Origin of the sequence: Corallococcus sp. AB045 (genome assembly GCF_003668895.1) — a bacterium.
Taxonomy (GTDB): domain Bacteria; phylum Myxococcota; class Myxococcia; order Myxococcales; family Myxococcaceae; genus Corallococcus; species Corallococcus coralloides.
Genome location: NZ_RAWN01000073.1, coordinates 1 through 41,758 on the forward strand (window position 1 = coordinate 1; position 41,758 = coordinate 41,758).

Below are 41,758 nucleotides of genomic sequence, written 5' to 3' on the forward strand. Positions count from 1 at the left end.
CCCCCGCGAGCACCAGGCCCACGGTCTGGAAGCTCTTTCCTCGCGACACGCTCCGGTCCACGTCCTGGGAGTTCGCGATGCTGGCGTCGTCGCGCCGCAGCCGGGAGCGCTCGCTCCGGGCCTGGAGATAGGACACCCCACCGCCCACCAGCAGCACCCCGCCCACCGTCGCGGGGATCCACGCGCGGCTCCGCACGGTCGCTGACGTGGAGACCTCCGGCGCGGCGCTCACGGGTGAGGCGCGCATGTCCGCGGACGTGACGGGATCAAGAGGCGCGGTGGCCACGGGCGGAGGAGCCAACGGAGGCACGCGCACGTCCTGCTTCGCCAGCTCGCGCAGCACCTGCTGCCGCACGGACTCGAAGCGCTGCTCCACCTTGGGCGAGACCTTCAAGGGCAGCTCCGCCCCGGGCTGGAGCAGCAGGGCCACCCGGAAGGCGGCGCTGGAGGACTCCGTCCGGCCCAGGTCCGCCAGGATGACGCCCTCGTAGAGCGCCAGGAGCACGTCGTCCGCCTCACCCGAGGAATGCCGCCGGGCGCGGGACAGCTCCGCCAGCGCGCGTTCGTATTCGAGTTCGTCATAGAGCTGGCGCGCCGCACGCACCTGCGTCTGGAAGGGCCCCGGCTCCTCGGCCCGCGCCCCGGATGGAACGAGCACGAGCCCCACCCCCAAGAGCCACGCCAGCACGAGCCTTCGCATCCAGAGCCCGAAGCCTGATCCCTGCGCGCGCATGAAGCCCCCCGTCGTCGCGAGCCACGACTCTACAGGGGGACACACACATCAAGTGAACCCCTTTCGACTCCGGGTAGGCATTCCCCATACACAGGGAAAGAGGCCTGCCGGAGCGCGCGCTCATCTAGGGTGAGTAAAACGGCCCCTTCGTTCCCACGTCCGTGAGCCCTCCATGCGCGCGCCTTCCGTGATGCGTCTTGTCCTGCTGTCCGTGCCCCTGTTCTCCACGCCCGCGTGGGCCATCGAGCGCTGCTCGTTCCAGGGCAAGCCCATCAACCTGGACAACGGAAGCTCCACCGCGAACCTCACCGGCACCGTGCGCTGCGTGGACGAGGACACGAAGAAGGAGACGCACACCGTCTCGTTCAAGAACGGCAAGCAGGACGGCTGGGAGGTGCGCCGCTGGTCCGACGGCCGCGCAGTGGAGCAGGAGTACAAGGCCGGCAAGCGCCACGGCGGCTTCAAGCGCCATGAGGACGGCCGGCTGGTGGAGACCAGCCACTACGTGGACGACAACGAGCAGGGCGAGTCGCTGCGCTACCACCCCAACGGCAAGGTGTCCCGGCGCATGGACCGGCAGCCGGAGGACGAGAAGAGCACCTACGAGGACTATGACGAGAACGGGCGGCTCACCAAGGCGGGCTGCGGCCTGCGCTCGTCATGGGAGGCCGGCCTGAAGGACTGCGTCTGGAAGGGGCCCTCCCCGCTGGTGTTCTTCCATCCGAACGGCCAGAAGCGCGCCGTCATCCCGCTGAAGAACGGACGGCGCGAAGGCGTGACGGAGCTCTTCGACAAGGAGGGGCAGCGCACCGCGACCAATGCGTACTCCGCGGGCGTGCTCGACGGCGTGAGCACGCGGTACGCCGCCGGGAAGGCCCTCACCTCCACGACCTGGGCCCAGGGCCAGAGGGAGGGCGACGAGACGGAGTTCTTCAACGACGGCGGCAAGAAGCAGGTCGTCACCTGGAAGAACCGCCAGCAGGTGAAGCGCGTGGAGTACTTCCAGAACGGCGAGCGCAAGCACGAGCTCGTCGTGACCGGAGACCGCGCGGTGGAGTCCTACTTCGAGGACGACGGCTCGCTGCGCGAGCGGCGGAACCTGCTCAAGGGTGACTTCCACAACGGCTTCGACTCCGACGGCGTGGCGGAGGCCTTCTTCCCGGACGGCGGCACGGAGCGCCGCGAGCACTACGTGAAGGGCAAGGCGGAAGGCCGGCGCCAGGTGTGGGCGGAGAACGGCACCCTCGTCGAGGACTCGCAGTGGACGAAGGACCGCGTCACCACGCGCAAGCGCTGGAACCCCGACGGCGGGCTCGTGGAGGACGAGGCCTTCTACGAGGACGGCTCGCGCAAGAAGAAGTAGCAGGCGCGCGAGGGAGCGCCGCCTTGACGGAGGATGACGGCAATATTACTGCCGTCATCCATCATGACCCAGAAGACGGAGCAGAAGCAGAAGTCGCATGACGCCATCCTCGCGTCCGCCGCCACGCTGCTCCTGGAGCGGGGCATCCAGGCCAGCTCCATCATGGACGTGATGAAGGGAGCCGGCCTCACGGTGGGCGGCTTCTACGGGCACTTCGACTCGAAGGAGCACCTGTTCACGGAGACCCTCCGGAGCACCGCTCGCACGGCGTGGAACGCGCTCCTGCGCAAGGCGAAGGAGGACGCGCCGGACGCGCCCGCGCTGAAGGTGCTGGAGCGCTACCTGTCGCGCAAGCACCGTGACGCCGTCACCCCCACCTGTCCCCTGCCCAGCATCACCGCGGAGGTGTCGCGCGCGGGAGAGCCCTATCGGGGCGGACTGGAGGCGGAGCTGCAGGAGTTCGTCCGCTCGTACGCGGAGCTGCTGCCCGCCGGGGCGCGGCGCCGGGAGAAGGCGCTGGCCGCCATCGCGCTCATGTACGGCGCGCTGTCGCTGGCGCGCGCCGTGCGCGGCACGAAGCTGGGGGACGAGTTCCTGGACGCGGCCAGGAAGCTGGGCGCGGAGTTGCTGACGAAGGAGGGGGCCTGAAACCAGCCCCCTCCCCGGCTCACATCAGTCGCGCTGGATGGCGCCCTTCGGGACCAGGATGACGACCTCCTTGCAGTCCGAATAGATGATGGAGTTCATGGACTGGTAGTTGTGGGTCGTCTTGCCGCCGTTGCGCACGATGCCCATGTCGTTGCCCTTGGAGCCGCCGCTGTAGTCCCAGCCGTGGCGCGACTGGAAGATGATGGCGCCGTCCGGCACCTTCCCGTCCGCGACGAGCTTGCGGTACTGGTCCGCGGTCACGACGTTCGCGGTGGCGTTGCCGTACGGGCTCTTGATGGCCTTCTGCTGGGCACCCGGGAACGGGATGGACTCCCAGCCGTTGCGCAGCATCTGCGCCATGCCGCCGCGGGGGTTGTTCGGGTCGTTGCCCGTCGCCGCCGGCGTGTTCGGGATGCCCAGCCGGGTCATGTTGTCCAGCGTGGTGCGCACGCAGTAGCCCGTCTGGCCATTGTTCAGGCGCGAGGTGGCCAGCTTCTGCAGCGTGGGGTCGTTGGTGTTGATGCGGACGCCGTTGCCCAGCACCGCGCCGTTGTTGTTCGTCCCCTGGGTGTTGGTCGTGCCCTGGGTGTTGTTCGTCCCGTTGGTGGTGTTGGTGCTGCCGGGGCGGTTGCCCTGCAGCGCCCGGAACGTGTCAGGGCCGACCTGGCCCGCGTTGCTGCCCGCCCTCACGCCGTTCGCCCGCTGGAAGTCCTCCACGGCCTTCTTCGTCACGGGGCCGAACTTGCCGTCCGCCGGGACACCCAGCATCTCCTGGATCTGCTTCACCGCCGGGCCCTGCATGCCCTCGCGCAGGTTGTTACCGCCCGCCGTCACCTGGTCCATCGAGGGTGCGGCGCTCCACGTCTTCGTCCCCGGCTTCTGGGTGCTCGCGGGCTCGAAGGTGTCGGCGGTCCGCGACGGGCGCGTGGAGGTGTTGGTGTTCGTGTTGGTGCCGGCGTTCGTCGCGGCACCGCCGAAGTGCGGCGCCAGCGCCTGCGCGCGCGCCCACACGTCGTTGGAGTAGTCATTGCCCGTGGTGCCCTGGTCCATGCCCGCCAGGGTGCGGACGTTGCCCGGACCGGAGTTGTACGCGGCCACCGCGCCACGAAGCTGCTGCGCCTCGGACCAGTCCGGGTGCGCCTTCTTCATGTCGTTGACGTAGCCCTTGAGGATGCCCGCCGCCTGGTCGATGTGCTCCGCGCTGGTGGGGCCGCCCTTGGTCGTGTGGTAGCGGTGATCCACCTGCATCACACCAAAGCCGTTGCCGCCGTCGCCGTGGCCCGTGCGATCCAACGCCGCGCCCGCGCGGGACTCGCGGCTGGCGATGGCCGCCAGCAGCGCGGGGGGCAGGCCGTGCTTCGCCGCCGCCGCCTCGATGTTGCCCTTGTACTGCTGCAGGCGCGCCAGGTCCGTCTGCGCCATCTTCGTGGACGCCGCCACGCCCGGCTGCAGCCCGTCCTGCCGCGCCGTGCGCGCCGAGGCGCCCGTGGGCTGGTACTGGGACAGGATGGCGTTCGGGTTCGCGCTGGTGCGAACCGCGCTCGTCGTCAGCGCCTGGGAACGATTCGAGAAGACAGAGTTCGTGCGCTGGGACGTGGTCGCGGAGAGGCTCATTCGGGGATTCCTCGTTGGCGGCTGTAATTCCTGCCCGATTATCCAGACCCCTCCCTGTGAGTTGCGTGAGATCTGGAAATAAAGATCTCACAGTTTAACCAGTGCGTAATTTTCCGCCCAAACTTGTCTGGATTGCCCGGTTCGTCACGAACGGGCAACGATGACACCCCGGGTCTGCCTGGCTTCACAGCCGTTGACCCGGGGCGTTTGGTGGAAAAATCCAATCACACACCACGAACGCGAACGGGGCCTGTTCCCGTGAAGGAACAGACCCCGTGCGGCGCTACAGGATTGTGACGCGGTGGATCAGACGAAGGGCACGCCCGGGATGTCGTCCGGGATGAGGTCGTCGAAGAAGTCCTTCACGCCGTTGAACGCGTCCCCGGCCAGCTCGCCCACCTCGCCGCCGAAATCCGCCAGGGCCCCGAGCGCTTCCTTCGCGCCCTCGATGCTCTTCTTCGCCAGGTCGCCCAGGTGGCCGACGGCGGCCTCCGCCAGCTGTCCGCCCACGCCGGCCAGGTCCTTGAGCGCGTCCACGCCCGCGTCACCCAGGTCCGCCACGGCGATGAGCAGCTCCTTGCCGCCCTCGGAGAGGTTGTCCTTCCAGGCCTTGGCGACGTTCTTGAAGGACTCCACGCCGTCCTTGAGCAGGTCGCGGGCGAAGCCCTTGGCCCACTCCAGGCGCCGGCCGCCGAAGTCGATCATGTCCTTGAGGGCGCCGGCCGCGGCGTTCGCCAGCTCGCCGCCCTTGCGGGCCAGGTCGGACAGCGCGCCGCCCACCCACTCGCCGGCCTTGGTGAGCGCCTCGCCGGGGTTCTCCGCGATGTACTTGAGCGTCTCCACGGCCTTCTCGCCCGCGTTGGCCAGGCCCTTCACCAGGCCCTCCGCCAGCTCGGCGCCCGCGGCGCCCAGGTCCTTCACGGACTCCCAGGCCTTCTTCGCCAGCTCGCCGCCCTTGGCCAGGGCATCGCCAATGGCCTCCTTGGCCTTGGCCGCGGCCTCGCCCGGGTTCTGCGCCGTCCAGGCCAGCAGCTCCAGGCCCTTCTCGCCCAGCTCCTTGGCCTTGTTCACCGTGTTGGACACGAGCGTCGTCGCGCCGTCGATGAGCTCCTTGGCCTTCTCCTTCGCGGCGCCGGTGAGCTTGTCGTAGCCGGCCTTCAGGTCGTTCAGCGTGGAGACGGCCTGCTTGTAGAGCGCCTTGCCGGCGTCCGTGGCCAGGTCCAGGCCGGAGTCCACGACGCTCTTGATGCCATCGAGCGCCTTCTTCGCGGCCTCGCCCGGGTTCTGGGCGATGTACTTGAGCGTCTCCAGGCCCTTCTCACCCAGCTGCTTCGCGCCGTCGATGACGTTGTCGAGGACCTGCTTGGCCTCCTTCGCCAGCTCGCCGCCCTTCTCGATGGCGGTGTTGAAGGCCTCCGTGGCCGCCTTCACCGCGGCCTCGCCGTACTGGGACGGGTTGCGCACCACGTCCGCCAGCTTGTGGATGACCTTCGCGGCCCCCTTGAGGCCCTCGCCGGCCAGCTCCGCCTGGGACACGCCCACGAACTCGGCGGCCTTCGTCGCGCCCTTGGCGGCCTTCTCCACGCCCCACTGGATGAGCTGCGCGGTGCCTTCCGGCCCGTAGTACGCGGCCATGTGCGCCAGGCCCGCGGGGCCCTGCGCGGCGGCGCCCGCCAGGTTCACGGCCTTCATCCAGTCCGGAGCCTTGTAGCCCTTGGGGTCGGCCTCATACTTGGCCTTCTCCTGGGTGAAGCCGATGTCCATCGCCAGCTCGGCGGCGCCCAGGAGCACGCTGGCGCCCACGTCCACGGCCACGCCCACGCCGGTCAGATCCAGCGCGATGCCCAGGGCTCCGTCCGCGACGTTCAGCGCCGCGGCGGTGTGCGCGAAGTAGCCCAGGTCGTTGTTCTTGCCGTGCAGCTCCAGGGATTCCTTCTCGAACTTCGCCGCGTCGATGGCGTTGGGCAGCGCGCCCGCCACCGGGACGACCTTCGCCAGGTTCTTGAAGACCTTGCCGGCCACGTCGGCGGTGATCTCCACGCCGATCTTGCCCAGCACCTTCTCCATCACCTTCAGGCCCTGGCCCACCAGCTTGCTGCCCGCCTTGTCCAGCAGCGGGCCCAGGCCCTTCACGGTGGTGTTGAGCGCGTCCGCGCCCAGGCCGTCCGTGAGCTTGAGCAGCGCCTTGACGGCGCCGGAGTCCATGTCCGTCACCAGCTTGGACACGATCTTCGCCGCGTCGTCGTCCAGCTTGCCCGCGAGCTTGGCGAACTGCTCCGTGGTCTTCGGATCCGACAGGACCTCGTTGAGGACCTTGTGCTCCATGCCGCCCAGCGCGCTCACCAGCTTCTTGCCGGCCTCGGCGTCCACCTTGCCCAGCTGGCCCACCAGGTTGTCCAGGGCCTTGGGGTCGGTGATGCCCTTGAGCGCGGCCTCCATCGACTCCGGACCGCCCAGCTTGGTGGCGGCGGACTCCAGCTTCTTCAGCTGATCCGGCGTGAGCTTGGACGCGAGCTGCGGATCCAGCCCCTTCACCTTCACGTTGGCCAGCTGCGAGCCCTGCTGGGCCACGTCCGTCGCGTTCTTCACGCCCGCGTTCTTGAGGACGTCCGCGAAGGCCTTGAGGTCCTTCTTGAGGTCGGGCACCTCCGCCAGGAGCTGCGCGGCGGCCAGCGCCTTGTCCTGCGTGGACGCGTTGGGGTCCACCAGGGTGATGGCGGCGCCCGCGGCGCGCAGCGACCCGTCCAGCTTGCGCAGGTCATTGGCGAGCGCGGGGAACTTGTCCCCGGCGAAGTCCTTGAGCGCCTTGCCCAGCTCCAGCGTGGCGGTGGCCTTGTCCGTGGCGGAGGCGTTGGGGTCCGTCCACTTGCCGATGGCGCCCACCAGCTTCTCCGCCGCGGGCAGCCCCTTGAGCGTGGTGTCCAGCACGCCCTTCAGGTCCTCCGGCGCGAACGTGTCGCCGGTGACCTTCGCCAGGGTGAGGGCCGCCTGCGCCTTGTCGACCTTGCTCGCCTTGGGGTCCGTCAGCTTGCCCAGCGACGTGAGCGCGTCCGAGTTGGTGGCCAGCTTCGCCAGCTTGTCGTCCTGGACGCCCAGGCGCTCCAGCGCGTTGGGGACCGTCTCCGGGAACTGCGAGGCCAGCTCGCCCAGGGCGGTGGCCTTCTCCGAGAAGGTGCCGGTGCCCAGCTTGTTGAGCGAGTCGTAGGCCTTCTTCAGGTCCTCCTTGCTCTTGTCCTTCAGCTCCGGGAAGAGCTTGGGCAGCTCCTCCGGCTTGTCCGGCAGCGCCTCCGCCTTGGGCGGCTTCGGATCCGCCGCCGGAGCGGCACCGTTGACGTCGGCCCGCACCGGGACCGCGCCGTTGGCAGTCCCCGGCACCGGGCCGCTGAGGGGACGCGCATGGCCGCCACTGGTGCCGAGCGGCGTGGCGAACGGGTTGGTCGTCTCACCCGTCAGCCGGTTCACCCCGCCGCGGTTCTGCGCGCCGCCCGAGGAGAACCCGTCATTGAAGAGCTTCACCGTGGGCTGCTTCGCCTGCTGCTTCGCGGCGGCCTTCGCGGCGGCTTCGGCGGCGGCCTTCGCGGCGGCTTCAGCGGCGGCCTTCGCGGCGGCGCGGGCAGCGGCCTCGGCGGCGGCGCGCGCGGCGGCTTCGGCGGCGGCACGGGCAGCGGCGGCGGCGGAACCATCAATGGGGGTGGTCATGGGCGGAACTCCTACCTTTTCGAGAATCGAGAAAGTCCCCGGGATTCTCTACATTTCGATTCGAATGTTGCCTGACTCTCCGCAATCACGTGAATCCCGGAGCAGCGTAGGCGATACGCCGGTGTCGCTCGACGGGTTACATGGATCGCTCGGGCCCGCATGACGCGGGAAGGCATAGCGGGCGCTATGTAATTTCCACGAGGCGCCCCGCTCCTGTCCGGCCGCGTCATGCCCTCCAGGGCGATTCAGGCCCGGCCTTCGGAGCGGAGCATCCACTGGCCCAGGCCCACGCACCCGGCGGAGGTGAACAGGGTCAGCGCCCACGCGACGCTGAAGGGTGCGTCCAGGGACATGAGCACCGGCAACGGCGTCCACCCCGCGACGAAGGACGCCGGGGTGAGCCACAGCGCCCTGAGGCCGCGCGTGAGCGCCTGGATGAGGCCCAGGGCGAGCCCGGTGAGGGCGAAGCCGACGAACAGCGCCAGGGCGTAGGCCTTGTTGAACATCAGCATGTAGACGCCCAGGAACGGGAAGACATGCACGAGGCCGGGGAGCCAGACGAGGAAGGCGGTCAGCATCCAGCGGCGCGACGGCGGGGACTTGGACATGGGCTTCAATCCATCCCAGGTCCTGGCTCCTCGTCATTCCCTGGCGACAGACACTGTCCGGACGGCGATGACGTCGTTACCGCTCATCCTTCCGCCGCGCCGCTCATCACAAAGGCGCGGACCCGGGCTGGCGGCTCCCTAGTCTTCTTCGCGTCACGCACCGTCCGACCGGCGGTCCTTCGCGGAGTCCGTAGATGCGCCGCATCCTGCTTGCCCTCTGTACCCTTCCCCTGTTGTTTGGCTGTGCGACGGCGTCCCCCGGCGGCGGCGCGACGGCTGCTCAAGCGGCGGCGCCCACGCCGTTCCGTGTCCAGCGCTCGGGCCAGGGCCGGCCGCTGCTGCTCATCCCCGGGCTGTCGTCGTCTGGCAAGGTCTGGGACGCGACGGTGGCGCACTACCAGTCCCGGTATGACTGCCACGTCTTCACGCTCGCGGGCTTCGCGGGGCAGCCCGCGGTGCCCGGCCCCTTCCTGCCGACGATGCGCCGCGCGTTGGCGGACTACATCCGCGGCGAGCACCTGGAGCGCCCCATCCTCGTGGGCCACAGCCTGGGCGGAGTGCTTGCGCTCGCGGTGGCGGAGGACGCACCGGAGCTCGTGGGAGGGCTCGTGCTCGTGGACAGCCTGCCGTTCCTTCCCGCCGCGATGGACCCTTCCGCGACGGCCGAGAGCGTCCGTCCCCAGGTGGAGGAGCTGAGCGCGAGGATGCGCATGCAGCCGCCGGATCAGCGCAATGCCCAGACGCTGCGCACGCTGCGCGGCTTCATCACCGACGAGGACAACGTCCAGACCGCGATGCGCTGGAGCGTGGACAGCGATCTGGAAACCATCATCAACGCCTTCTCCGAGCTCTCCACCACGGACCTGCGGCCCGAGCTGACGCGCATCCAGGTGCCCGCGCTCGCGCTGGGCTCGTGGGTGGCGCTGAAGGGCCGGGTGCCGAAGGAGCAGGTGGAGTCCGTCTACCGCGCGCAGTACCGCAACCTCTCCGGTGCACGCGTGGTGCTGAACGACACGGCCCGGCACTTCATCATGTGGGATGACCCGGCGGGCTTCCTGCGGGAGACCGACGCCTTCCTCGGCGCCCTGCCCGCGCCGGTGGCCCGGGTGGAACCAGTCCACTGAGTGTGTTCGACTCCCCGGTCCTTCACCGGAGGCACGATTCGGATGACACGCTCGCGGGGCTACACGGCCTGCCAGGTGGGGGGCTGGGGACTGCATACCCTCCTCAACATCGCGCTGGCGGGGGCTCACGGCCCGCCGGCCATGGGCTGGCTCATCGCCGGTGCGACGGGGCTGGGGCTCACCCACGTGGCGCGCCGGGCGCTGCGGTTGCACGCATGGGCCCGTCTGCCATTGCCCCGGCTGGTCGCGCGCGTGCTGGCGGCGGGGCTCGTCCTGGGCCTGCTCCAGAACACGCTCGTCTTCCTGGAGGCCGTGTTCGTCTTCCACGTGTACTCGCTGGAGGAGGCCTCCTGGGCGGGCTACTTCAGCAGCGCCACCATGTGGTCGCTGGTGATGGGTGTCTGGTTGACCCTCTACATCGCCGTGCAGGCCGTCACGCATGCGCGGCGGGTGGAGTTGGAGCACTGGAAGCTGGAGGCGGCGACCCGGTCCGCGGAGCTGCGCTTCCTCCAGGCGCAGCTCCAGCCGCACTTCCTCTTCAACTGTCTCAACGGACTGCGGGGCCTCATCGTGGAGGATCCCGTCCGCGCGCAGGAGGCGGTGACGCGCCTGTCGGGGCTGCTGCGCTATGCGCTGGGTGCGCGGGGGCCGGAGACGGTGACGCTGCAGCGGGAGCTCCAGGTGGTGGATGACTACCTGGGCCTGGAGGCCATCCGCCTGGAGGAGCGGCTGCGCGTCCGCATGGACGTAGCGCCCGACGCGCTGGGCGTCTCCGTGCCCGCGATGCTGGTCCAGACGCTGGTGGAGAACGCCATCAAGCACGGCATCGCGCCCGCGCCCCGCGGAGGGGAGGTGTCGGTGAAGGCTCGCATCGAGGACCGGGCGCTGTGCCTGGAGGTCGCCAACACGCCGGGGAGTCCGGACGTGGGTGCGGGGACGGTGGACTCGGGGGGCGTGGGGCTGCGCAATGCCACGGAGCGCCTGCGGCTGCTCTGCGGCGCCGCCGCGTCCCTCCGGTTGGATCAGTCACAGCCCACGGTCACGACGGCCCGCGTGCACATCCCCCTGGAGGCGGCATGAAGGTCCTCATCGCCGACGACGAGCGGCTCGCGCGCGCGGAGCTGCGCCGCCTGCTGACGGCCTTCCCCGAGGTGGAGGTGGTGGGCGAGGCCACCCATGTGGACGAGACGTGCGAGCGGGTGGAGGCGCTCGCGCCGGACCTGCTCCTGCTCGACATCCAGATGCCGGGCGGCACGGGCTTCGACGTGCTCGACCGGCTGGAAGCCCCTCCGGACGTGGTCTTCACCACCGCGCATGACGCCCACGCGCTGCGGGCCTTCCAGGTGAATGCGCTCGACTACCTGCTCAAGCCCATCGAGGCCGCGCGGCTCGCGGAGGCGCTGGAGCGCGTACGGCAACGGGGGCGTGCGCAGCGCGCGGTTGGCGCGCCGGTGACGCCCCTGGAGCGCGTGTTCGTGCGGGACGGCGAGCGCTGCTGGCTGGTGGCCCTGTCGCAGGTGCCGCTCTTCAGCTCCGAGGGCAACTACGCCCGGCTGCACCTGCCGGACGCGGAGCCGCTCCTGGCCCGCTCGCTCAACCACCTGGAGGAGCGGTTGGACCCGGCGCGCTTCTTCCGCGCGAGCCGCCAGCACCTCATCAACCTCGACTTCGTGGAGGCGTTGGAGCCGGGTCCAGGCGGCACGCTCATCGCCCGGCTCCGGGGAGGCCGGGAAGTGGAGATGTCGCGCCGCCAGTCCCAGCGCTTCCGGGAGCGGCTGAGCCCCTGAGGGCGGTGGGGCCTACAGCTTGACCTGGCAGGCCTTGAGGTTCGTGTTGCTGACGCCGTTGCAGGCGAAGCTCTCCCGGCAGTCGGACGCGGAGTCACAGACGGGCGAGCACATCAGCGTGTCGAACTGGCGCGTGCACAGCGTGCCGGACGGACAGCCTCCGCCCTCCCCTTCCGCGGTGCAGTCCTGCGCGCAGAAGGTGCCGGGGAAGTCCCTGCGGCAGGAGAGGCCGGAATCACAGCCGTCCTCACCGCAGCTCTCCCCCACGCCGCCATCGCTGTCTCCACAGGCCAGCAGGGGGAACACCGCCAGCAGGGGGAACAGCACTCGGGTCAGTCGCATGCGAAGCCCTTCCCATCACATGCGGGGCCGGCCCCCCCGCGCGGCCCAGCTTGCGCGCCTTCAGGGCGACGCGTCCAGCGACGCGTCTGCCTTTCCGTCGGGTCGCGAGCAGTGCGGTTCAGAGCGGCTGGGTGCGCTGGTTCAGCCAGTCGCGCGCCGCGCCTTCGACGTGGGGCTGGAGCCGTTCGCGCACGGTGGCGTGATAGGCATTGAGCCAGTCCACCTCCTCCCGGGACAGCAGGGCCGGGTCCACCAGCCGCGTGTCGATGGGGCAGAGGCTCAGCGTCTCGAAGCGCAGGAAGTCGCCGAACTCCGTCTTGCGGTCGGGCACGGCGGCGATGAGGTTCTCGATGCGGATGCCCCAGCGGCCCGGACGGTAGAGGCCGGGCTCGTTGGAGGTGATCATCCCCGGCTCCATCGCCGTGGTGAGGTCGTTGGGCAGCGTCGGGGAGAAGCCGTGCGGCCCCTCGTGGACGTTGAGGAAGAAGCCCACGCCGTGGCCCGTGCCGTGGCCGTAGTCCAGCCCCTCCGCCCACAGCGGCGCCCGCGCCAGCGCGTCCAGGTTCGGGGAGCGGGTCCCCCGGGGGAAGCGGGCGCGGGACAGGTTGATGTTCCCGCGCAGCACCAGCGTGAAGTCGCGCCGCTGCTCGGGCGTGGGCTCGCCCACGGGGACCACGCGGGTGATGTCCGTGGTGCCGGACGTGTACTGGCCGCCGGAGTCGATGAGCAGCAGGCCCTGCGGCTTCTGCCCTGGCAGGCACACCGTCGCGTGCGAGGCCTGCGTGGCCCGGTAGTGCGGCATGGCGGCGTTCGCGTTGAACGCGGCGATGGTGGAGAAGCTGAGCGAGACGAAGCCCGGGCGCCGCGCCCGCTCCGCGGAGAGGCGCTCGTCCACGGTCAGCTCGGTGATGGGCTCGCGGCCGAGGGCGGACTCGAACCAGGCGAAGAACGCGCACAGCGCCGCGCCGTCCTGCTCCATCGCGTTGCGGAAGTGCGCGAGCTCCGCGTCCGTCTTGCGCGACTTGGCCACGGTGGACGGGTTGAGCCCCTCCACCACGGTCACGCCCTTGGGCACCGCCTGCCGCAGCCCGTGGGTGATGCGCCGTGGGTCCACCAGCAGCCGCGTCCCGTCCGGCAACGCCCCCAGCGCGCGGCCCGCTTCGTCGTACGGGTGGAGCGTGATGCCGTCCGCCTCCAGCGCCGCGCGCAGCGCGTCCGGTACCTTGCCCGCCCCGATGAACAGCCGAGCGCCGCCGGGCTCCACCAGCAGGTGCGCGAGGAACAGCGGGAGGTGGTCCACGTCCGCGCCGCGCAGGTTCATCAGCCACGCGACATCATCCAGCGTGGAGATGAAGTGGTGCGTCGCGCCCAGCACGCCCATCTCCGCGCGCACGGCCCGCAGCTTGTCGATCCGCGGCACGGGTGACAGCGCGTGCGCGAACACGGGCGCGGCGGGCAGGGGCGGCCGGTCCGCCCACGCCTCCGCCACCACGTCCAGGTCCGTGCGCAGCACCAGCCCCGCCGCGGACAGCTGCGCGGCCGCCGAGCGCGCCACGCCCAGGCCCAGCACCGCCCCGTCCACCGCCACCGTCTGCCCCGGCGGCACGTTCGCGGCCAGCCAGTCCAGGTGTGACTGCCCGGGCGCGTTCATCGTCCGCACCGTCGCGATGCCGCTGCCCTTCAACTGGGCGTCCGCCTGATCCCAGTAGCGGCTGTCCACCCAGAGGCCGGCGTACTCCGCCGTCACCACCAGCGTGGCCAGCGAACCGGTGAAGCCAGACGCCCACTCCCGCCCCTTCCAGCGGGCCGGCACGTAGGTGGACAGGTGCGGGTCGCTCGTCGGGACCCAGACCGCCGCCACACCGCGCTCCCGCATCACCTGCCGCACCCGCGCGATTCGCTCGCGCGCCGCGGCCCCCTGCGTCTGCTCAAGGCCCATGGCATCCTCCGTCGTTGCGCCGTGCGTCCTCATGCCGCAAACCACGCGCCTTTTCGAGGCCCCTCACGGGCAGGGGGGCCTCCGCCCGGGTCAAGACCGCCGGGAATATGGCTGTCGCTCGGAAGACGCTGTGCAGCATCCCGTTGCATCGCGAATGGACGATGTGTTGTCCATCGACGGGAAAGCGCCGCGAGGGCCTGGGCCCATTGCAAGCAGGTGCTTACCAAGCCGGTGGCCGCGGTGAGGAGCACGCGGCCGGCTCCACCCGTCTCCTGAAGCAGGCCTGGTTTCCCACCGTGCGACGCGTACTCGCCATCCTTCCCTATGTTCCGCTGCCTTCGGATACGGGCGGCACCCTGCGCACGCTCGAGCTGGTGCGCGCCCTTGCCTCGCGCTTCTCGCTGGACGTGCTCGCGGTGCACCGGGCGGGCAACGACGCCGAGGGCTTCAGGCGCTGGCTGGGAGAGCTGGGCGTACCGGCCTCGCGGCTGCACCTGGTGGATTTGCCGCGCGTGGCGCCCGAGGAGACCCTGAACAGCACGCGGGCCTTCCTGCGGGGCACACCGCTCACCTACGTCCGCTTCGCGCGCCAGAGTGTGCAGGACGCCTTGCGCCGGGTGCTGGCGGAGCGCGGCCCGTTCGACATCATCCACTTCGACCACCTGCACATGGCGCAGCTGTTGCCGCTAGCGCGGCGGCTCAACCCGTCCGCGCACCTGGTCATCGACGAGCACAACGTGGAGAGCCAGCTGCTCGCGCGGATGGCGCCGCTGAGCCCGCGGCCGATGCGTCCGCTCCTGCGCTGGCAGTTCAACCGGGTGGAGCGGCTGGAGCGCGAGTGCGTGAGCCAGGCGGACACCGTGCTGGCGTGCTCGTCCGTGGACGCGGAGCAGCTGCGCGCCATGGGAGCGAAGCGGGTTCAGGTGGTGCCCAACGGCGTGAAGCTGCCGGACTTCACGCCCCGGGAGAGCAAGGGCGACGACCTGGTCTTCGTGGGCTCCATGGACTGGTGGCCGAACGAGGACGCGGTGCTGCTGCTGGCGCGCGAGGTGTGGCCGTTGGTGTCGTCGGAGCTGTCGACCAGCAAGCTGATGGTGGTGGGCCGCAGTCCGCCCGCGTCCGTGCGCGCCCTGGAGAACGAGCGGCTGGTGGTGACGGGCTCGGTGCCGTCGGTGGCGCCGTACCTGGAGCGCGCGCTGGCGACGGCCATTCCGCTGCGAGCAGGCAGTGGGACGCGCCTGAAGGTATTGGAGGCCGCGGCGGCGGGAGTGCCCGTGGTGGCCACGCGCCTGGCGGTGGAAGGGTTGCCGGTGGTGGAGGGGCAGCATGTCCTCCTGGCGGAGTCCCCCGAGGAGTTCGCCGCCGCGCTGCGTCGGCTGCGCAATGATCCGGACCTCTGCAGCCGGCTCGCGCAGAACGCCCGCCGCCTGGCGGAGTCCTTCGCGTGGGACGGCATCGGGGCCGGGCTGGGAGAGCTCTACCTGAACGCGGTGTCCGTGAGTGGTGAAGGGAAGAATCCCTCCGGAGCGGAAGCCAACTGAGCCTTGGGGCAGCGTGCGGCGGGCCACCACCGCACGCCCAGGCCCGCGGACATGGGCTCCACTCGGGGCTCGCCCGCCGGGGACGTACCGCAAAAACCTGTCCGACTGTCGGACAGGTCTTGGGCGGCCAAGGCCGACGGGGGCCTCCGCCACCCGGGCGGTGGAAACCTGTCCGACTGTCCGACAGGTTCTGGGCGGTCGCCGCTGGCAGGTGCCGCTCACCCATCCAGGCCGCGAAAACCTGTCCGACAGGTTCTGGGTGACCGCAGCCGATGGGGCCTCCGCCCACCCGGACAATGGAAACCTGTCCGAACGGTTTTCGGCGGCCAGGGCTGGCGGGGGCCTCCCCCCATCCGGACCTCGGAAACCTGTCCGACTGTCCTACAGGTTTTGGGTGGCCGGGGCTGGCGGGGGCCTCCCCCCATCCGGGCCTCGGAAACCTGTCCGACTGTCCTACAGGTTTTGGGTGGCCGCGGCCGACGGGTGGCCCCACCCATCCGGGCCTCGGAAACCGGTCCGACTGTCCTACAGGTTTTGGGCGGCCGCAGCCGACGGGTGCCTCCGCCCACCCGGGCCTCGGAAACCTGTCCGACTGTCCTACAGGTTTTGGGTGGCTGCGGCCGACGGGTGCCCCCCTCCATCCGGACCTCGGAAACCTGTCCGACTGTCGGACAGGTTTTGCCGCGCCGGGCGGGAGGGGTGGTCGCGGGGCTGTCCGGGGACGAGGCGGTGATGCCTCGGTTGCCCTACCCGGCCGCGACTTGCTCTTCGCGCGGATCCAGCAGGGCGGGCAGGTAGAGGGATTCGATGTAGCGATTCGCCATCCGCTCCGGCGCGTGGTGGGCCACGACGTACTCCCGGGCCGCCTGCGCCATCCGCGTGCGCCAGCCGGGCGCCGTGAGCAATCCCGCGAGCGCCGAGGCCAGCGTGCCCGCGTCTCCCGGCGGCACCACGAGCCCGCGACCCGTGCCCAGCACCTGGGGCAACTCCCCGACTCCGGACGCCACCAGCGGCCGGCCCAGCGCCATCGCCTCCAGCGCGACCAGCGGCATGCCTTCCCGCAGGGACGGCATCACCACCGCGTCCGCCGCCGCGTACACGCTGCGAACCTCCGAGCGGAATCCCAGGAAGCGCACCGGCAGCCCTTGAGCCTGCGCTTCCAGCGACTCGCGCAGCGGGCCATCGCCCACCAGCAGCAGCGTGGGCACCGTGGCGCCGGGCGTCCGAGCCAGCCGCTGCATCGCATCCAGCAGCACCTGGGGACCCTTCTCCACCGACAGGCGCCCGACCAGCGCGATGACGGACCCCTCCGCCGCGAGCCCCAGTGCCTCGCGAGCCTGGAGCCGCTCCTCCTCCGTGCACTCGGCCGCGAGCGGCAACGCGTTGGGGATGTAGACCACTGGCGAGCGGTGGACGTACCGGCGCAGGCGCGCGGTCAGCTCTCGCGACACCGCCGCCACCGCACGCGTGCAGTTGCCCAGCACGCGCGCGAATCCTTCGTAGGCGATCAGCGCGGGCGTGGCGCCGGTGTCCCCGTGGTACGTGGCCACCAGCGGGACTCCGGCCAGCGCGCTCGCGGCGGCGCCCAGCGTGAGCGACTTGTAGTCATGCGCGTGCAGCAGCCCCACGCCGCGTCGGCGGACTTCCGAAGCGAGCGTCGCCACGGCCATCGCGCTGAAGCGGCCAGGCACCTCCAGCGTCAGCGCGTCCAGCCCCTGCTCCCGAGCCGCGCCCGACAGCACATCCACCCGCCCGGGCGGAACGAGGCTGCACACCTGCGCACGCCACGGTGACGGCGTGGACGCGGCCAGTGACAGCAGCGCCCGCTCCGCGCCATACAGGCCGCAGGTGCTGCGCACATGGAGGATGGTGGCGTGCGACACGCGTGACTCTCCCGTGCCGCTCACGCCTGGGCGCGAGCCGCGGCACCCCGGTAGAGCTTCGCGTACGTGTCCACCATCGTGGACAGCGAGTAGCGCTGCGCCTCGCGCTTCGCGGCCTCGCCCAGGCGGGAGCGCAGCTCCGCGTCGTGGGTCAGGCGCTTCACCGCGCCACCGAGCGCATCCACATCTTCGGACCTCACCAGGAGCGCCGTCTGACCATCGCTGTGTACCTCGCGGATGGCGGGAATCGCGTGCGACACCGTGGGCAGCCCCACCGCCATCGCCTCCAGCAGCGACAGCGAGCGGCCCTCGCGACGGGACGGCTGCACGTAGACGTCGAACGCGGGCAGGAGCTTGCTCGCCTCCAGCAGCGCGCCCGTGAAGTGCACCCGACCGGCCAGCGGAGACGCGGCGGCGCGAGCGCGCAACGAGGCCTCCATCGGGCCGGGGCCAATCATCACCAGGTGCGTGTCCTTCGCGTCCGCGAAGTGGCGCAGGAAGGCATCCACCAGCAGGTCCGGGCCCTTCTCCTCGGAGAGGCGGCCCAGGTAGCCCACCACCGTGGCGTCCTGGGGCAGGCCCAGGCGCTCACGCGCGGCCCGGCGGGCCTCCTCGCCCGTAGCCACCTCCAGCGGCACGCCGTTCTCGATGGTGACCACATTGGAGAGCAGCTTCGGGCTCCAGCGCTCCAGGCTGGCGCGCACCTCGCTGCCGCACGCGACCAGCGACTGGGTGAACATGGCGGCGGCCATGGCCGCGGGGCGCAGCTTGCCCTGCGGCTCCACCGTCTGATGGAAGGTGCCCATCACCGGCGTGCGCGGACGCAGCGTCCGGGTGGCGACGGCGTTGAGCCAGGGCCCCACGTCGTGGCCATGGACCACGTCCGCTCCAAAGGCGTCCACCTCCTGGGCCAGCCGGCGGATGGCCGCGGGCGTCATGCCGGCGAGGCCTCCCAACCAGACCGTGGGGACGTTGGCGCGCTGGAGCAGCTCGCGCACCGGACCGTCCGGCCCCAGGGCCAGCACCACGGAGTCGATGCCCCGCTCGCGGCCATGCTGGGACAGCCGGACCACCAGCTGTTCGAGTCCGCCCATCTCCAGGCCATACATCACGTGAGCCACGCGCGTCGGGCGCGCCGTCGGGTGCATTTCGTTCGTCATGGACGCGGCCAAGCTAGGCACGCGCTCCAGCCCCACAACCCCCCGAGGGCGGCCCACGACCCGGCGGATGTCCGGCAGTGGAAGTTCCTTCGCGGAGCGTGAAGCGACGGTGCCTTCCAGAGGAGGAACGGCCCGTTTGCCCGGGGCTCCCGTCCTACGGGAGACTCGTGTGCATTCAACGCCCACAGGCCCCTGGAGGGCCCCACCGGAGCCCTTCTTGGGAATCCCCGATCACGACTTCCAGCTGCTCACGACCTGCGGCGACGAATCCGAGTCCGCGCTCGTGCGGGCCCTGCTCGAAGCGAACGGCATCCCATGCCTCGTCCAGGGCGAGCAGCACCGCTCCATGCTGGGCGTGGCCGGGGCCTTCATCGAGCTGCGGGTGCTGGTCCCGTCCAGCGAGCTCGAGCACGCGCGGGAGCTGCTCCGGAGCGTGCCGAATGAGGAGCCCGCCGGGAGCGGTCCTACCGCGACGCCAGACCCCGATTCCGAGGAAGCGCAATGCGCGGTGCACGGCCAGCGCGCCACACGGACCTGTGAGCGGTGCGGCACCTTTCTGTGCGCGAGCTGCGATGGCGCCACCACCGGCGTGTGCGAGGACTGCGCCGACCGCAAGGGTTCGGGCGCCCAGGTCCAGCGCGGCCGGAAGCGCAAGGTCGTCGCATGGATGATCCTCCTCTTCCTGTTCGGACCGCCCTTCCTCCTCATGCTGGCAAGCACCCTCAACGCCCTGCTGCGTTGAGCCCAGGAGGTGTCTGGCATTGGCCCTTCGCGGCCACTTCTCCGCCATGGTCACCCACTGCGCTGTTTCAATTCCTGGCGGAATTGTCTCGGGGACCCTGACCTTTTCCCGTCAGCCACGCGAGAAATGTCAACCATCCATGGAATACATGGATTTCATGTTGACAACATGAGAAGCCACCGTCGGTTTACTCATGCCAGGAGTCCGACGTGCTTCGACATGCATCACGATGGGTCACGACGTTCGTGTTGGGTTTCACCTGGATTCAGACGGGCTGTGCTCCGGCGGAACCGCCTGCACAGCAGACACCGGAGACAACGACCGCCGCGCAGCCTCTGCTGGCCGGTGAGCGGTCGCTCCTGGGCACCACCGCGCTTCCGGCCGTGACGGCCGCGGACGACAGCGGCGCGGTGGAGCTGGGCGTTCGCTTCCGCAGCGACGCTCCGGGACGGATCATGGGCGTGCGCTTCTACAAGGGCGCCGGCAACACGGGCACGCACACCGGCAGCCTTTGGACGGCGTCCGGTTCGCTGATGGCCACCGCCACCTTCCAGGACGAGACGGCGTCCGGCTGGCAGGAGGTGCGCTTCGCCTCGCCGGTCACCATCGCCGCCGACACGAACTACGTCGTCTCGTACCACGCGCCCGCGGGGCACTACGCCGTGACGAGCAACGGCTTCGCGTCCGCGCTGGATGCGCCGCCCCTGCACGCCGAGGCGTCCAACAACGGCCTCTACCGCTATGGCACCAGCGGATTCCCCACCAGCTCGTTCAACGCGAGCAACTACTGGGTGGACGTGGCCTTCCAGCCCAACGACACCACGGCGCCTCGCGCGCCCACCAACGTCACCGCCCTGCCCAGCTCGTCCACCGCCATCGACCTGACCTGGTACGCGTCCGTGGACGGCAATGGTGAGATGCAGGGCAATGCCCGCTGGCACCTGGTGTACCGGAACAACGAGCTCATCGCGGAGCTGCCCGGCACCACCGTGCGCTACCGCGACACCGGCCTGACGCCCTCCACCGGGTACAACTACGCCGTGCGCGGCCGTGACGCCGCCGGCAACCTCAGCGCGTCCTCCACGATCATCAACGCCACCACGCTCCCGAACATGGCCTGCAACCCCTGCAGCCTGTGGAACAGCGTGACGGGCGACCCGCAGTACGAGAACGCCGACGCCACCCCCACGGAGGTCGGCGTGAAGTTCCGCACCGACGTGGCGGGCACGGTGACGAAGGTCCGCTACTACAAGGGCAGCACCGACAACGGCCCGCACGTGGGCCACCTGTGGAGCGCCACCGGCACGCTGCTGGCCACCACGGAGACCACGCCCGCGGAGACGGGCTTCGGCTGGCGCGAGCTGTCCTTCCCCACGCCGGTGAGCCTCGCCGCGAACACGACCTACGTCGTGTCGTACTTCGCCACCGGCGGGCGCTATGCCATCACCCCGTACTACTTCAGCACCGCGGGCGTGGACATGCCCCCGCTGCACGCGCCCTCCACCCTGGAGGCCAGCGGCAACGGCGTTCGCAACCTCAACGGCAGCGCGTTCCCCACGGAGGCGTGGCTCAACACCAACTTCTGGGTGGACGTGACGTTCGTCCCCTCGGAGCCCAGCGGTCCCGCGACGGTGGACCTGGCCGTGACGCAGTCGTTCCCCGCCGGCACGGGCGCCAACGGTGACGTGCTCTTCTACGACATCACCGTGACGAACAATGGCCCGGCGACCGCCACCAACGTCGTGCTCGACGTCCCGATCCCCGCGGGCTTGAACTACTTCTTCTACTCGGCGAACGCGCCGCCGGTGAACGGCGGGCACTGCGGGTTCTTCAGTGACCTGCAGTGTGGCGCCCCCACCCTGGCGCCGGGCGCGAGCTTCACCGTCCACGTGGAGGCCATCCCCTTGAGCGCCGGGACGTTCACCAGCCAGGCCACCCTCTCGTCCTCGGAGACGGATTTCGTGCCGGGCAACAACACGCACGCGCTGGCCATCCCCGTGGGCGCGTCCACCAACCTCGTCACCTTCGACACCATCCCCGGCCAGGACGAGACCCTCAACGGCACGTATGGCCCCATCCAGTTCGGCCTCAACAGCTGGTACATCGCGTCGCCCTGGGGTGGGTTCACCACGAAGAGTGTGTCGTTCAACGGCGGCGGCCCCACCCAGGCCAACCTGGGCATCATCGGCCAGCGTCGCATCCTGGGCCTGGATGCCTTCACCTGGGACAGCGGCGCCACGCTCACCCTGAAGTGCATCGACCTGCCCACCCTCACCTTCCCCCTGACGGCGGGACAGGTGACGCACGTGGTGCCCACCTGGACGCAGCCCTGCACGGTCTTCACGGTGATCACGTCCAACGGCTGGGACACGAACTTCGACAACCTGGAGCTGTCGCCCCGGCCCTGAGCCTGAGCGCGTGACGCATGGGAGGGCGGGCATGCTTCACGGATGCCCGCCGCTCCCCTGCTCCTGAGTGCAGCGACGTCCCTGTTCGCCACCACGTGGCTCCTCGCGGCGGCGCCATTCTCCGTCGCGGTGGAGCCTTCCGGCTTCACCGTCCAGTCCGACGGCAAGGCGGTGATCATCACCCAGGTGGTGCCAGGGAGGCCGGCCGACCAGGCGAAGCTGACGCCCGGCACGCGCATCCTGCGCATCGAGTCACCGGAGCGGACGTTCGCGCGGGGCCCCATCGAGCAGCTCGGCCAGACGGACCCGCACGATGCGCTCATCTCCACCTGGGATGAACCGCTCCTGCTCTTCGTGGGGAACACGCGCGAGGACGGCCGCTACGTCGCCCTCAAGCGCGATGATCCGCGGCCCGCCGAGGAGTTCCCCGGCTTCCCCCTGCCCCCGGAGAAGCGGGCCCGGCTGTCGCTCCTCCAGCAGCAACTGCATGAAGCCCGGCGCCTGCGGGAGCTGCACCGGACGCCGCGTGAGAAGCCGGGCCTCGAGCTCCGCCACCAGAGCGAGGCCTCGGTGAAGGAGGGCCAGCCGAGGTCCGTGGACGGAGGCGGCTTCACCGGGCTGTGGATCCACCCGGAGCTCACCCTGGACGCGCGGTGCCCCGACCGGCTGGAGAAGGTGGTGCTGAGTGGTCCGAGCAAGGGATTGCCCCGGACGTTCCAGCCCGCAGCGGACTCCGCGTACACCGGTCAGGACTTCACCTTCGACCTGCCGCTGTGGTCCGTCCGGGACGTCACCCGGGCCTGCGCCGCTGGGAAGTCGTCCCTGGCGGTGACGCTGCGCGCGGAGCTGTCGTGCAAGGACGAGCCCGTCCTCCAGCAGGCCCTCCCGGTGAAGCTGCCCCTGAAGTGCGAGCAGAAGCTCCCGGACGAAGACGCGGATGGCCTCCGGTTGCTCGGCCTTCGCGGCGCGCCGGAGGAATACGTCACGGGCACGAAGGCCGCGCTGACGCTGGAGGCGTCGGGGCTCGACAGCGTCGTTCCCCCGGTGGCCTCGGTGACATTCGTGGAGGTGGATGCACGGGGCAAGGTGAAGAAGCGCTTCGCCACGGTGCCCGTGCCCGCGGGCGCGGCGGAGGTGACGACGGAGCTGACGCTGGACACGTCCACCGCGCGCACCGTGCGGCTGTCCGTGGAGGCGCGCTTCGCGGACGGCAGCACCCGGGGCTCGGACACGCGGGAGGTGACCATCGTCACCCCGGCGTTCGTGGAGGCGCGGCGCAAGGGCTACGAGGAAGGAAGCCGCCGGTGGCAGGCGTTGGACCAGCGCTTCACGCAGGAGATTCCCACCCCCTGCGCCGACATCGCCGCCACCGTGTCCTGGCTCAGGGCCCAGCCGGAAGTCGAGTCCGCCCACGACGCCGGCAAGCACAACTTCGACTACCGGGTGAAGGGCTCCGGCATCACCCAGCTCGTCAGCTGCCACAATCCCTAGCGCGCGGGACTACGACGGCTTCTCGCCCGAGCAGGCCGCGGCACGAGCGCGAAGCAGCACCTGTTCCTTCGCGTTGCGCGTGAGCGACGCCGCCCGTTCGAACTCCGCCCTGGCCTCCTTCAGCCGCCCCAGCTTCTGGAGCAGGTCGCCGCGCACGCTCGGCAGCAGGTGGTAGTGCTTGAGCGACGGCTCGGCCACGAGCTGATCCACCAGCTCCAGCCCCACCGCGGGACCGAACGCCATCGACAGGGCGACGGCGCGGTTCAACTCCACCACCGGCGACGGCGTGAGCCGCGCGAGCACCGCGTAGAGCGCCGCGATGCGCGGCCAGTCCGTCTCCTCCGGCGTGCGCGCCCGAGCGTGGCAGGCGGCGAGGGAGGCCTGCACCGTGTAGGGCCCCGCCGGCCCGGCCTTCTCCGAGCGCTCCAGCGCCGCGAGCCCGCGGCGGATGAGGAGCTGATCCCACTGCGCGCGGTTCTGCTCCAGCAGCAACACTGGCTCTCCCGAAGGCCCCACCCTCGCCCGGGACCGCGACGCTTGAATCTCCATCAGCGCCACCAGCCCGTGCACCTCCGGCTCGCCCGGCGCCAGCTCCGCGAGGATGCGCCCCATGCGCAGCGCGTCCTGACAGAGCTCCGGCCGCATCCAGCCATCGCCCGCGGTCGCGGCATAGCCTTCGTTGAAGATGAGGTAGACGACCTCCAGCACCGACGCGAGCCGCGCCGCCAGCTCCTCGCCGTGAGGGACCTCGAAGGGGACGCCCTTCTCCGCCAGCGTGCGCTTGGCCCGGACGATGCGCTGGGCCACCGTGGGCTCCGGCACCAGGAACGCGCGGGCGATTTCATCCGTCGTCAGGCCGCCCAACAGCCGTAGCGTGAGCGCCACCCGCGCCTCCGGGGACAGCACCGGGTGGCAGGACGTGAAGATGAGGCGCAACAGGTCGTCGCCGACGTCGTCGTCCAGGGCCGCGTCCAGGTCTGGCACCTCCGCCTCCTCCAGCCCGTGTCCCAGCTCCTCGTGCTTGCGCGCGAGCAGCTTGTGACGGCGCATCTCGTCGATGGCGCGGCGCTTCGCGGTGGCCATGAGCCACGCGCCCGGGTTCTCCGGCACGCCCGACACCGGCCATTTCTCCAACGCCACGACCAGCGCGTCCTGCGCCAGCTCCTCCGCCTGCCCCACGTCGCGCACCATGCGCGCAAGCCCGGCGATGAGCCGGGCGGACTCGATTCTCCACACCGCGTGCACCGCGGCCTGCGCCTTGGACATCGTCACGGCGCGAACTCAATCAAATGCACGTCGAATGAGCGCCCCGGAAATCGACACGGGGTTCGATTTCCCGCGAAGACAGCACGGCCCCGGGCCTCCCCTCGTCGGGAAGCCCGGGGCCGTCACCTCACGCCCGCGCCTCGGCCGCCAGGCCAGCGGCCGACTCCGGCACCGGCTCGTACGTCCCCAGGCGCATGCTCGCCTGGGCCCGCCCCTGCGTGCGGCCACGCAGCGCCGTCACGTAGCCGAACAGGCGCGCCATGGGCACGCGCGCGGACACGCACCGCGCCGCCCCCTTCGCCTCCATCCCCAGCACCCGTCCCCGCCGCGACGCCAGGTCGCCCAGCACGTCGCCCAGGAACTCCTCCGGCGTCACCACCTCCACCTCCATCACCGGCTCCAGCCCCTGCACCCCCACGCGCCGCGCGGCCTCCTGGAGCGCCAGCGAGCCCGCCACCATGAAGGCCTGCGGCGTGCTGTCCTTCACGTGCGTGTCCCCATCCACCAGCCGCACCTCCACGTCCACCAGCGGCACGCCCTCCCGCATGCCCTTCGCCATGGCGCCGGCCACGCCCTTTTCAATGGCGGGCACCAGCTCGCGGGGAATGGAGCCGCCCTTCGTGGCGTCCACGAAGACGAGCCCCGCCCCTCGCGGCGCCGGCCCCACGTCCAGCACCACCCGCGCGTACTGTCCGGGCCCGCCGGACTGGCGGACGTGCCGGTACTCCTGGCGCACCGCGCTCCGGAGCGTGTCGCGGTACGCCACCTTTGGCTGTCCCACGCGCGCCTCCACGCCGAACTCCGTCCTCAACCGGTCCACGACCACCTCCAGGTGCAGCTCACCCATGCCGGACAGCAGCACCTGGCCACTCTCCGGGTCCACGCCCAGGCGCAGCGACGGGTCCTCCGCCGCCAGCCGTTGCAGGCCCTCCTCCAGCTTCGGCAGCTCCGCGGGGGAGCGCGCCTCCACGGCGAGCTGCACCACGGGCTCCATCACGTTCAACGCCTCCAGCACCACCGGCGCCTCCGGGTCGCACAGCGTGTCGCCCGTGCGTACGCCCTTGAGCCCCAGCGCCGCGCACAGGTCGCCCGCGTGCACCTCCGCCACCTCCTCGCGGCGGTTGGCGTGCATGAACATCAGGCGCCCCACCCGCTCCTTCCGTCCGGTGACGGGGTTGAGCAGCACGGTGCCCGCACGCAGCGTGCCCGAGTACACCCGCAGGAACACGATGCCTCCCACGGCCTTGTCGCTCATCAGCTTGAACGCCAGCGCGGTGGGCGGACCCGAGTCCGACACGGGACGGCTGACGCGCTCGCCGGTGACGGGCGCAAAGCCCTCCACGGCGGCCATGTCCGCGGGTGACGGCAGGTAGCTGACCACCGCATCCAAGAGCATCTGCACTCCCTTCTTCTTGAAGGCCGACCCACACAGCACCGGCACCAGTGTCCGCGCGAGCGTGCCGGCGCGCAGCGCGCGCTCCAGCTCCTCCGCGGTGATGTCCTCCACGCGCCCGTCCACGAACTTCTCCATCACGCCCGCATCCAGGTCCGCGCAGACTTCGATGAGGCGCATGCGGTACGGCAACACCGCCTCCACCAGCTTCGGAGGAATGGGCGCGCCGTCGTCAAAGCCGCCGTCGTCGCCCTGGAAGCGCACGAGCCGCATGCGCACCAGGTCCACGAGCCCCTGGAAGTCCGCGCCGTCGCCCACGGGCCACTGCACGGCCACCGGGCGCACGCCCAGCCGGTCCACCATGGACTGCACGCTCAGGGCGAAGTCCGCGCCCACCTTGTCCATCTTGTTGATGAACGCGATGCGCGGCACGCCGTAGCGGTCCGCCTGACGCCACACCGTCTCCGACTGCGGCTCCACGCCCTGGCTGGCGTCGAACACCGCCACCGCGCCGTCCAGCACGCGCAGCGAGCGCTCCACCTCGATGGTGAAGTCCACGTGGCCCGGCGTGTCCAGGATGTTGATGCGGTGGGGCACGCCCGCCTCCCGCCCGTGCCGGGGCTGCCAGAAGGCAGTCGTCGCCGCGGAGGTGATGGTGATGCCGCGCTTCTTCTCCTGCTCCATCCAGTCCATCTCCGTGGAACCCGCGTGCACCTCGCCCGTGGAGTGGATGCGGCCGGTGAAGAAGAGGACGCGCTCGGTGAGCGTCGTCTTGCCCGCGTCGATGTGGGCCATGATGCCGATGTTGCGATACCGCTCGATGCGCGTGGTGCGAGACATGGAAGACTCCCGTTCCCGTCCGGGCAGCGAGGCCCGCGGGTGTGTATTGGATTGAGACGCCGGTTGGATGAGTGGAATGGACCGGTGGCTGTCTTCAGGTGCGCACGCGCACGCAGGGCCGGAGCGGCACGTCAGGCCGCCACGGGATGGCGCGAGGACACACGAAGGCACCCCCAGGGAGGGGACGGGCGGAGACAGAGCTCACGGTGCGCGGGCAACCAGCCACGCGCGCACCGGAGGACTCCGGTCCGCCTGCTCAAATATCGAGCAGGACCTCGTGACGGGGGGCGAGGCGCACGTCCGCCGCCGGCGCGAAGGCGCTCAGGGTCGGCAGGGCATGGATGGTGACGGGCCTCATGATGGAATTGAGATAAGACAGACAGCCCTCGCTGTCAACCCGGCCACCCTGGCTCCAGGCTCCATGCTCCATGACCCACGCGCCCTCCGAAGCCGCGTCCCCCGCCGAGACATCCTCCGCGTTGCATGCGACCAGCCCGGCCCCGGCCGCGCCCACCTCCGGGTGGAGCCTCGCGCGGCGGCTCGCGTTCCGGTTCGCCAGCGTCTACCTCCTCCTCCACGTCCTCCCCTTCCCCCTGGGGATGCTGCCGGGCACGCAACGCCTCAGCGGCGCGTACCGCGAAGCGTGGCAGGCCCTCGTCCCCTGGGTGGGCCAGCACGTCCTGCACCTGGACACCGCCATCACCGTGTTCCCCAACGGCAGCGGGGACACGACGTACAACCATGTCCAGTTGCTGTGCTTCCTCGCGCTCGCGGGCCTGGTGACCGCCGCCTGGTCCGCGAGGGCCCGGACGCCCACGCGGCATGAGACGGCGCACGCCCTGCTGCGCATCGCCCTGCGCTACTTCCTGGCCTACACGCTGGTGTCCTACGGCCTGTCGAAGGTCCTCTGGATGCAGTTCCCCTTCCCCAGCCCGGAGAAGCTGGTGCAGCCCCTTGGCGAGTCATCCCCCATGGGACTGATGTGGACCTTCATGGGCTACTCGCGGGGCTTCAACCTCTTCACGGGGGGCCTGGAGGTGGTGGGCGGGGTGCTGCTGCTCTTCCGGCGCACCACGACGCTCGGCGCGGTGCTGGTGGCCGCAGTGATGACCAACGTGGTGGCGCTCAACCTGGCGTACGACGTGCCGGTGAAGCTCTATTCCTCCCACCTCCTGCTGATGTCCGTGTTCCTGCTCCTGCCGGACCTGGAGCGCATCGCCAACGTGCTGGTGCTCAACCGGCCCACCCGGCCGGTGGTGTTCCGCACGCCCTTCGCGCGCCCGTGGACGGAGCGCGGCAGCCGGGCGGTGAAGGTCCTCTTCGCGGGGTGGGTCCTCTATTCGGACGCGAGCAAGGCGCTGGAGCGGCAGGCCAGCCACGGAGAGGACGCGCCGCGCCATCCGCTCCACGGCGTCTACGTGGTGGAGTCCTTCACCCGCGACGGACAGGCCGTGCCGCTGCTCGCGGGCGACGCCACGGCTTGGCGCTACGTGCTGATTGGCACCCGGGAGCGGTTGGCCCTGCGCTTCATGGACGACACGGGCAAGCGCTTCCGCATGGCGGACGCCCCGGAGCAGCGCCTCCAGCTCACCGCGAACAGCTACCCCGGGGAGAACGACCCGGAGGCGTTCACGCTGGCGTGGTCCCGCCCGGAGGCGGGGCACCTCGTCGTCGAAGGCGTCTTCCGGGGCGCCTCCGTCCAGGCCCGGCTCAAGAAGGTGGAGGCCTCCACTTTCCAGTTGGTGGACCGGGGCTTCCATTGGATCCAGGAGTACCCCTTCAACCGATAGGCCGCCGCCGGGAAATAAATCCCGAAAGAATATCCGCCGCGCGCGCCGTAGATGTGGCGGTTGGCGACAGAAGCCAACCCCTGGTTCCTCCGAGGGGGAAGTATGTCCACGTTCTACAAGAGCCTGCTGACGGCCTCCATGGGTCTCGTCGGCTTGAATGGGTGTGTCTACGGTTACATCTACGACTCCGCGTCGGGCAGCGCCGTGGAAGGCGTGACGGTCATCGTCGCCTCCGGCACCTGCAGCGGCACCGGCTGTGGCACCGGGCTCGCGACCCAGTCCACGGACTCGTCCGGCCTCTATGTCTTCGACGCCTACGGCAACCGCCACGGTGAGAACAACGTCCAGCTGATCACCGCGGCGTCCGGCGAGGAGGCGGTGCGGCTCGTCTACTCCCGCGCGGGCTTCCGGTCCGTCACCGTCTACCACCGGCCCAAGTACACGACGATGACGCAGGACGGGACCGAGTATGAGGTCTCCGCCGTGCAGCCCGTGTACCTGTGCGCGCTCAACGCCGTGGACTCCGACGGCGACGGCGTCTGTGACGCGGCCGAGGCCCGCTACGGCACCAACCCCAACAGCTCCGACACGGACGGCGACCGCATCAGCGACTTCGCGGAGCTGTTCGGCTACGGCGGCGTGGACCTGCGCTACTGGGGCGCGAATCCGCTCAAGAAGGACGTCTTCGTGGAGGTGGACTACTACGCGGACCGCAAGCCCACGCAGGGCGCGCTGGACAGCGTGACGACGGCCTTCGCCAACGCTCCGGTGTCCAACCCCAACGGCACCACGGGCATCGCGCTGCACCTGGTGCTGGACTCGCAGATCGCCGCCGCGGACGCCATCTCCAACCTGGACACCGGTTGGGTGGGCGTGGACACCATCAAGAGCAAGTACTTCAAGTCGCGCCGGGCGCCCTTCTTCCACTACGCCCTGTTCGCGAACACCTACGGCACGACGACCTCCAGCGGCCTGTCGCGCGGCATCCCCGCCCATGACCTCATCGTGACGCTGGGCGGCTGGTCCACGCCGGGCGGCACGGAGCTGCAGCAGGCCGGCACCCTCATGCACGAGCTGGGGCACAACATCGGCCTGCAGCACGGCGGCAACGACGGCGCCAACTACAAGCCCAACTACCTGAGCGTGATGAACTACGAGTACCAGACGTTCGGCCTGCGCATCGACGGCGTGGACAACGTGCTGGACTACTCGCGCGTCCGCGTCGCCTCCGTGAGTGAGACGTCCGTCAACGAGGTGTCCGCCTTCGCGCCCATCGCCCCCACCACGGAGGCGGACCTGGCCCGCATCGGCGTGCGAATCAACGGCGTGCAGCGCACGGGCACCGCGAGCGCGAACCTGGACATCAACGGCAGCGGCGCCATCCAGGCCGCGTCCTTCGCCTACAACTTCAACCGCGACTCCGACAGCGTGGACCTCTTCCCGGCGTCGCAGAATGACTGGCTGGCCCTGGTGTACGACGGCGCCGGGCAGATTGGCGACGGCTGGCTGGGCACCACCCAGGGCCTGAGCCGCCAGCAGCCCTTCTTCGTCGTCCCGGAGAAGACGGACTCCTGCCTCACGGAGCAGATGGTCCTCAAGCGGTAGTCCCCGGCCGTCCATCCTGGCAAGTCGTCCCCCGCCGGGCCCCTCTTCACGAGGGACCCGGCGGTCGTTTCTTGGCCGCGTGCCCGCGTAGACTCCGGCGCATGCCGCATGTCGCACTCGTGGGATACGGACGTTTTGGACGCGCACTGGGAACACTGCTGGAGGCGGTAGGCGTGGAGCACCGCGCCCTGGACCCGGTGGCGGACATCCCGGAGCCGCTCCGCGCGCACTCGGTGAGTGAGCTGCTGGAAGGGGCGGAGCTGGTGGTGGTGGCGGTGCCGGTGCCCCAGATGCGGGACGTGCTGCGTTCGCTGCGGCCCCACCTGAAGCCGGAGCACCTGGTGCTGGACGTGGGCAGCGTGAAGGTGAAGCCCGTGGAGGCGCTGACGGAGGTGCTGGGCGCGCGGGTGCCCTGGGTGGGCACCCATCCCCTCTTCGGCCCCTTGAGCCTGGCCATGGCCGAGCGCCCCATGCGCGTCGTGCTCTGCCCCAACCCGCTGCATCCGGAAGCGGCCCCACGCGCCCGGCGCTTCTACGAGGGGCTGGGCTGCGAGGTGATTGAGCAGACGCCCGAGGGACATGACGAGGTGATGGCGCGCACGCATGCGCTCACCTTCTTCGTGGCCAAGGGGATGGTGGACTCCGGCGCGGCGGCGGACGTGCCCTTCGCGCCGGCCAGCTTCAAGGCGCTGTCGCGCACCATCGAGACGGTGCGCGCGGACGCGGGCCACCTCTTCAACGCCATCCAGCAGGAGAATCCCTTCGCCACGCAGGCGCGAGGGCAACTGCTCGCCGCGCTCCAGGACATCCACCGCGACCTGGAGGCAGCGCCCGCGGTGGCGCAGGCGCCGGAGGCTTCGGGCGTCGCCGTGCCCGGGCTGGAGCCAGAAGCACCTGCGCCCCGCGAGCCGCGCGAGCACATCGATGCGCTCGACCGCGAACTGGTGGAGCTGCTCGCCCGCCGCGAGGAGCTGGCCCGCCGTCAGCGGCGCGCCCAGAAGACCGGGAACGAGCCCGCTCGCACGGAGGCGCTGCTCGCCGTGCGCCGGGCGTGGGCCCGTGAGCTGGGCGTGGACGCGCAGGAGGTGGAGGCCGTCTTCCGCGCCGTGCTGGGTAGCAACCTGCGATGACGCGGCGACAGGCCCGGAAGACCCAGGCCTGGCAGCGTGAGGCCGCGGCGGTGAAGCACATCCTCGAACAGGAAGCGCGGCTCGGAGGCACCTATGCGCTGGTGGCCGGCGAGCTTCAGCACTGGACGCGCATGCCCCGCGACGGCGCGCTCGTGCGGGACTTCATGCTGATGGGTGATGGACTCGCCATCCGCCTCTCCCATTACCTGAAGCGCCATGGCCGGGCGTTCTCCACGCTGGAAGAGGCGGAGTTCGTGTTGTTCGGTGGGGAGTCCAGCGGCGTGCTGGACTGAGCCTCAGAGGTACTCGTCCAGCCAGTCGAACATGCGGTGGTTGGCCACGGCCTGCGCGCCCTCCTGGCAGTGCAAGAGCCCCGTGTCCTGGGTGGTGAAGAGCATGTAGTCCTTCGGGCACTCCAGCGCGTCGAAGAGCAGCCGGGCCTGCCCCTGGGAGAACGCCTCGGCGGTGCCGTCCATCACCAGCGTGCGGCAGCGGATGCGGTGGACGATGGGCTCGTTGTTGAACCGGCGCAGCTCGAAGAGCAGGGCCGACGGCGTGCTCACGCCGTGCTTGGACATCGCGTCCTTCATGTACCAGCGGTAGAGGAATACCTGCTCCATCAGCTGGGCCATGGCCGCGTCGAAGGCCTGGGGGTTGCTGTCCAGCAGCGGCATCAGCTCCGGGAAGTACATGTTGAACTGCTCGAAGGAGGACTCGCCCCAGTTGAGGACGCCCGGGTTGGGGATGAGGATCTTGATGCGCCGCTCGAACGCGGCGGCGCGCGGCACCAGCGCTCCGCCCATGCTCCAGCCCAGGAGCGCGATGCGCCGTGAGTCCACGCCCGCGATGCACAGGGCGAAGTCCACCACCGGGCGGATGACCTGCTCCCAGTCGTGACGGAAGGGCAACCCCTGCTCGCGGATGGCCATGCCCTGGCCGGGCGCGTGCACGATGAGGCAGTGGTAGCCCCTCGCGAGCGCCGCGTCGATGACGTACTTGGACTCCTCCGGCCACGCGTCGCGGCCCTGCTGGAAGATGAGCAGCGGCGCGATGCTCCGGGCGCTCGGGGCGCGGAAGAAGTAGCCGGGCAGCGTGGTGCCCTCGTACGGGATGCGCACGGGCGTGCCCGGTATCTTCAGCAGGGGGAGCGCCTTGTTGTAGTCCTCCACCGCCTTGCGCCCGGTGGCGACCACGCTCGGGTGGCTGGGCTCGGGGTGGTGGATGAGCGCGGCGCGGTAGTAGTTGGCGGCGCGCAGGTAGGCATTGCCCGCGCTGATGGGATGACGGCGGGACAGGCTCACGTCGCCCATGGCGCGGATGCGGTCGGCGGTGCGGACCCACTCATTGGGCCAGCTCCAGTCATCCCCCGCGACGATGCGGGTCGCGGTGTCCAGCACCTCGCTGATGTCCGCCTGCGCGCTGTAGGTCCCAGCCAGGAAGTGCAGGAGCTGGCTCTCCATGATGGGGTCCGCCATCAGCCCCAGCTCCCACCAGGGCCGGGGCTCCTCGGTGGACGAGGCGGTCGTGGACGGCTGTCCGGCCGCCGCGGCGGGAGCGCCCCGGAGGAGCGCGAGCCCTCCGGTCAGCCCCAGGCTGGCTTGGATGAGGGAGCGACGGTCCAGTGTGATGCCCATGGTCTCTGGCCTCCAGCGAAGTGCTGGCGGTTTGAACACCGCGGGCCTCCACTTCTGTCACTCAACGCGTGGCCACCAGCGCGAACACGCGGTGCGGCACGGCGAACGGCGCCTGGGGGAAACGCTCCGCGAGGAGCTCCGCGTGCGCGACATCGAAACGGGCGGCCTCCTCCGCGGAGAGCACCGGGCCCACCTTGGCGCTGGCGCGCACCCGCCCCATCCAGGCCTCGTAGGAGTAGTGGACGACGGTGTCGAAGGAGAAGGACTCCAGGCCGGTGAAGCCCGCGGTGGCGACGTCCTGGAACCAGCGCGGGTAGATGCCGGCGTCGTGTCCGAATTCGACGTAGGGCGCGACCTGCGAGGGATTGAATGTATCGATGAGCGTGTGGACGACCTGCACGACATTGCCCGGCAAAGGCAGCCAGTCGAAGTGCGCGATGACCAGCCGTCCTCCCGGCGCCAGCACCCGGAAGGCCTCGCGGGCCGCGGCGGCGCGGTCGAACCAATGCCAGCACGTGCCGGCGGTGACGAGCCCGAAGGACTCCGAAGGCAGGCCGGTCCGCTCCGCCGGAGCCACGCGGAAGTCGATGGACAGCCCCTCGTCGCTCGCGAGCCGGCGGGCCGAATCCAACATGGACGCAGAGAGGTCCAACGCCGTGACGTCGCCCCCGCGATTCGCCAGTCCCCGCGCGAGCGTGCCCGTGCCCGCGCCCAGGTCGAGCACGCGCTGGCCCGGATGAAAGACGCCCTCACGGATGAGTCGTTCGAAGAAGGCCTCCGGGAAGCCGGCGCGGTGCCGGGCGTAGTCCTCCGACGTGCGGCCAAAGTCCACCTGCATGGCATGTCCTCCAGGGTTCGGGGCTCCACGCGTCCATGAGGAAAGACACGTCGACAGCGGCTGCGCGCCGCGCCGACACTCTGATTCCAGGAGGTGGGTGGAGCATGGATAGACGCCGCGGTGGACGCTCTCAATCTCGATTCGACCATCGACCTGAGCGGGAGGAAGCCCTGGTGTCGGCGAGCGAGGCCGCGGCGCTGCTCGGCGTGAAGCTCGCGACGCTCTACACCTACGTGAGCCGGGGACTGGTGCGGTGCGTGCCGGTGCAGGGAACGAAGGAGAACCGCTACGCACGCGCGGACCTGGAGCGGCTGAAGGTCCGCCACGACGCGAGGGCGGGACACGCGGCGGTGGCGGCGGGAGCGCTGCGCTGGGGCGAGCCCGTCATCGACTCCGCCGTGTCGCGCGTGGAGGCCAAGGGCCTGGCGTACCGGGGAAGCCACTCCGCGGTGGAGCTGGCCACGAAGGGGCGCGCCTTCGAGGACGTGGCGGAGCTGCTCTGGTCCGGCGTGCTGCCGAAACACCGGGACACGACGTGGCCCGCGCCGCGAGCGCCCTTCCCGCCCTCCGCGCTGGCGGCGCTCCTGCCCCAGGGCACGCCTCCCGCGAAGGTGCTGGCGACGCTGGTGTCCCTGCTGGGCGCACGGGACACGGGGCGCTTCGCGGCACCACCGGACCAGGAGCTCGCGCGGGCCCGGGGACTGCTGCGTCACCTGGCGGCGTGGGTGTGCGCGGCCCGGGCGCCGGAGCGCGTAGGCCCCGCCCTGAGGGAACGGACGGTGGCGGACTCGCTGGCGCACGCGTGGGACGCCCGCTCATCACACGCCCCGGCGTCGTTGAACCAGGCGCTGGTGCTCTGCGCGGACCATGAGCTGAACGTGTCGACGTTCGCCGCCCGGGTGACGGCATCCTCCGGCGCGGACCTGTACGCGTGCGTGGGCGCGGCGATGGCGGCGCTCTCCGGAGCGAAGCACGGGGGCGCGTGCGACCGCGTGGAGGCGCTGCTCACGGAGGTGGGCCGTCCGGAGCGGGCGAAGGAGGTGGTGGACACGTACGTCCACCGGGGCGAATCGGTGCCGGGCTTCGGCCACCGGCTGTATCCCCAGGGAGACCCGCGCACGCCCCCGCTCATCCAGGCCGCGCGGGCGCTGCGCCCGGATGCGCGAGCGGTGCGCGTGGGCTCCGCGCTGGTGGACGTGATGCGCGACGCGGGACATCCCGCGCCTTCGATGGAGGTGGGGCTGGTGATGCTGGCGGAGGCGCTGGGGCTGCCGAAGGGCGCCGCGGCGACGGTGTTCGCGGTGGGGCGCTCGGCGGGCTGGGTGGCCCACGTGCTGGAGCAGCGGGAGCAGGGACACCTGCTGCGCCCCAGGGCTCGCTACGTCGGCCCCTCTTCACAAGAGACGGATTGAATTCATCCGTCGGGATTCAGGGTGGGGGTGACGATGTTTGTGGACCCGATGCGATTCTTCACCCTTCGGAGCCACTGCATGAAGAAGACCGCCCTGCTGACCTGCCTGCTCGGATTGCTGGGAGCTCTCCCGGCCAGCGCCGCTGAACTCAAGGACGTGTTCGGCAAGGAGGTCCCCATCGGGCAGGGCCGTCCCACCCTGGTGCTGTATGCCAACAAGGGCACCAAGGAGGAGCTGCGCCAGCGCGCTTCCCAGTTCATCTACGACGTGCGTGAGAAGAAGCCCATCGTCGTCATCCACGTGGACCTGCGCGACGTCCCGGGCCTCTTCAAGGGTATGGCGCGCGGGGAGATCCGCAAGAGCCACAACGAGTCGCTCGCCGCCATGAAGGACCTGTACCGCCAGAAGGGCGAGGCACCGCCCGCCGAGCTGGACTCGTCGCTCTACATGGTCGCGGACTCCAAGGGTGAGCCCCACAAGTCCATGGGCCTGGAGAAGGGGTTCGACCACGTGTTCGCCCAGGTGCTCGGCACCTCCGGGCAGGAGATCGCACGCGGCGCCTTCTCGGAAGGTTCCCGGAAGCTCAGCCAGGCGATGAGCGCCGCGCCCGCCGTGGCGTCCCGCAAGCCCTGAGTTCACGGGGTGTCCTGCCCACGCTCCTGCACCGCGCGTGGGTGGACGGCAGGGGATGAACGGATTTACCTTGCTGGCAAGCTAGTCACTGCTCACCTGGAAACCATGTTGATGCATGGGATTCAAACGGTGGGCGGTGACAGCGCGTCAGGTTCATTTCCCCCGAGACACCCCACATGTTCAAGCTCAAGACGTGCAGCCTCGCCGTGGTGGCCCTTGCGTTCAGCGCCTGTGGCCCCGCGCCGGAAACAACGGAGCCGGACTCCACCGGCGGCGACATCGCGCAGGTCCAGTCCCAGGTGACGAAGGCCATCCCCGGCACGACCTGCGTGGTCGAAGCGACGAAGCCCTACACGTATGACATTGGGGGTCCCATCAGCGCCCAGGCGTCTGCCTGGGATTGCGACCAGGACTACCCCATCATCTACATCTGCTCCACCGTGGAGCAGAAGTCGGTGAGCAGCACGGGCACGGTCACCTGGACGGCCGTGCCGGGCAGCCGCAGCTGCTGGCCGGAGACGAACACGGACTTCGGTGGCCAGACGGCGAACCCCACGCCCTACGCGGCGGGCGTCTACCGTCAGCGTTCGCAGGCGGCCATCAAGCTCAACGCCACCACGTGGACCCCGGCGCAGCCGTCCACCTGCGCCACGCTCTCCAGCGACATCCCCTGCAAGTTCACCGAGGTGGTGTCCGGCAACGTCACGCTGTGACGCACGATGTCGTGATGTGAAACACCACGGACCCCAGGTGCGGACCAGGGCAGGCGTTGGCTAGTCTGACGCCCGCCCGTTCCACCTGGAGTCCTTCATGCACATCGAGTCCTCGCGCAGCGCCCGTTCCCCGAAGGCCGTGACGTTCCTCCGCATCCCCGTGCTGCTCGCCGTGGGCATGATGACGATGGGCAGCGGCATGGGGAACCCGGGCTGTAGCAGCGGCGTTCCTGAATGTGAGGAGGGATGCGCCATCGCGGGCACCTACACGCTCCAGTTCGCGGACTCATCGCCTCCGGGCGAGGGATGCGAGGCATTGGGGTTCGGCCTGCCACAGGGACCGCTCGTGCTGACCCTGTCCGACAGCTACGTCACGGCGAAGTTCGGCGACGAGACGCTGTCGGCCTACTACGAGGGTGAGCCCGCACGGCGGCTCTACTTCTCCACCGCGCAGTACCTCACCGAAAAGAGCGTCAGGCGCACCGTCCGGATCGATTCGACGGTGGCCGCGCCCTCGCCCCGGTCGGCCACCGACAGGTCCGTCATTGAGGGGACGTATGATCTGGAGCTCCTCTCCTCCGAGGACAACAGCGTGAAGTGCCACATCAAGCGGAGCTTCACCGCGACGCGGTAGGGGGTCCTCCGGGTAGGGCACCGGGCCCTACTCCAGGTACGGTAGGTTCGGGGCCATGCGTACCCCCCTCATGGCCTCACTGTTGTTCCTGATGATGTCCGCGCCAGCCCGGGCCGCCGTACCGGCTGGTTTCGTGGAAACGAGCTATTCGTCCACCAGCCTGACCCCCGCCACCGGCATGGCGTGGGCGCCGGATGGTTCAGGGCGCCTGTTCGTCACGCTGAAGAACGGCGTCGTGCGGACGGTGGCCATGAAGGACGGTGTGCTGGAGACGCAGCCCGGCACCTCCACGCTGGTGACGCGCACGTTCGCCACGGAGCCCGCGGTCCACACCAACAGCGAGTGTGGCCTCATCGGCATCGCGTTCGACCCGAACTACGTGGTCAACCGGTACGTCTACTTCTTCGTCACCGTCTCCGCCTCCGAGCAGCGCATCGTCCGCTACACGGACTCCAACGGCACGGGCATCGCGCGCACGGAGGTCGTCACGCGGCTGCCCACGGCGGGCAACAACCACGACGGCGGCGGGCTTGGCTTCGGGCCGGACGGGAAGCTGTACTGGGCCATTGGCGACCTGGGCAACGGCTCCGGCGTGGACGCGGACCTGACGTCGCTGGCGGCCAAGGTGGGCCGCGCCAACCTGGACGGCACGCCCGCCAATGACAACCCGTTCAACGACGGCGTGGGCCCCAACAACGAATACATCTGGGCGCGCGGCCTGCGAAACCCGTTCACCTTCACGTTCCAGCCCACCACCGGACTCCTGTGGGTCAACGACGTGGGAGACGGCTACGAGCAGGTCCTCGTCGTGACCCGGCGCAGCCACGCCGGCTACAACGACTACGAGAACAACCAGCCCGTCGGGAACGACTCCATCACCCCCGTCATCAAGTACCGCACCAACTCGGTTGACTCACGCAACCTCACCGCCACGGGCGCGGTGCGCAGCGGGGGCATCACCACGTTCACCACCGCCACGCCGCACGGCTTCCGCAAGGGGGAGAAGCTCACGCTCGAAGGCGTGGGGGTCGCGAGCTTCAACGGCGAGTTCTACGTCGCCAGCGCCAACAACGCGCCCACCACCACCACCTTCACCGTGGCCCAGCCGGGCCTGCCGGACGCGACCAGCGGCGGGGGCAACGCGACGACGCAGGCGCTGGGCGGCTCCATCACCGGCGGCGTCTTCTACGACGCCACCCTCTTCCCGGCGGAGTACCGCGGCAACTACTTCTTCGGCGACTTCAACAGCGCCCAGGTGACGCGCGCCACGCTGGCGGCGGACAACTCGGTGGCGACGGTGGACGAGTGGGGGACGGGCTTCTCCGCCAACGTGGACATGAGCGTGGGGCCGGATGGCGCGCTCTACGCGCTGGGGTACACCAACGGCGTGGTGCGCCGGGTGACGCCCACGGCCACCGGTCAGAAGCTGGTCGTGTCCGGGCTCAACCTGCGCCTGATGGAGGGCGGACGCGCGGCCTTCACCGTGCGGCTGGCCCAGGCGCCCACCGCGCCCGTGACGGTGAGCGTGGCGCGAGCCATGGGCGGCTCCGAGGACCTGCGCCTGACAGGCGGTGGCACCCTCACCTTCTCCACCGCGAACTGGAGCGCGCCGCAGGTCGTGGTGCTCGAGGCGGTGGAGGACGCGGACGCGGATGCGGACGTCGCCACCTTCACCGTGGCCTCGGAGGGACTGACGACCGAGTCGGTGGTGGCCACCACCATCGACACCAACTCGGCCCGGCTGGTGCTGTCCACCACCCGGCTCACCGTGCCCGAGGGCGGCACCGCCACCTTCGACGTGTCCCTGTCCCTGAGGCCCTCGTCGAACGTCACCGTCACCGTGGCGGCCACGCAGGGGGATCCGGACCTCACCGTGACCTCCGCGTCCACGCTCACGTTCACGACGTCCAACTGGAACACGCCTCAGACCGTCACGCTCCGGGCGGCGCAGGACGCGGACAACGTGGACGGCACGGCCACCATCACGCTCGCCATGCCCGGCCTGGACGCGCGCACGCTGGAAGCCGTGGAGGTGGATGACGAACCGCTCCAGCCCACCATCTCCTCCACGCCCGTCACCACCGCCGTGGCGGGGAGCGCCTACCGCTACGACGTGGAGGCGGTGGGCCGGCCGCAGCCCACGTATTCGCTGGAGGGCACGGTGCCGCAGGGCATGAGCATTGACGCGGCCACCGGCCTCATCACCTGGACGCCGTCGGCGGCGGGCACCGTGGACGTGCGCGTGCGGGCGGCCAACGGTGTGTCGCCGGACGCGGAACAGGCCTTCACCCTCACCACGAAGGCGGATGAGCCGCCTCGCGCCATCCTCATCCGCCCCACCCAGGGCGAGCGAGTGTCCGGCGCCACGGCGGAGTTCTTCGGCGAGTGCGAGGACGACGTGGGCTGCACCGGCGCCGGGTTCTACGTGGACGGCACGCAGGTCTACACGGACGTCAATTCGGACAACCGCTTCTACTTCGGTGGCGCGCCTGCCCTCTGGGACACCACGGGCCTTTCTCCGGGCCCGCACACCGTGCGCTTCGTGGTGGTGGACACGCAGGGCGCGACCGCCGAGGCCACGGTGACGGTCTGTGTCGGGGACGGAAGCTGCGAGGCGGGTGAGCCGGATGCCGGCACGGGGACCCCGGACGCGGGCACGAACAATCCCCTGCCCCAGGACGACTCCGGCTGCGGCTGCGGCGCGGCCCCGGTGGCGCCGCTCGCGTGGCTGGCGCTCGTCGCGCTGGCCACCCGTCGCAAGCGATCGCGCGCGAGCTGATGCCCTGCTGAAACAGCAACGGGAGGGCGCCCGTGCGGATGCCCTCCCGTTCTTTTTTCGCGTCAGCGCCGCATGAAGGCACGTGCGCGTGTCCGGAAGCGGGACGCGGATTCCCAGCGCCGGTCAGTTCCTCCGCCCTGTCGCCTGGGCGTGGCTGTCCGGGCTCCCTGGCATGCGCCATGCTCAACGGCGTCCGCCATGGCTCTCCTCCTCCAAGACCTCCTGCTCGCGCTGCGGCGACTGCGTCGCAGCCCCACCTTCACCCTTGTGGCGGTGGCCACGCTGGCGCTGGGCATTGGCGCCAACGTCGCCATCTTCAGCGTGGTGCACGCGGTGCTGCTGCGGCCGTTGCCCCTGCGTGACGATGCGCGGCTCGTGCGGCTGTTCAGCGTGGGCCGGCAGGGGCCGGGGCCCACGTCGCCGCCGGACCTGTTGGATTTGCGCGAACAGACGCGGGCCTTCGAGGGGCTCGCCGGTGTAGCGCCCGCGATGGTGACGCTCGGGGCGGACCGGACGGAGGCCTCGCCGATGAAGGTGCAGACCGCGATGGTGACGGCCGGGTTCTTCCAGGTGTTGGGGCCCCGCGTGCAGTTGGGCCGCGCGCTCCAGGCCGGGGATGACGCGCCGGGGGCGCCCCAGGTCGCGGTGCTGTCGCATGCGCTCTGGCAGCGCCGCTTCGGCGGCAGCCCCGACGTGCTGGGGCACACGGTGAGCCTGGGCGGCCCGCTGCCCTGGACGGTGGTGGGCGTGATGGCGCCGGACTTCGACTTCCCGTCGCGCGCGGAGCTGTGGACGCCGCTCACCCAGGACGAGTCCATGACGAAGCCGGAGGCGCGCGGCGCGCACTGGCTGGAGGTGTATGGGCGGCTGGGGCCCGGCGTGAGCCTGGAGCAGGCGAGGGCCGACGCGGCGGCGGTCGCGCGGAGCCTGGCGGCGCGGTATCCGGCGACGAACGCGGACATGGGCGCGAGCGTGGAGCCCTTGCGCGACGTGCTGCTGGGCCAGGTGCGTCCCTCGTTGTTGTTGCTGCTGGGCGCGGTGGGGCTGGTGCTGCTCATCGCGTGCGCCAACCTCATGCACCTGCTGCTGGCGCGGGCCGCGTCGCGCGAGGCGGAGACGTCCGTGCGGCTCGCGTTGGGCGCCAGCCGGGGGCGCATCGCGCGGGAGCTGCTGATGGAGAGCGCGCTCCTGTCGGTGCTGGGTGGAGGGGCCGGGCTGCTCGCGGCGATGTGGGCGCTGGATGCGCTGGCGGCGTTCGGGCCCAGGGACATCCCGCGCATCGACGAGGTGTCGCTCGATGGCACCGTGCTGGCGTTCACCGCGGGCCTGTCGGTGTTCACCACGCTGCTCTTCGGGTTGGTGCCGGCGTGGCAGACGTCGCGGGTGGAGCTGGCGCGCGTGCTGCGGACCGCGGGCGAGGGCGCGGGCGGCGCCGCGCACCACCACCGCACCCGCGCGGCGCTCATCGTGGCGGAGACGGCGCTGGCGGTGCTGCTGCTGGTGAGCGCGGGGCTGCTGCTGCGCAGCTTCGTGCACCTGCGGAGGGTCGACCCGGGCTTCCAGCCGGAGGGCGTGTTGACGGTGAAGCTGAGCCTGCCACCCATCCACTACGCGATGGGCAGCGCGGCGCCCGCGGCCTTCTACGACGGGCTGCTCGAGCGGCTGCGGGGCCTGCCCGGAGTGACCGTGGCGGGCGCGGTGAATGCAGTTCCCATGGAAGGGAAGCGGTGGACGCTCGCGGTGCGAGACCCGCAGCGGCCGGTGGCGCCGGGCACGGAGCCCTGGCAGGCCAGCATGCGCATCGTCACGCCGGGCGCGTTGGAGGCGCTGCGGGTGCCCGTGCTGCGCGGCCGGGGGCTGCTGCCAGAGGACCGGGGCGCGGGTGGGCGCGCGGTGTTGATCAACGCGGAGGCGGCGCGCCGCTTCTGGCCGGGAGAGGACCCGCTGGGCCGCACGCTGGACATGGACATGGACCTGGGCAACGGCGCGTTCGGAGGCCGGGTGGTGGG

31 protein-coding genes are annotated in these 41,758 nt (G+C 70.5%); 19 read left to right on the forward strand and 12 right to left on the reverse strand.

All coding sequences use genetic code 11. The annotated features are described in order from the left end of the window. Nucleotides 1-700: hypothetical protein (locus D7Y21_RS18985; RefSeq protein ID WP_147469324.1), on the reverse strand; the 700-nt coding region annotated here is incomplete at its 3' end. A 205-nt stretch (nucleotides 701-905) separates the two neighbouring features. Here D7Y21_RS18985 and D7Y21_RS18990 point away from each other — a divergent pair. Continuing rightward, on the forward strand, nucleotides 906-2,096 hold the full coding sequence (locus D7Y21_RS18990; RefSeq protein WP_120563625.1) for a toxin-antitoxin system YwqK family antitoxin: 1,191 nt from the start codon (nucleotides 906-908) through the stop codon (nucleotides 2,094-2,096). A 63-nt stretch (nucleotides 2,097-2,159) separates the two neighbouring features. Continuing rightward, entirely contained in the window at nucleotides 2,160-2,744 is a 585-nt protein-coding gene (locus tag D7Y21_RS18995; protein ID WP_121714836.1) for a TetR/AcrR family transcriptional regulator, read from the forward strand. A 24-nt stretch (nucleotides 2,745-2,768) separates the two neighbouring features. On the opposite strand, the gene D7Y21_RS19000 is transcribed toward D7Y21_RS18995, so the two are convergent. The 3 genes from D7Y21_RS19000 to D7Y21_RS19015 all read right to left on the reverse strand — a co-directional run bounded on the left by D7Y21_RS19000 (nucleotide 2,769) and on the right by D7Y21_RS19015 (nucleotide 8,665). Then, the gene (locus tag D7Y21_RS19000) at nucleotides 2,769-4,358 is read right to left on the reverse strand and encodes a peptidoglycan-binding protein (RefSeq protein ID WP_121714838.1); all 1,590 of its coding nucleotides are present in this window, start codon (nucleotides 4,356-4,358) and stop codon (nucleotides 2,769-2,771) included. 306 nt (nucleotides 4,359-4,664) lie between these two features. Continuing rightward, on the reverse strand, nucleotides 4,665-8,057 hold the full coding sequence (locus D7Y21_RS19005; RefSeq protein WP_199735445.1) for a Dauer Up-regulated: 3,393 nt from the start codon (nucleotides 8,055-8,057) through the stop codon (nucleotides 4,665-4,667). A 245-nt stretch (nucleotides 8,058-8,302) separates the two neighbouring features. Further along, on the reverse strand, nucleotides 8,303-8,665 hold the full coding sequence (locus D7Y21_RS19015; protein ID WP_120563630.1) for a hypothetical protein: 363 nt from the start codon (nucleotides 8,663-8,665) through the stop codon (nucleotides 8,303-8,305). Between the two features lie 194 nt (nucleotides 8,666-8,859). On the opposite strand from D7Y21_RS19015, the gene D7Y21_RS19020 reads away from it, so the two are divergent. From D7Y21_RS19020 to D7Y21_RS19030, 3 genes are read left to right on the forward strand one after another with little or no spacing between them, the layout of a single operon-like run. Further along, nucleotides 8,860-9,789, forward strand: coding sequence for an alpha/beta fold hydrolase (locus D7Y21_RS19020; RefSeq protein ID WP_121714843.1), 930 nt, complete (start codon nucleotides 8,860-8,862; stop codon nucleotides 9,787-9,789). 42 nt (nucleotides 9,790-9,831) lie between these two features. Beyond that, nucleotides 9,832-10,869 (forward strand): sensor histidine kinase, encoded by a 1,038-nt coding sequence (locus D7Y21_RS19025; protein WP_121714845.1) that lies wholly within the window; start codon nucleotides 9,832-9,834, stop codon nucleotides 10,867-10,869. After that, nucleotides 10,866-11,576: a LytTR family DNA-binding domain-containing protein gene (locus tag D7Y21_RS19030; protein ID WP_120563633.1), complete on the forward strand. Its 711-nt coding sequence runs from the start codon at nucleotides 10,866-10,868 to the stop codon at nucleotides 11,574-11,576. The genes D7Y21_RS19025 and D7Y21_RS19030 overlap by 4 nt, the downstream gene beginning before the upstream one ends. Nucleotides 11,577-11,588: 12 nt before the next feature. Here D7Y21_RS19030 and D7Y21_RS19035 read toward each other — a convergent pair whose 3' ends face one another. Both D7Y21_RS19035 and D7Y21_RS19040 read right to left on the reverse strand, forming a co-directional pair. Next, the gene (locus D7Y21_RS19035; RefSeq protein WP_121714847.1) at nucleotides 11,589-11,918 is read right to left on the reverse strand and encodes a hypothetical protein; all 330 of its coding nucleotides are present in this window, start codon (nucleotides 11,916-11,918) and stop codon (nucleotides 11,589-11,591) included. A 118-nt stretch (nucleotides 11,919-12,036) separates the two neighbouring features. After that, nucleotides 12,037-13,857, reverse strand: coding sequence for an aminopeptidase P family protein (locus D7Y21_RS19040; RefSeq protein ID WP_121714848.1), 1,821 nt, complete (start codon nucleotides 13,855-13,857; stop codon nucleotides 12,037-12,039). Between the two features lie 296 nt (nucleotides 13,858-14,153). Here D7Y21_RS19040 and D7Y21_RS19045 point away from each other — a divergent pair, with 296 nt between their 5' ends. Continuing rightward, nucleotides 14,154-15,398 carry a glycosyltransferase family 4 protein gene (locus D7Y21_RS19045; RefSeq protein WP_158619271.1) on the forward strand — a complete coding sequence of 415 codons (1,245 nt, stop codon included), beginning with the start codon at nucleotides 14,154-14,156 and terminating at the stop codon, nucleotides 15,396-15,398. 746 nt (nucleotides 15,399-16,144) lie between these two features. On the opposite strand, the gene D7Y21_RS19050 is transcribed toward D7Y21_RS19045, so the two are convergent. Both D7Y21_RS19050 and D7Y21_RS19055 read right to left on the reverse strand, forming a co-directional pair. Next, nucleotides 16,145-17,281, reverse strand: a complete 1,137-nt coding sequence (locus tag D7Y21_RS19050; protein WP_158627315.1) for a glycosyltransferase family 4 protein — start codon at nucleotides 17,279-17,281, stop codon at nucleotides 16,145-16,147. Between the two features lie 20 nt (nucleotides 17,282-17,301). Further along, nucleotides 17,302-18,441, reverse strand: coding sequence for a glycosyltransferase (locus tag D7Y21_RS19055; protein WP_120563638.1), 1,140 nt, complete (start codon nucleotides 18,439-18,441; stop codon nucleotides 17,302-17,304). Between the two features lie 217 nt (nucleotides 18,442-18,658). Here D7Y21_RS19055 and D7Y21_RS19060 point away from each other — a divergent pair, with 217 nt between their 5' ends. The 3 genes from D7Y21_RS19060 to D7Y21_RS19070 all read left to right on the forward strand — a co-directional run bounded on the left by D7Y21_RS19060 (nucleotide 18,659) and on the right by D7Y21_RS19070 (nucleotide 23,082). Then, the gene (locus tag D7Y21_RS19060; protein ID WP_158619273.1) at nucleotides 18,659-19,183 is read left to right on the forward strand and encodes a DUF2007 domain-containing protein; all 525 of its coding nucleotides are present in this window, start codon (nucleotides 18,659-18,661) and stop codon (nucleotides 19,181-19,183) included. A 209-nt stretch (nucleotides 19,184-19,392) separates the two neighbouring features. Continuing rightward, nucleotides 19,393-21,591, forward strand: coding sequence for a DUF4082 domain-containing protein (locus D7Y21_RS19065; RefSeq protein ID WP_121714852.1), 2,199 nt, complete (start codon nucleotides 19,393-19,395; stop codon nucleotides 21,589-21,591). A 42-nt stretch (nucleotides 21,592-21,633) separates the two neighbouring features. Next, nucleotides 21,634-23,082: a hypothetical protein gene (locus D7Y21_RS19070; RefSeq protein WP_121714854.1), complete on the forward strand. Its 1,449-nt coding sequence runs from the start codon at nucleotides 21,634-21,636 to the stop codon at nucleotides 23,080-23,082. A gap of 9 nt (nucleotides 23,083-23,091) precedes the next feature. Here D7Y21_RS19070 and D7Y21_RS19075 read toward each other — a convergent pair whose 3' ends face one another. Further along, a complete protein-coding gene (locus D7Y21_RS19075) occupies nucleotides 23,092-24,348 on the reverse strand; it encodes an RNA polymerase sigma factor (RefSeq protein WP_121714856.1) in 1,257 nt (418 codons plus the stop codon). Between the two features lie 127 nt (nucleotides 24,349-24,475). Continuing rightward, nucleotides 24,476-26,581, reverse strand: a complete 2,106-nt coding sequence (gene fusA, locus D7Y21_RS19080) for an elongation factor G (RefSeq protein WP_121714858.1) — start codon at nucleotides 26,579-26,581, stop codon at nucleotides 24,476-24,478. A gap of 428 nt (nucleotides 26,582-27,009) precedes the next feature. On the opposite strand from fusA, the gene D7Y21_RS19085 reads away from it, so the two are divergent. The 4 genes from D7Y21_RS19085 to D7Y21_RS19100 all read left to right on the forward strand — a co-directional run bounded on the left by D7Y21_RS19085 (nucleotide 27,010) and on the right by D7Y21_RS19100 (nucleotide 31,399). After that, on the forward strand, nucleotides 27,010-28,371 hold the full coding sequence (locus D7Y21_RS19085) for a DoxX family membrane protein (RefSeq protein WP_121714859.1): 1,362 nt from the start codon (nucleotides 27,010-27,012) through the stop codon (nucleotides 28,369-28,371). 102 nt (nucleotides 28,372-28,473) lie between these two features. Continuing rightward, nucleotides 28,474-29,976, forward strand: coding sequence for a hypothetical protein (locus D7Y21_RS19090; RefSeq protein ID WP_120563645.1), 1,503 nt, complete (start codon nucleotides 28,474-28,476; stop codon nucleotides 29,974-29,976). A gap of 101 nt (nucleotides 29,977-30,077) precedes the next feature. Continuing rightward, on the forward strand, nucleotides 30,078-31,106 hold the full coding sequence (locus D7Y21_RS19095) for a prephenate dehydrogenase/arogenate dehydrogenase family protein (protein ID WP_121714861.1): 1,029 nt from the start codon (nucleotides 30,078-30,080) through the stop codon (nucleotides 31,104-31,106). Then, nucleotides 31,103-31,399 carry a hypothetical protein gene (locus D7Y21_RS19100; RefSeq protein ID WP_121714863.1) on the forward strand — a complete coding sequence of 99 codons (297 nt, stop codon included), beginning with the start codon at nucleotides 31,103-31,105 and terminating at the stop codon, nucleotides 31,397-31,399. Before D7Y21_RS19095 ends, D7Y21_RS19100 begins: the two co-directional genes overlap by 4 nt. 3 nt (nucleotides 31,400-31,402) lie before the next feature. On the opposite strand, the gene D7Y21_RS19105 is transcribed toward D7Y21_RS19100, so the two are convergent. Together D7Y21_RS19105 and D7Y21_RS19110 are read right to left on the reverse strand one after the other, a co-directional pair. Continuing rightward, nucleotides 31,403-32,740, reverse strand: coding sequence for a S9 family peptidase (locus tag D7Y21_RS19105; protein WP_121714865.1), 1,338 nt, complete (start codon nucleotides 32,738-32,740; stop codon nucleotides 31,403-31,405). Nucleotides 32,741-32,801: 61 nt separating this feature from the next. After that, nucleotides 32,802-33,578 carry a class I SAM-dependent methyltransferase gene (locus D7Y21_RS19110; RefSeq protein WP_121714867.1) on the reverse strand — a complete coding sequence of 259 codons (777 nt, stop codon included), beginning with the start codon at nucleotides 33,576-33,578 and terminating at the stop codon, nucleotides 32,802-32,804. Nucleotides 33,579-33,751: 173 nt separating this feature from the next. Between D7Y21_RS19110 and D7Y21_RS19115 the strand changes: the two genes are divergently transcribed. The 6 genes from D7Y21_RS19115 to D7Y21_RS19140 form a co-directional block, all read left to right on the forward strand. Further along, on the forward strand, nucleotides 33,752-34,990 hold the full coding sequence (locus D7Y21_RS19115; protein WP_233612191.1) for a citrate/2-methylcitrate synthase: 1,239 nt from the start codon (nucleotides 33,752-33,754) through the stop codon (nucleotides 34,988-34,990). A 78-nt stretch (nucleotides 34,991-35,068) separates the two neighbouring features. Beyond that, a complete protein-coding gene (locus D7Y21_RS19120; protein WP_120563768.1) occupies nucleotides 35,069-35,623 on the forward strand; it encodes a hypothetical protein in 555 nt (184 codons plus the stop codon). A 176-nt stretch (nucleotides 35,624-35,799) separates the two neighbouring features. Further along, complete coding sequence (locus D7Y21_RS19125; protein WP_121714870.1) at nucleotides 35,800-36,336, forward strand: hypothetical protein; 537 nt, start codon at nucleotides 35,800-35,802, stop codon at nucleotides 36,334-36,336. Between the two features lie 97 nt (nucleotides 36,337-36,433). Next, nucleotides 36,434-36,970, forward strand: coding sequence for a hypothetical protein (locus D7Y21_RS19130; protein ID WP_120563652.1), 537 nt, complete (start codon nucleotides 36,434-36,436; stop codon nucleotides 36,968-36,970). Between the two features lie 55 nt (nucleotides 36,971-37,025). Further along, nucleotides 37,026-39,749, forward strand: a complete 2,724-nt coding sequence (locus D7Y21_RS19135) for a PQQ-dependent sugar dehydrogenase (protein WP_121714872.1) — start codon at nucleotides 37,026-37,028, stop codon at nucleotides 39,747-39,749. 198 nt (nucleotides 39,750-39,947) lie between these two features. Further along, nucleotides 39,948-41,758, forward strand: a 1,811-nt coding sequence (locus tag D7Y21_RS19140; protein ID WP_121714875.1) for an ADOP family duplicated permease, incomplete at its 3' end; no start/stop codon positions are given.

Excerpts from the sequence above, each read along its gene's own strand:
- D7Y21_RS19000 (WP_121714838.1), bottom strand. The coding sequence starts at position 4,358 with ATGAGCCTCTCCGCGACCACGTCCCAGCGCACGAACTCTGTCTTCTCG.
- D7Y21_RS19055 (WP_120563638.1), bottom strand. The coding sequence starts at position 18,441 with ATGACGAACGAAATGCACCCGACGGCGCGCCCGACGCGCGTGGCTCAC.
- D7Y21_RS19075 (WP_121714856.1), bottom strand. The coding sequence starts at position 24,348 with ATGTCCAAGGCGCAGGCCGCGGTGCACGCGGTGTGGAGAATCGAGTCC.
- D7Y21_RS19015 (WP_120563630.1), bottom strand. The coding sequence starts at position 8,665 with ATGTCCAAGTCCCCGCCGTCGCGCCGCTGGATGCTGACCGCCTTCCTC.
- D7Y21_RS19070 (WP_121714854.1), top strand. The coding sequence starts at position 21,634 with ATGCCCGCCGCTCCCCTGCTCCTGAGTGCAGCGACGTCCCTGTTCGCC.
- D7Y21_RS19120 (WP_120563768.1), top strand. The coding sequence starts at position 35,069 with ATGAAGAAGACCGCCCTGCTGACCTGCCTGCTCGGATTGCTGGGAGCT.
- D7Y21_RS19125 (WP_121714870.1), top strand. The coding sequence starts at position 35,800 with ATGTTCAAGCTCAAGACGTGCAGCCTCGCCGTGGTGGCCCTTGCGTTC.
- D7Y21_RS19090 (WP_120563645.1), top strand. The coding sequence starts at position 28,474 with ATGTCCACGTTCTACAAGAGCCTGCTGACGGCCTCCATGGGTCTCGTC.
- fusA (WP_121714858.1), bottom strand. The coding sequence starts at position 26,581 with ATGTCTCGCACCACGCGCATCGAGCGGTATCGCAACATCGGCATCATG.
- D7Y21_RS19035 (WP_121714847.1), bottom strand. The coding sequence starts at position 11,918 with ATGCGACTGACCCGAGTGCTGTTCCCCCTGCTGGCGGTGTTCCCCCTG.
- D7Y21_RS19130 (WP_120563652.1), top strand. The coding sequence starts at position 36,434 with ATGCACATCGAGTCCTCGCGCAGCGCCCGTTCCCCGAAGGCCGTGACG.
- D7Y21_RS19025 (WP_121714845.1), top strand. The coding sequence starts at position 9,832 with ATGACACGCTCGCGGGGCTACACGGCCTGCCAGGTGGGGGGCTGGGGA.
- D7Y21_RS18995 (WP_121714836.1), top strand. The coding sequence starts at position 2,160 with ATGACCCAGAAGACGGAGCAGAAGCAGAAGTCGCATGACGCCATCCTC.
- D7Y21_RS19100 (WP_121714863.1), top strand. The coding sequence starts at position 31,103 with ATGACGCGGCGACAGGCCCGGAAGACCCAGGCCTGGCAGCGTGAGGCC.
- D7Y21_RS19030 (WP_120563633.1), top strand. The coding sequence starts at position 10,866 with ATGAAGGTCCTCATCGCCGACGACGAGCGGCTCGCGCGCGCGGAGCTG.
- D7Y21_RS19135 (WP_121714872.1), top strand. The coding sequence starts at position 37,026 with ATGCGTACCCCCCTCATGGCCTCACTGTTGTTCCTGATGATGTCCGCG.
- D7Y21_RS19105 (WP_121714865.1), bottom strand. The coding sequence starts at position 32,740 with ATGGGCATCACACTGGACCGTCGCTCCCTCATCCAAGCCAGCCTGGGG.
- D7Y21_RS19005 (WP_199735445.1), bottom strand. The coding sequence starts at position 8,057 with ATGACCACCCCCATTGATGGTTCCGCCGCCGCCGCTGCCCGTGCCGCC.
- D7Y21_RS19040 (WP_121714848.1), bottom strand. The coding sequence starts at position 13,857 with ATGGGCCTTGAGCAGACGCAGGGGGCCGCGGCGCGCGAGCGAATCGCG.
- D7Y21_RS18990 (WP_120563625.1), top strand. The coding sequence starts at position 906 with ATGCGCGCGCCTTCCGTGATGCGTCTTGTCCTGCTGTCCGTGCCCCTG.
- D7Y21_RS19110 (WP_121714867.1), bottom strand. The coding sequence starts at position 33,578 with ATGCAGGTGGACTTTGGCCGCACGTCGGAGGACTACGCCCGGCACCGC.
- D7Y21_RS19020 (WP_121714843.1), top strand. The coding sequence starts at position 8,860 with ATGCGCCGCATCCTGCTTGCCCTCTGTACCCTTCCCCTGTTGTTTGGC.
- D7Y21_RS19085 (WP_121714859.1), top strand. The coding sequence starts at position 27,010 with ATGACCCACGCGCCCTCCGAAGCCGCGTCCCCCGCCGAGACATCCTCC.
- D7Y21_RS19095 (WP_121714861.1), top strand. The coding sequence starts at position 30,078 with ATGCCGCATGTCGCACTCGTGGGATACGGACGTTTTGGACGCGCACTG.